The 57,671-nt window shown below is 43.3% G+C and carries 56 protein-coding genes and 2 tRNA genes (1 of these 58 cut by a window edge); 34 read left to right on the plus strand and 24 right to left on the minus strand.

The window, feature by feature from the left end; translation table 11 throughout:
* The first annotated feature begins 118 nt into the window (after positions 1-118).
* The 4 genes from SD449_RS07510 (at position 119) to SD449_RS07525 (ending at position 3,661) form a co-directional block, all read left to right on the plus strand.
* The gene (locus tag SD449_RS07510) at positions 119-1,093 is read left to right on the plus strand and encodes a polyprenyl synthetase family protein (RefSeq protein WP_318309697.1); all 975 of its coding nucleotides are present in this window, start codon (positions 119-121) and stop codon (positions 1,091-1,093) included.
* 109 nt (positions 1,094-1,202) lie between these two features.
* Entirely contained in the window at positions 1,203-1,778 is a 576-nt protein-coding gene (locus tag SD449_RS07515; RefSeq protein WP_318309699.1) for an RNA polymerase sigma factor, read from the plus strand.
* Between the two features lie 5 nt (positions 1,779-1,783).
* The gene (locus tag SD449_RS07520; RefSeq protein ID WP_318309701.1) at positions 1,784-2,503 is read left to right on the plus strand and encodes a hypothetical protein; all 720 of its coding nucleotides are present in this window, start codon (positions 1,784-1,786) and stop codon (positions 2,501-2,503) included.
* Positions 2,504-2,587: 84 nt separating this feature from the next.
* Positions 2,588-3,661 (plus strand): hypothetical protein, encoded by a 1,074-nt coding sequence (locus SD449_RS07525; protein WP_318309702.1) that lies wholly within the window; start codon positions 2,588-2,590, stop codon positions 3,659-3,661.
* 48 nt (positions 3,662-3,709) lie between these two features.
* On the opposite strand, the gene SD449_RS07530 is transcribed toward SD449_RS07525, so the two are convergent.
* Positions 3,710-3,952: a zinc-ribbon domain-containing protein gene (locus SD449_RS07530; protein ID WP_318309703.1), complete on the minus strand. Its 243-nt coding sequence runs from the start codon at positions 3,950-3,952 to the stop codon at positions 3,710-3,712.
* A gap of 106 nt (positions 3,953-4,058) precedes the next feature.
* On the opposite strand from SD449_RS07530, the gene SD449_RS07535 reads away from it, so the two are divergent.
* Positions 4,059-4,688: a 2OG-Fe(II) oxygenase gene (locus SD449_RS07535; protein ID WP_318309705.1), complete on the plus strand. Its 630-nt coding sequence runs from the start codon at positions 4,059-4,061 to the stop codon at positions 4,686-4,688.
* 6 nt (positions 4,689-4,694) lie between these two features.
* Here SD449_RS07535 and SD449_RS07540 read toward each other — a convergent pair whose 3' ends face one another.
* From SD449_RS07540 to SD449_RS07550, 3 genes are all read right to left on the minus strand, one after another.
* A complete protein-coding gene (locus SD449_RS07540) occupies positions 4,695-5,006 on the minus strand; it encodes a phosphoribosylpyrophosphate synthetase (protein ID WP_318309708.1) in 312 nt (103 codons plus the stop codon).
* Between the two features lie 10 nt (positions 5,007-5,016).
* Positions 5,017-5,550, minus strand: coding sequence for a flavodoxin domain-containing protein (locus SD449_RS07545; protein ID WP_318309710.1), 534 nt, complete (start codon positions 5,548-5,550; stop codon positions 5,017-5,019).
* Positions 5,551-5,637: 87 nt separating this feature from the next.
* Positions 5,638-7,461: a Xaa-Pro dipeptidyl-peptidase gene (locus SD449_RS07550; protein WP_318309711.1), complete on the minus strand. Its 1,824-nt coding sequence runs from the start codon at positions 7,459-7,461 to the stop codon at positions 5,638-5,640.
* A 137-nt stretch (positions 7,462-7,598) separates the two neighbouring features.
* On the opposite strand from SD449_RS07550, the gene dnaG reads away from it, so the two are divergent.
* Entirely contained in the window at positions 7,599-9,572 is a 1,974-nt protein-coding gene (dnaG, locus tag SD449_RS07555; RefSeq protein WP_318309713.1) for a DNA primase, read from the plus strand.
* Positions 9,573-9,641: 69 nt separating this feature from the next.
* Here the strand turns inward: dnaG and SD449_RS07560 are convergent, their stop codons facing one another.
* Positions 9,642-10,271 (minus strand): response regulator transcription factor, encoded by a 630-nt coding sequence (locus tag SD449_RS07560; RefSeq protein ID WP_318309715.1) that lies wholly within the window; start codon positions 10,269-10,271, stop codon positions 9,642-9,644.
* A gap of 159 nt (positions 10,272-10,430) precedes the next feature.
* The gene (gene nadE, locus SD449_RS07565) at positions 10,431-11,219 is read right to left on the minus strand and encodes an NAD(+) synthase (protein WP_318309717.1); all 789 of its coding nucleotides are present in this window, start codon (positions 11,217-11,219) and stop codon (positions 10,431-10,433) included.
* 67 nt (positions 11,220-11,286) lie between these two features.
* On the opposite strand from nadE, the gene gldB reads away from it, so the two are divergent.
* Positions 11,287-12,276 carry a gliding motility lipoprotein GldB gene (gldB, locus tag SD449_RS07570; RefSeq protein ID WP_318309718.1) on the plus strand — a complete coding sequence of 330 codons (990 nt, stop codon included), beginning with the start codon at positions 11,287-11,289 and terminating at the stop codon, positions 12,274-12,276.
* Complete coding sequence (gene gldC / locus SD449_RS07575; protein WP_318309719.1) at positions 12,277-12,612, plus strand: gliding motility protein GldC; 336 nt, start codon at positions 12,277-12,279, stop codon at positions 12,610-12,612.
* A gap of 5 nt (positions 12,613-12,617) precedes the next feature.
* Here gldC and SD449_RS07580 read toward each other — a convergent pair whose 3' ends face one another.
* From SD449_RS07580 to SD449_RS07595, 4 genes are all read right to left on the minus strand, one after another.
* Entirely contained in the window at positions 12,618-13,118 is a 501-nt protein-coding gene (locus SD449_RS07580; RefSeq protein ID WP_318309720.1) for a hypothetical protein, read from the minus strand.
* Positions 13,119-13,240: 122 nt separating this feature from the next.
* Positions 13,241-13,969, minus strand: coding sequence for a pirin family protein (locus tag SD449_RS07585; protein ID WP_318309721.1), 729 nt, complete (start codon positions 13,967-13,969; stop codon positions 13,241-13,243).
* A gap of 107 nt (positions 13,970-14,076) precedes the next feature.
* Complete coding sequence (gene yihA, locus SD449_RS07590) at positions 14,077-14,691, minus strand: ribosome biogenesis GTP-binding protein YihA/YsxC (RefSeq protein ID WP_318309722.1); 615 nt, start codon at positions 14,689-14,691, stop codon at positions 14,077-14,079.
* A 2-nt stretch (positions 14,692-14,693) separates the two neighbouring features.
* Positions 14,694-15,458: an alpha/beta fold hydrolase gene (locus SD449_RS07595; protein WP_318309723.1), complete on the minus strand. Its 765-nt coding sequence runs from the start codon at positions 15,456-15,458 to the stop codon at positions 14,694-14,696.
* Positions 15,459-15,702: 244 nt separating this feature from the next.
* Here SD449_RS07595 and SD449_RS07600 point away from each other — a divergent pair, with 244 nt between their 5' ends.
* From SD449_RS07600 to SD449_RS07680, 17 genes are all read left to right on the plus strand, one after another.
* Positions 15,703-16,158: a division/cell wall cluster transcriptional repressor MraZ gene (locus SD449_RS07600; RefSeq protein ID WP_318309724.1), complete on the plus strand. Its 456-nt coding sequence runs from the start codon at positions 15,703-15,705 to the stop codon at positions 16,156-16,158.
* Complete coding sequence (gene rsmH / locus SD449_RS07605; RefSeq protein ID WP_318310242.1) at positions 16,151-17,053, plus strand: 16S rRNA (cytosine(1402)-N(4))-methyltransferase RsmH; 903 nt, start codon at positions 16,151-16,153, stop codon at positions 17,051-17,053. Before SD449_RS07600 ends, rsmH begins: the two co-directional genes overlap by 8 nt.
* A gap of 104 nt (positions 17,054-17,157) precedes the next feature.
* A complete protein-coding gene (locus SD449_RS07610) occupies positions 17,158-17,475 on the plus strand; it encodes an FtsL-like putative cell division protein (protein ID WP_318309725.1) in 318 nt (105 codons plus the stop codon).
* Complete coding sequence (locus SD449_RS07615; RefSeq protein ID WP_318309726.1) at positions 17,475-19,484, plus strand: penicillin-binding protein; 2,010 nt, start codon at positions 17,475-17,477, stop codon at positions 19,482-19,484. The genes SD449_RS07610 and SD449_RS07615 overlap by 1 nt, the downstream gene beginning before the upstream one ends.
* Positions 19,481-20,944: a UDP-N-acetylmuramoyl-L-alanyl-D-glutamate--2,6-diaminopimelate ligase gene (locus SD449_RS07620; RefSeq protein WP_318309729.1), complete on the plus strand. Its 1,464-nt coding sequence runs from the start codon at positions 19,481-19,483 to the stop codon at positions 20,942-20,944. Before SD449_RS07615 ends, SD449_RS07620 begins: the two co-directional genes overlap by 4 nt.
* Before the next feature lie 8 nt (positions 20,945-20,952).
* Positions 20,953-22,173: a phospho-N-acetylmuramoyl-pentapeptide-transferase gene (gene mraY / locus SD449_RS07625; protein WP_318309731.1), complete on the plus strand. Its 1,221-nt coding sequence runs from the start codon at positions 20,953-20,955 to the stop codon at positions 22,171-22,173.
* A gap of 2 nt (positions 22,174-22,175) precedes the next feature.
* Positions 22,176-23,510 (plus strand): UDP-N-acetylmuramoyl-L-alanine--D-glutamate ligase, encoded by a 1,335-nt coding sequence (gene murD / locus SD449_RS07630; RefSeq protein WP_318309732.1) that lies wholly within the window; start codon positions 22,176-22,178, stop codon positions 23,508-23,510.
* A 3-nt stretch (positions 23,511-23,513) separates the two neighbouring features.
* Positions 23,514-24,719 carry an FtsW/RodA/SpoVE family cell cycle protein gene (locus tag SD449_RS07635; protein WP_207033624.1) on the plus strand — a complete coding sequence of 402 codons (1,206 nt, stop codon included), beginning with the start codon at positions 23,514-23,516 and terminating at the stop codon, positions 24,717-24,719.
* Positions 24,706-25,794 (plus strand): undecaprenyldiphospho-muramoylpentapeptide beta-N-acetylglucosaminyltransferase, encoded by a 1,089-nt coding sequence (gene murG / locus SD449_RS07640; protein WP_318309733.1) that lies wholly within the window; start codon positions 24,706-24,708, stop codon positions 25,792-25,794. Before SD449_RS07635 ends, murG begins: the two co-directional genes overlap by 14 nt.
* Entirely contained in the window at positions 25,791-27,140 is a 1,350-nt protein-coding gene (gene murC, locus SD449_RS07645; protein ID WP_318309734.1) for a UDP-N-acetylmuramate--L-alanine ligase, read from the plus strand. The genes murG and murC overlap by 4 nt, the downstream gene beginning before the upstream one ends.
* Positions 27,130-27,849 (plus strand): cell division protein FtsQ/DivIB, encoded by a 720-nt coding sequence (locus tag SD449_RS07650; RefSeq protein ID WP_318309735.1) that lies wholly within the window; start codon positions 27,130-27,132, stop codon positions 27,847-27,849. The genes murC and SD449_RS07650 overlap by 11 nt, the downstream gene beginning before the upstream one ends.
* Positions 27,850-27,852: 3 nt before the next feature.
* The gene (gene ftsA / locus SD449_RS07655; RefSeq protein WP_318309737.1) at positions 27,853-29,187 is read left to right on the plus strand and encodes a cell division protein FtsA; all 1,335 of its coding nucleotides are present in this window, start codon (positions 27,853-27,855) and stop codon (positions 29,185-29,187) included.
* Positions 29,188-29,214: 27 nt separating this feature from the next.
* Positions 29,215-31,221 (plus strand): cell division protein FtsZ, encoded by a 2,007-nt coding sequence (gene ftsZ / locus SD449_RS07660; protein WP_318309739.1) that lies wholly within the window; start codon positions 29,215-29,217, stop codon positions 31,219-31,221.
* Positions 31,222-31,320: 99 nt separating this feature from the next.
* Positions 31,321-31,773, plus strand: a complete 453-nt coding sequence (locus tag SD449_RS07665; protein ID WP_318309741.1) for a GatB/YqeY domain-containing protein — start codon at positions 31,321-31,323, stop codon at positions 31,771-31,773.
* 12 nt (positions 31,774-31,785) lie between these two features.
* A tRNA-Arg gene (locus tag SD449_RS07670) sits at positions 31,786-31,859 on the plus strand.
* Positions 31,860-31,878: 19 nt separating this feature from the next.
* A complete protein-coding gene (locus tag SD449_RS07675) occupies positions 31,879-32,121 on the plus strand; it encodes a GIY-YIG nuclease family protein (RefSeq protein WP_318309742.1) in 243 nt (80 codons plus the stop codon).
* Positions 32,120-32,201 (plus strand) — tRNA-Arg (locus SD449_RS07680). The genes SD449_RS07675 and SD449_RS07680 overlap by 2 nt, the downstream gene beginning before the upstream one ends.
* A gap of 63 nt (positions 32,202-32,264) precedes the next feature.
* Here SD449_RS07680 and SD449_RS07685 read toward each other — a convergent pair.
* The gene (locus SD449_RS07685; protein WP_318309743.1) at positions 32,265-34,667 is read right to left on the minus strand and encodes a 7TM diverse intracellular signaling domain-containing protein; all 2,403 of its coding nucleotides are present in this window, start codon (positions 34,665-34,667) and stop codon (positions 32,265-32,267) included.
* 238 nt (positions 34,668-34,905) lie between these two features.
* Here SD449_RS07685 and SD449_RS07690 point away from each other — a divergent pair, with 238 nt between their 5' ends.
* From SD449_RS07690 to SD449_RS07705, 4 genes are all read left to right on the plus strand, one after another.
* Positions 34,906-35,349 carry a YHS domain-containing (seleno)protein gene (locus SD449_RS07690; protein WP_318309744.1) on the plus strand — a complete coding sequence of 148 codons (444 nt, stop codon included), beginning with the start codon at positions 34,906-34,908 and terminating at the stop codon, positions 35,347-35,349.
* A 111-nt stretch (positions 35,350-35,460) separates the two neighbouring features.
* The gene (locus SD449_RS07695) at positions 35,461-35,946 is read left to right on the plus strand and encodes a DinB family protein (RefSeq protein WP_318309745.1); all 486 of its coding nucleotides are present in this window, start codon (positions 35,461-35,463) and stop codon (positions 35,944-35,946) included.
* Positions 35,934-36,650, plus strand: coding sequence for an NRDE family protein (locus SD449_RS07700; protein ID WP_318309747.1), 717 nt, complete (start codon positions 35,934-35,936; stop codon positions 36,648-36,650). Before SD449_RS07695 ends, SD449_RS07700 begins: the two co-directional genes overlap by 13 nt.
* A 5-nt stretch (positions 36,651-36,655) precedes the next feature.
* The gene (locus SD449_RS07705) at positions 36,656-37,699 is read left to right on the plus strand and encodes an ATP-grasp domain-containing protein (RefSeq protein ID WP_318309748.1); all 1,044 of its coding nucleotides are present in this window, start codon (positions 36,656-36,658) and stop codon (positions 37,697-37,699) included.
* 4 nt (positions 37,700-37,703) lie between these two features.
* On the opposite strand, the gene SD449_RS07710 is transcribed toward SD449_RS07705, so the two are convergent.
* The 5 genes from SD449_RS07710 to SD449_RS07730 all read right to left on the minus strand — a co-directional run bounded on the left by SD449_RS07710 (position 37,704) and on the right by SD449_RS07730 (position 41,666).
* Positions 37,704-38,177 carry a glutathione peroxidase gene (locus tag SD449_RS07710; protein ID WP_318309749.1) on the minus strand — a complete coding sequence of 158 codons (474 nt, stop codon included), beginning with the start codon at positions 38,175-38,177 and terminating at the stop codon, positions 37,704-37,706.
* A 2-nt stretch (positions 38,178-38,179) separates the two neighbouring features.
* Positions 38,180-38,602, minus strand: coding sequence for a DoxX family protein (locus SD449_RS07715; RefSeq protein ID WP_318309750.1), 423 nt, complete (start codon positions 38,600-38,602; stop codon positions 38,180-38,182).
* An 83-nt stretch (positions 38,603-38,685) separates the two neighbouring features.
* The gene (locus SD449_RS07720; protein WP_318309751.1) at positions 38,686-39,672 is read right to left on the minus strand and encodes a YpdA family putative bacillithiol disulfide reductase; all 987 of its coding nucleotides are present in this window, start codon (positions 39,670-39,672) and stop codon (positions 38,686-38,688) included.
* Positions 39,672-40,331: a ribulose-phosphate 3-epimerase gene (gene rpe / locus SD449_RS07725; protein WP_318309752.1), complete on the minus strand. Its 660-nt coding sequence runs from the start codon at positions 40,329-40,331 to the stop codon at positions 39,672-39,674. The genes SD449_RS07720 and rpe overlap by 1 nt, the downstream gene beginning before the upstream one ends.
* Before the next feature lie 66 nt (positions 40,332-40,397).
* Entirely contained in the window at positions 40,398-41,666 is a 1,269-nt protein-coding gene (locus SD449_RS07730; protein WP_318309753.1) for a serine hydrolase domain-containing protein, read from the minus strand.
* Between the two features lie 205 nt (positions 41,667-41,871).
* On the opposite strand from SD449_RS07730, the gene SD449_RS07735 reads away from it, so the two are divergent.
* Both SD449_RS07735 and SD449_RS07740 read left to right on the plus strand, forming a co-directional pair.
* Positions 41,872-43,593 carry an IlvD/Edd family dehydratase gene (locus SD449_RS07735; protein ID WP_207033580.1) on the plus strand — a complete coding sequence of 574 codons (1,722 nt, stop codon included), beginning with the start codon at positions 41,872-41,874 and terminating at the stop codon, positions 43,591-43,593.
* A gap of 25 nt (positions 43,594-43,618) precedes the next feature.
* A complete protein-coding gene (locus SD449_RS07740; RefSeq protein ID WP_318309755.1) occupies positions 43,619-44,950 on the plus strand; it encodes a GntP family permease in 1,332 nt (443 codons plus the stop codon).
* A gap of 277 nt (positions 44,951-45,227) precedes the next feature.
* Here SD449_RS07740 and SD449_RS07745 read toward each other — a convergent pair whose 3' ends face one another.
* The 6 genes from SD449_RS07745 to tamL form a co-directional block, all read right to left on the minus strand.
* Positions 45,228-46,091 (minus strand): sigma-70 family RNA polymerase sigma factor, encoded by an 864-nt coding sequence (locus tag SD449_RS07745; protein ID WP_100817395.1) that lies wholly within the window; start codon positions 46,089-46,091, stop codon positions 45,228-45,230.
* A 289-nt stretch (positions 46,092-46,380) separates the two neighbouring features.
* Entirely contained in the window at positions 46,381-48,630 is a 2,250-nt protein-coding gene (locus SD449_RS07750; RefSeq protein ID WP_207033577.1) for a polyribonucleotide nucleotidyltransferase, read from the minus strand.
* A 215-nt stretch (positions 48,631-48,845) separates the two neighbouring features.
* Complete coding sequence (rpsO, locus tag SD449_RS07755) at positions 48,846-49,115, minus strand: 30S ribosomal protein S15 (RefSeq protein ID WP_207097665.1); 270 nt, start codon at positions 49,113-49,115, stop codon at positions 48,846-48,848.
* A 167-nt stretch (positions 49,116-49,282) separates the two neighbouring features.
* Positions 49,283-50,143, minus strand: a complete 861-nt coding sequence (accD, locus tag SD449_RS07760; protein WP_318309759.1) for an acetyl-CoA carboxylase, carboxyltransferase subunit beta — start codon at positions 50,141-50,143, stop codon at positions 49,283-49,285.
* A 27-nt stretch (positions 50,144-50,170) separates the two neighbouring features.
* Entirely contained in the window at positions 50,171-51,238 is a 1,068-nt protein-coding gene (gene fbaA, locus SD449_RS07765) for a class II fructose-bisphosphate aldolase (RefSeq protein WP_318309760.1), read from the minus strand.
* A 52-nt stretch (positions 51,239-51,290) separates the two neighbouring features.
* Positions 51,291-53,879, minus strand: a complete 2,589-nt coding sequence (gene tamL / locus SD449_RS07770; RefSeq protein ID WP_318309761.1) for a translocation and assembly module lipoprotein TamL — start codon at positions 53,877-53,879, stop codon at positions 51,291-51,293.
* 24 nt (positions 53,880-53,903) lie between these two features.
* Here tamL and SD449_RS07775 point away from each other — a divergent pair, with 24 nt between their 5' ends.
* Positions 53,904-54,623, plus strand: coding sequence for an RNA methyltransferase (locus SD449_RS07775; protein WP_318309762.1), 720 nt, complete (start codon positions 53,904-53,906; stop codon positions 54,621-54,623).
* Here the strand turns inward: SD449_RS07775 and porT are convergent, their stop codons facing one another.
* Entirely contained in the window at positions 54,624-55,322 is a 699-nt protein-coding gene (gene porT / locus SD449_RS07780) for a type IX secretion/gliding motility protein PorT/SprT (RefSeq protein ID WP_318309763.1), read from the minus strand.
* Between the two features lie 4 nt (positions 55,323-55,326).
* Positions 55,327-56,055: a bifunctional demethylmenaquinone methyltransferase/2-methoxy-6-polyprenyl-1,4-benzoquinol methylase UbiE gene (ubiE, locus tag SD449_RS07785; RefSeq protein ID WP_318309764.1), complete on the minus strand. Its 729-nt coding sequence runs from the start codon at positions 56,053-56,055 to the stop codon at positions 55,327-55,329.
* 194 nt (positions 56,056-56,249) lie between these two features.
* Between ubiE and trkA the strand changes: the two genes are divergently transcribed.
* Positions 56,250-57,599: a Trk system potassium transporter TrkA gene (trkA, locus tag SD449_RS07790; RefSeq protein ID WP_318309765.1), complete on the plus strand. Its 1,350-nt coding sequence runs from the start codon at positions 56,250-56,252 to the stop codon at positions 57,597-57,599.
* Positions 57,599-57,671 carry the 5' portion of a TrkH family potassium uptake protein gene (locus tag SD449_RS07795; RefSeq protein ID WP_318309767.1) on the plus strand. 1,418 nt of this gene lie beyond the right edge of the window, so 73 of the gene's 1,491 nt are visible here — the first part of the coding sequence; it begins with the start codon at positions 57,599-57,601; its stop codon lies beyond the right edge, outside the window. Before trkA ends, SD449_RS07795 begins: the two co-directional genes overlap by 1 nt.

Raw genomic sequence — 57,671 nt, forward strand, 5'->3', positions numbered from 1 at the left:
CTCCCCTGTAAATCATCGATAGTTTTGGGCCTGTATCTTAAAACTTCGATTTCATTCCAACAACTCTTGCATTTTCCCTACTTTTAGACATTCAAAACCAAATACCACAACTGTTACGTTGAAAATCGTTTCGCAGATAAGGGAGCCCATAGAAAATGAGATGCGACTTTTTGAGGAGAAATTCCTCAAATCCATGTCCTCCAAAGTTGCATTGTTCAATCGGATTACCTACTACATAGTCAACCGCAAGGGTAAGCAAATGCGCCCCATGTTTGTTTTTTTGACCGCCAAATTACTGAATGGCGAGGTCAATGAGCGAACCTATACGGGAGCTTCCATAATTGAGTTGATCCACACCGCAAGTTTGGTACACGATGATGTGGTGGACGACAGTAACAAACGTAGGGGCTTTTTCTCCATCAATGCATTGTGGAAGAACAAAATAGCCGTTTTGGTCGGTGACTTTCTGTTCTCGAAAGGGCTTCTGGTCTCTTTGGAAGGCAAGAATTACGATCTTCTGCACATCATTTCCAATGCGGTGCGTGATATGAGCGAAGGGGAATTACTTCAAATTGAAAAAGCACGATTATTGGATATTACCGAAGAGGTGTACTACGATATCATACGGCAAAAAACCGCCACTTTGATCGCTGCTTGTTGCAGTATGGGCGCTTGTTCTGTTAGACCTGACTCAGAAGAAGTGGAAACTTTTAGGAAGTTTGGGGAGCTTTGTGGAATGGCCTTTCAAATTAAGGACGATCTTTTTGATTACGGGGCCGAAAAAATCGGGAAACCAACGGGTATCGATATCAAGGAACAAAAAATGACGCTTCCGCTGATCTATGCTTTGAACAACAGTGACAAGGAAAAGAAAAAGTGGTTGATCAACTCCATCAAAAAGCACAACAAGAACAAAAAACGGGTAAAGGAAGTAATCGAGTACGTTAAAGAAAAAGACGGGTTGGATTATGCCGTGGTCAAAATGTTGGAGTTTAAGGACCAAGCTTTGGCCATTTTGGACAATTATCCCGATTCTGAGTATAAAAGTGCCCTCACACTTATGGTCAACTACGTGGTAGACCGAAAAAAATAGTATTTTAAAAAATTGAATATCAATTAAATACTGAAAATTTTTATTTTCGGGCAACCTTTCATTCCCTTATCTCGTCTATTAAAATAGAAGCACTTATAGCAACCAAACTTTGAAGATCATCGCGCTACATAGCAACGAAAAACAGTTGATCAAAAAATCGATCAAGGGAGATCAACAGGCACAAAAGTCGTTATACGACAAGTTTGCGCCAAAAATGTTGGGCGTTTGCAGGCAATATATCAAAGATCTCCATTTTGCGGAGGATGTCATGATCAATGGTTTCGTAAAAGTGTTCAACCATTTAAGCTCCTATCAACATAAGGGAAGTTTTGAAGGTTGGATCAGGACCATTATGGTGCGGGAGAGTATCTCGTATTTGCGCAAAAGACAGTTTGTGGTCTATGACGATGATGCTGTGGAGGCAAACGGAAAAATTTCAACCTCCACAGAAGGACTTTTGGATGTGGAGTATGTGCAACATCTTATCGATGAGCTTCCCGAAGGCTACAAAGCGGTATTCTTGCTGTACGCCATTGAAGGTTACGGCCACAAGGAGATTGCAGAAACTTTGGAAATAACGGAGGGAACTTCAAAATCCCAATTGTTCAAAGCGAGAAGGATGCTTCAGGATAATTTAAGTTTAAAGGGAATGTCGCCCAAATCACATTCGGCGAACAAAAAATAGAGGGTATGGATAAACTCGAAAAACATATCAAGGAGAAGCTGGAGGAGCGAACCATTGCGCCATCAAAAGGAGCTTGGGATAGGATTGCCTCTCAGATAAAGGAGCCGGCACCGCGAAAAAGAAACACTTGGTTTACGTATGCCGTGGCAGCAAGCGTTATGGGCATTGTGCTGGTGTCGCTTTTCTTTTTTACAAATGGTGATGCAGAGGCAGAAAGACTGCAAGTTGTGGAAACGGAGGTCAAAAAAGAAGCTGAAGTGAAATCCGAGGAAGAAGTTGACAAAGAATTGGCTCCAGTGATTGAAACCGAGGTGGCCGAGATAGAGGTTGAATCCTTGGAACCGAAAGATACTGAAGCATTCCAGCAACCGACTTCCAATGTAGTGGTTGCCGAGCAAGAAGCAAAAGAGCCATTGCAGGACGAAATCAAAATAAATTCGGATAAGTTGATCGCACAAAAAGTGGAGGAAGTGGTCGCTCAGGTAGAAATGATGGAAAATACCCAGCAAGATGTTACCGATGCCGAAGTGGATTCCCTGTTGCGAGCGGCGCAACGACAGATTTTGACCGACAAATTATTCGCCGATGGGGGTTCCGTGGATGCCATGTCGCTACTGGCCGAAGTGGAGGATGAACTGGACGAATCGTTCCGAGACCAAATCTTTGATGCCCTAAAAACAGGTTACCTTAAACTACGTACCGCAGTGGCAGACCGAAATCAATAAAATTATTCATCAATCAAGACAGGCCTCTTATAACTTCCTGCCCAATGGGCGGGAAGGAGGGAGGTTTATAAACCAAAAACAATCATGAGAACAATTACATTTTATTCAGCAGTTTTATTCATGTGCCTGTTTTCCCAAGGCGTATTGGGACAAGAGGACGACTATCAAAAGAAAATAGATGCGTTGAGAGTGGAAAGGCAACGTATTATAGACCAGGAAAAGGATGCTCTCAAATTTGAGGTCAGGGAAATCAACAAAAGATTGGATGATGGGGAAATCAGTGAGGAAGAAGCCCGATTGCTCAAGGAGGACGTGGCAAAAAGAAGGGCCTTGAACATTGAGAACCGCGTTGCCATTGTGGATAACAAAATAGCCTTGTTGGAACGTAACGAAGGAGAGGTTTTAGTGTTGTCCGAATTGGATTCACTTGAAAACGATAGAATGCGCATCGGACTTCTTATTGATGGTAAACCGGCCATAACCTTTAACTCGAACCGATGGAAAAGGGATATAAAATATGACCGGAGAACCTATTCTGATTTTGTGATGGCCATAGGGCTGAACAATGCATTGATCGAAGGACAGTCCTTGGATGATACCCCTTACAAGATTGGGGGAAGCCGTTTTTTTGAAATGGGGTGGCAATGGCGGACAAGGGTCTTTAAAAACTCCAACTGGCTTCGTTTCAATTATGGATTCTCTTTTCAATTCAATGGATTAAAGCCAGATGGTAACAGAGTGTTCGTGCAAGAAGGGGACCAGACCGTATTGGAGGAGTTTGAATATGATCTGGACAAGTCCAAACTGCGAATGGACAACCTGGTGTTTCCTGTGCATTTTGAAGTGGGCCCGTCCCGGTTCAAGAAGCGCGAGCATACCATTAGATATTCCATAAGAGATCAGTTTAGATTGGGTTTTGGAGGCTACGGAGGCTTTAATTTGGGAACCCGCCAAAAGCTAAAATATCAACGCAATGGCGAACATGTGAAGGATAAGCTAAAGAGAGATTACAATACCAGTGACCTTATTTACGGAGTTAGTGGATACATGGGTATCGATGGGGTATTGTTATACATTAAATATGATCTGAATCCGATTTTTAAGGACGCCGAAATCAAACAGAACAATATATCACTGGGCCTTCGGTTCGATATTTGACTATTTTGAACCCTAGAAAAAAGCGGTCACGATTTTCCTGGCCGTTTTTTATTTGGATAGTGCCCGTTCCATTTCCAATGTAAAATCTTCCTTGTAGTACACCTTTTTACAATGGGAACATTCTGCATAGCGGATGTTATTGATGGTAAACAATGGAATCCAGAATAAATGGGCGTAGTTCGGCTGGACCACCGCTGTCAAAGTTCCCCTTTGCCCACAATGGGAGCAGACGACGTGCGGAAGTGGTTTGGTTTCTTTTTTACCGGGTCTTGTTCCAAAAAATAATATCATTTTGTCTTACAATTGCTCCAATTCAAAGTTAGAGATTCCTCTAGGAATGTAGAAAAATGATTTTTGTTTTTAAATATTTTCTACATTCGCCCACATTTTTGAAACAATGGAAGCCTACCACAGTTTAGAGGATTGGTTGTCTTGGATGGATGATATCTCCAGTAAGGACTATGTTATAATCGACCATTTTTTGCGGGAAGAACTGTATGCGGAAATCAAATCGTTCTTTCTGGGAAAACTCCCCAATTTTAAGGAGGCCGGTATTGGTGCCCACTCCGATAATCAAATCGATGCCAAAATACGTGGTGATTTCACCTATTGGCTGGACCGACAACGCGATGCCCAATTGGAAACCTATTGGAACCTCTTGGACGAAACGATGCACATTTTTAACCGTTATTGCTATTTGAGCTTATCGGGATATGAGTTCCATTTGGCCCATTATCCGTCCGGTGGACATTATGCCCGGCATTTAGATCAGTTCGAAAATCGGAACAACCGGATGGTATCCATGATCATTTATTTTAATGATGATTGGCAACATGGTGATGGGGGAGAACTGGAAATTTTTAACCCAGATGGAACCAGCTTTTTAGTGGAACCTAAAGCCGCTCGGTGCGTAATGTTCAAAAGTGCAGAGGTTCCGCATGCCGTGCTTAAGGCCCACAAAAGTAGATTCAGCCTTACCGGTTGGTTGTTGTACCAGCCTTCTTCGGTCGGCAAATTTCATGTGTGATCGTAATCAATCCTCCTGAAACGGAATCTGTTTGATGAGCTCATCGTTCTGTCCGCTTGAAGCACTATAGGACATCACCATGGTGCCTTTGGTGCCATCACTTGCTTCAATGGCAAAAACCGTTGATTGGTCGCCAGGGTTCGTCATCCCTTCAAACCGATAAGATTCAATGATCTTTAGTTCGCTGGGTTGGTACTCTTTTTTGGAATACAGGGCCTTGATGCAGGTCGCATCTGCTTCAAAATCCTCTTTGTACCCCTCCTCTTGGGTCAATGTATTGATTGCTTCCGAAAGTGTGTCGAAACTATATTTGCTCATATTTATTTGATTATGTTTTTAAACTATTTGTAAATGTTAGGACAAGTTCTTTCACCTTGTTCCAATCGGTGTACTCATAATCTTGGCTAGTGTCGATGGAACCGCCTTCTTTTTTTGCAATGGAGCGCATAATGAGCTTTTTAAAATAATTATATTTTGTGTATTTCAAAGCTCCCGCAATTTGCCAAGTGATGTTGGCGTTCCATTTGGTCTCTTTTAAAAAATCCTCCGCAATTTTTGCTACTTCTTCGTGTTCCTCCTCAATTTGAGAAGCCATGGCCATACTCACCGAAAAAAAGGCGCTTGGTACGCTGTTCAAGAACTCCAAGTTTTCAGTGATATAATTTTTTATCAGCGTATTATATTTTTGAACATGTACGGAGCTGCCAATAAAAACTGCATCAAAACCTTTCGGGGCTGGTGGTTCCTCAACAACATTTGCGATGACCACTTGGTGATTTTCTTCCTGAAGGACATTTTCCATAAATCTTGCAATTTTTCGGGTATGACCTTCCACGGTACCATAAATTATTAAAATTTTCATGTCCTTTGGATTTGTGTTTTACTCATCCAAAGGCACGCAATCTCTGTTTCAATTCAAATGATTAAAGTCAGCTTTGATCACTTGTATTTATAATTTGCCACCAACAATGGGCAGTATCAGTTCGGTTCCGTCCAGATCTATCGTAAGTTCTGTTCCCGGTTTTGGCCACAATGTAAATTCCTTGTCGCTGGAAAATATCATCAATCCGATTTGCTGGCCTTTTGGGATGATCTGGTCATCGGGCATCAGTTCAAATTCCATGTCATAAAATTTACCGGGGACCAAAGGTTCACTTTTCACAAGAGATTTATGATTTTGAGGGTCTGCCCATCCACGGGTAATGATGTTGTCGGTTATTTTGGAATTCAGGGCATCGCTCCATGGCAGGGATACCACCCATACCGATAAATTGGCGGCCGGTTTACTGCTTGCCAGTCTGATTTTTATTTTTGGAACCCCTGAGATGTGGACATCTTCCAATAAAGTCGGGGTAACAAATAGCAATCGGTTTTCGGATTCTTCTGTATTGGCCAAACTTGAACCTGAGAAGGAATAATTGTCCACTAAGGTTTCGGTTCCCTGTTTTTTGGGCTTGTTGGTGCTCAATTGTCCTTTGGCCGGTGCTCCTGCACTGAGGTACAATTTTACATCCTTGGCGTCGGGATTCGGATAATCGGCATAAGGGGTAGGATTGTCTTTACTGTCATTTTCGCGTACGATCCATGCCCTAGGTTCTTTTTCCACTCCGTTTTCCACTCCATAAAGGTAGCGTGTAAACCATCGGTTCATCATGGAAATGGGTGGTGGCCCGCCGTGTCCGTTTTGATGATAATAAATCTGTACGGGCAACCCCATTTCCTTGGCTTTATTGTAAATACGGTAGCTGTGCTCTGGCATCACGTTCCAATCGTTGAACCCGTGAGACATTAAAAGTGCGGCCTTCATAGGTTTCATATCGTTCAGGTAATCCCTTCCTGCCCAAAAATCATTATAGTCCCCTGTAATACGGTCTTGGCCGTTCTTCATTTCGGTATCACGGACCCTTTCGTTGTTTTTGGTCCTTTTGGATTCGTCTCCGCTATGGATGAAGTCATAAAGCACATCGATGTCCTCTCCCAAATAACCTCCCGGGGATCGCACAAGTCCATTGGAGCGGTAATAGTGATAATAGGATGTATTCGGAGCAATTGGGATTATGGCTTCTAGTCCCTCGACACCAGTGGTTGCCGCGGCAAGCGGAATGGTTCCATTGTAAGATGTGCCGGTCATGCCCACTTTTCCAGTGGACCAATAGGCCTTTACTTCTTCGTTGCCGTCACGTTCGGTATAACCCTTCGCTCTTCCGTTCAACCAATCGATGACCGCTTTCGGGGCGAGGGACTCATTGTCACCGCCAACCGTTGGGGCACCGTCTGAAAGCCCTGTGCCAGGTGAGGAGGAATGTACCACGATATAGCCCCTTGGGACCCATGTCATTACTTGTGAATTGGAGATTACAGGGCGTTCTCCAATGCGGGTCACCTCTGGATGTTTTCTGGGTTTGCCCGGTTCGCCAAGTTCGTGCTGTACATCCCAAAAAATACCTTTGTCCAAGCCGGCCGTGCCAGCGTAATACGGACTGGATTCATAGATTACGGGAAGCTTCAGGTTCTCGGTTTCGGTCTGTTGGGGCCTTGTCACATCAACATGCATGCGGTCCAGTTTTCCGTCCCCATCTGAATCAAAAGTAGTCTCCACCCAAAGATCGTGGCGTATCCATGTGTCGGGGTCAGAAAAAGCTTTCACTACTTGGGCTTCGCCATTTTCAATGACCGGTCCGGATTTTTCCGGCATTTGTGCGTTTGACGCAATCACGAAGGCTATCAAAAAGATCATGAAAGCCCAATTATGTTTTGATATTCTTTTTATCATACTATCCATTTTGTAAAATTACCTCTCTTTGTCATGGAGGAACTCCTAAGATACTAAATCTAATACAGGCATTTGGTTTTTGGATTCTTCAAAACTTTGTTTTTATTTACCTTTAACAGCTATTTTAACCGAAAGTCTTGATTTCAAAAACCACCATAGACCAAGTATATGAAACCGCCCGATTGGAGGAGGTAATCGGTGATTTTGTACAATTGAAGAAATCAGGGTCCAATTTTAAGGGATTGAGCCCATTTACCGACGAGCGAACCCCAAGTTTCATGGTTTCCCCGGTAAAACAGATCTGGAAGGATTTTAGTAGTGGCAAAGGGGGCAATGTGGTGGCTTTTTTGATGGAGCACGAACATTTTACCTACCCCGAGGCCATTAAATACTTGGCGAAAAAGTACAATATTGAGGTCGAGGAAACCGAGCAATCCGACGAGCAAAAAGAGCAGGCCAACGAGAGGGAAAGTATGTATCTCGTGTCGGAATATGCCCAAAAATATTTTACGGAGATTTTATGGGAAAGTGAACCGGGCAAAGCAATTGGGCTTTCCTATTTTAAGGAGCGCGGGTTTACCGATGAGACCATAAAACGTTTTGGCCTTGGCTTCAGCTTGGACGAATGGGAAGCATTCACCAAAGCGGCGTTGGACAAAGGGTACCAACTGGAGTTTCTGGAGAAAACGGGCCTGACCATTGTAAAGGAGCAAGCTGGTGGGGAGAACAGAACTTTTGACAGGTTCAAGGGAAGGGTCATGTTTCCTATCCATTCCATGAGTGGAAGGGTCTTGGGCTTCGGTGGCCGTATTTTGACGAATGATAAGAAAGCGGCCAAATACCTGAATTCTCCTGAAAGCGATATTTACCATAAGAGCAAGGTGCTCTATGGAATTTATTTTGCAAAACAGGCGATTGCCAAAGAAGACAACTGTTTTTTGGTGGAAGGCTATACGGATGTTATCCAAATGTACCAGCGTGGAGTTGAAAACGTGGTGTCCTCCAGTGGAACGGCGTTGACCCCCGAACAGATTAGGCTCATAAACAGGCTTACCAAAAATATTACCGTTCTATTTGATGGTGATGCCGCAGGATTGCGTGCATCGTTAAGAGGAATCGACCTTATTTTGGAACAGGGCATGAACGTTAAGGTCTGTACTTTTCCTGAGGGAGAGGACCCCGATAGTTTTGCCAAGAACAATACCTATGAGGACCTGGTACTCTATCTGGAGGAAAATGCAAAGGATTTTATCCAGTTCAAGACGTCGCTGTTGGCGAAAGAAGCAGCCAATGACCCTATAAAACGGGCCGATACGGTTAGGGACATCGTGAACAGTATCAGTAAAATTCCGGATAGGATCCGTCAGGAAATCTATGTGCAGGAATGTGCAAGAATGATGCAGATTTCTGAAGAGGTACTTTACAATACCTTGGCGCAGATTGATAAAAAGCACCAAACGGATACTGCAAAAAAGGAAAGAAAGGAACAAAAAGCCTTTGAAGTTGTCAAGAACGATCAGGTGGTCGAAAAGGTGGATGTCCAATACGAACTTGAGCGCAAGATCATCGAGGTTCTTTTATTGTACGGAGACCAAAAGCAGGAGTTCGAGGATTTGGTTCTCAAAGAGAATGAAGCGGGCGAACTGGTGCTGGAGCCCGAGATTGTGGAGGCGAAGGTATATGAGAAGGTATATTTGGACCTTCAGGATGACGAAATCGAGCTTACTAACGAACAATTCAAGACCATATATTACAAATTGATAGAAAGGCTCAATGAGGATACGGATTTTTCGATCAATACCTTTTTGTCCGATCTGGACCAAGAAACGGTCTCGCAGGTTTCTTCAATCTTAATGGAAGAGGAGCAATATGTGCTGCACGATTGGGAGCGTAGGGATATCTACCCAAAGGAGAAAAAAACGGGAATTGCCCAGTTGGTAGGTGAGACTATATTGACACTGCGCTGCAACCTCATAAAATCCCGTATTGAAAAACTGCAGCAACGTACCGAGGACAATCCAGGGGACAATACAGAGGTCTTGGAAGAAATCGTGAATTATTTGCAGTTGAACAAATTATTGAACGCCAAGTTGAACCGCGTACTTTCTTAAAAAAATAAAAATCCCAATCAAAAAAGATGATAGGGATTTTTACAATAGTTGGTTTGGTTGGGTAATTTCTCAATAAAGTTCCAGGGCTTTGGCCTGTTGCAGTAAGTCCACCAAATTGTCCACATTCAGCTTCTTCATCAATCTTGCTTTGTATGTACTTACTGTTTTTTCGTTTAGGTTTAACCCTTCGGCTACTTCCTTGTTTCTTTTTCCACTGGCCAAAAGTTTAAGTACTTCGACCTCTCTGGAAGAAAGTTTTCTAAAGAATCTTCTGGGTTTTTGCGTGCCTTCATCAAAAGCAAGGCGTTGGGCAAGTTCGTTCGTAATGAACATGTTCCCGTCGCTCACTTTCTTTACCGCCGAAATGATATAATCGATATCGGCTGTTTTGGATAGGTAACCAAAAGCACCTGCACGTATGGTACTCAGGGCGTAAACATCTTCGGACTGTCCACTGTACATTAAAGTTTTAATGTCCGGAAATTCCAATTTCATTTTTCGTAAAGTGGCAATTCCATTGATTTCTGGAATGTCCATCTCTAAAATCACTACATCGGGGGTTATTTTTTTCAATGTATTAAAAAGCTCTTCGGTAGTTGAAACGTCTCCAATAACTTCTATTTCTGAACTGGATTCAAGTACCTGTCTAATACCAAGCCTAACAATGGGATGGTTGTCAGCTATCAATACTTTTATCATTTGATTAGGTTTAATTTAATAAATGGTTAGTGGCTAAATACCTACAATTCATAGCGGGCAAGATAGCAATTTAATAGTGTAAAACTGTAATTTTTTTCTTAAAACCATAGTTTTTCTATGGTTTTTTTCGTTTTAAACTGGGTTTTTCGGGTTGAACCGTTATTTCAACTGTTCTGGAATATGGCAAATTGGGATTGGGACCATTTTATGTTTGTTGGCGGTATTGTATCTTTTATAGATGGAGAATATTTCCTTTTCCCTTCCCGAAAAATCATCCGCCACCTTGCCTTTATCGTCCATTTCCATGGCCCATTCCAGTTCGGGGTAAGAAGCTCCAATCTGGTCCTCGTCTGTTCGGCTATCCCCCCAAAGGCCATCGGTCGGTGGTGCTTCCATAATATCTTTGTTCACTCCGAGTTCAGCGCCCAATGCATAAACTTCCGTTTTAACCAAATCCGCGATGGGACTAAGGTCCACACCGCCATCGCCATATTTGGTGTAGAAACCAATACCGAAGTCTTCCACTTTGTTCCCTGTTCCTGCTACCAAATACCCTTTTAAAGCAGCAAAATAGTAAAGTGTCGTCATGCGCAGCCGTGCTCTGGTATTGGCCAGGGACATAAAACGTTCCTCTTCTTTGTCCACTTTTGGGAAAGCATCCACCAGACTATCGAATACAGGGGTCAGGTCCACTGGCTGACGGGAAACGTTCGGGAATTTTTCAATGAGCCAATCAATATGTCTGTCCGCACGGGTCACTTGGTTTTCCGCTTGGTGGATGGGCATTTCCAAACATAAAAGGTCTAGCCCGGTCTTGGCACACAGTGTAGAAGTTACAGCGGAATCTATACCTCCGGATACGCCAATCACAAAACCTTTGCAATTTGCATTTTTGGCATAGTCCTTTAACCAATCAACAATATGGGCGATTACCTTTTCTGTTTGCATATCTCAACTATTTAGATTCTATAAATTACCTTTGTGCCCTGTAAATTTAAACCCTGTACCCTTAAAAATGAAGCGGTTGTTCAAATACTTTACAATTCAGGTATTGAGAAATTTTATTTTGATGCCGGTCCTGGTACTTTCATCATGTGTGGAGACCGATAAAACCGAGGAGGAGATAGATAAAGTTGCTGTTGACGTACAGGTTTCAAGATTTGACAGGGAGTTTGCCAATGCAGCGGCATCCGACATCCCAAAACTGAAGGCCCGGTACCCTTATCTGTTTCCGGAACAGTTTCCAGATAGCGTATGGGTGGCCAAACTCACCGATACCATCCAAATAGAGCTTTCCGAAGAAGTTGACAAGACATTTGGAAACTTTGAGGAGGAATCGAAAGACCTGGAGTCGCTTTTTAAACATATCAAATACTATTTCCCGAGCACGGAGATTCCGCACGTAGTAACGCTTACCTCCGATGTGCGGTACGAGAACCGCATCATTTTAACGGATTCACTTTTACTGATTGGTCTGGATAACTATTTGGGAAAGGACCATCATTTCTATGAAGGTATGCAGCGCTATATCGCAGCATCCTTGGATAAAAAATTTTTAGTTTCTGATGTCGCGAGTGCGTTTGCCAAAAAAGTGATTTCATACCCAAGAAACCGAACACTTCTATCGAGAATGGTTTACTATGGGAAAGAACTTTATTTAAAGGACAAACTGCTTCCTACCATTACCGATGCACAAAAAATAGGGTATTCCGAAGAGGAAATGGATTGGGCCCGGGCCAATGAGGAGCAAATGTGGAGATATTTTGTGGAGCGCGAACTTCTTTACAGTACCGATGCAGGATTGGACAGAAAGTTTTTGGACCCTGCCCCGTTTACCAAATTCGGTTTGGAGCTGGACAATGAGTCGCCTCCTCGCTTGGGAAGATACCTTGGTTGGCAAATAGTAAGGGCCTTCATGGAAAAAACCGATACCGATCTAACACAAATGTTGGGTCTGCCCGCGGATGAAATTTTAAAACAATCAAATTACAAACCAAAAAAATAGATGGCAGTAAAACATACTTCGGAAATTAAATTGAAAGTTGGACTGGATGAGAACCGGGTGCCGGAGGAATTAAAATGGTCGGCTGAAGATGGTGGAATAAACGAGGAAGAGGCCAAGGCCATGATGCTTTCTGTTTGGGACAGTAAAAATCAGGAATCTTTAAAAATAGACCTATGGACCAAGGATATGCCGGTGGATGAAATGAAAATATTCTTTCATCAAACTTTGGTGACCATGGCCGATACCTTTTTTAAGGCTACCCAAGATGAAAAAATGACGGCCACCATGAAGGATTTTTGTGACTATTTTGCCGAAAAACTGGAATTGAAGAAATAGCGCGACTATTCCAATACCTTGTTCACGCGGTCAAACCTAGCTTTCTCTTCACCGCGCAAATCGAGGACATCCTCTATTTTCTGTTTTGTCGGCCGCTGAAACAATAGATAAAGAACTATCAGTGCACCGATAAGCAGATAAGTCAGGTTTTGGGTATTGGTGAAAATTACCATGCAAAAAATGGCGGCGCCTTCGATCAAAGCATATTTTACAATGGATGCGGTCTGGAACCTTGTTAGCTTGGTCAGGAGTTCCATTTCTCTGGGCAATGATCCCGTGATTTTTTTGAACAGAAAGTCGCCCAGCAAAATACAGCAAATGGACATGATGGGGACAATCGCCAAAAACATATCATCAGAAACAGAAAAACTGAGTTCTGTTTTTTTAGCCTCAACATAGAACAGAATACCTAGGATAATCGGAGTGGCCAATATGCCGATGTGTAGTATCGACATCATTTTGACATAACCTCCCGGGGTATACTTATTTGATAGATCTTTGGCCATAGAAATAGGATTTGGAATGCCCAAAAATACCCAAAATCCCCAAACTAAAATGAAATCGTTTAGAAAGGTTGTACTATATAAAGAAAAAGCCCCGACCGGGGCTTTTTTCTTGTTTGGTGGTTCTATCGTCCAATGTTGTCCATGCTCATGGGCACTTCCATGAGCAAGACCCTACTGTTCGATGTGGCTTTAAAATCGAGTGAATCAGTCTCCCAAACACCATAACCGTCCCGTTTTTCCAATTTTTGACCGTTCAATTCCACTTCACCTTCCAGAACAAAGGCGTAAACGCCATTTCCTTCTTTTTTTATTTGGTAGGTATCCGAGGACCCGGCTTCAAATTTTCCCAAATGGAACCAAGCATCTTGGTGTATCCATACCCCTTCATCATCAGGATTTGGCGAGAGTACTTGATAAAAAGTGTTTTTCTTTTCAATATTCCTTATCGAAATTTGATCGTATCTCGGTTCTACGTTCCTTTTGTTGGGGAAGACCCATATTTGAAGAAACTTGACCTGTTGATCATCATTTTTATTGTACTCACTATGTTGGATGCCCGTTCCGGCACTCATCACTTGGACATCTCCTTCCTTAATGGTTGTTGTGTTGCCCATGCTGTCCTTGTGTTCTAGGTCTCCCTCCAATGGTATGGAAATAATTTCCATGTTATCGTGCGGGTGGGTCCCAAAACCTCTTCCCGGCGCCACTTGGTCGTCGTTGAGTACGCGCAGGACCCCAAAGTGCATACGTTCGGGATCATGGTAGCCCGCAAAACTAAAAGTATGATGGGAATTTAACCAGCCATGGTCCGCATGGCCGCGAGTTGCTGCTTTGTGCAATACAGATTTCATTGTGTTGATCTTTGATTTATAAAAATATCCTTTTTAGATGCAGTATTGGTCGTAAAAACCGTTACATCCTTACCCCTTTTGACCCGTTGTGAAAATGGACTTTTTGGTTATTTGTTACTGCTGAAAAACTGCTGGTTGATATCCTCTATAAAGGCCAAAAGCTCTTCGCGTCCCATTCGGTTGGATGATGAAGTGGTAAAATGTGGAGGGGCTTCCTCCCATGCACCTTCCAATAATTTTTGCAAATAGGCATCCACGTGCTTTTTGATGGCGTTGGGCTTCAACTTGTCCGCTTTGGTAAAGATGATGGCAAATGGAATCTGGTTGGTACCGAGCCATTCCATAAATTCCAGGTCGACCGGCTGTGGGTCGTGTCGAACATCAACCAAGACGAAACCACAGACCAGTTGTTTTCTTTTTTGAAAATACTCGGTGATGTACTTCTGAAAAGTCCTTTTGTCCTTTTTGGAAACCCGTGCGTACCCATAACCTGGCAAATCCACCAAAAACCAATTGTTGTTGATTTTAAAGTGGTTGATGAGCTGTGTTTTACCGGGCCTTCCCGATGTTTTGGCCAAAGTTTTGCGTTCGACCAACATGTTGATCAAAGAAGATTTGCCCACATTGGACCTCCCGATAAAGGCATATTCCGGCAATGGCTCATTGGGGCATTTGGCAACGTTCGAGTTGCTCATCACAAAGTCTGCTGAGGTGATTTTCATGCCTAGAAGTTACGCTTTTTCAGCCAAGCTTCCAGAATGTGGTTGAACTCGTTCGGGTGCTCCATCATGGGTGCATGACCGCATTTTTCTATCCAATAAAGGTCGGAATCCGGCAGTAGTTCATGGAATTCCTTGGCCACGTTAGGGGGTGTTACCGTATCGTTTTCGCCCCAAATAATGCAAGTTGGCGTTTTCATGTGCGGTAAATCCTTGGACATGTTGTGGCGTATGGCACTCTTGGCAATGGCCAGTGTTTTTACCAACTTCATTCTATCGTTGACGGTGGCAAAGACTTCATCCACGATTTCTTTTGTGGCCACTTTTGGGTCGTAAAAAACGTTTTCAGCCTTCTTTTTGATGAACTCGTAATCTCCCCGTTTGGGGTATCCATCGCCCATAGCGCTTTCATAGAGTCCGGAACTTCCTGTTATTACTAGGGCTTTCACCATTTCCGGGAACAATTTGGTGTGCAACAGGCCAATATGTCCGCCCAATGAATTTCCCAACAGAATCACATCCTTGAGGCCCTTGTGCTCAATGAATTTTTCCAAAAACATCGCAAAGTTCTTCACGGTAGTTTTTAGCAAAGGCATGTCGTAGATGGGCAATTCAGGAATCAGCACCTTGTAGCCCTGGGATGGAAAATACTCCGAGACGCCCTGGAAGTTGCTTAGGCCTCCCATTAAACCGTGCAATATAATCATGGGAGTACCTTCTCCCTTTTCTATATATCGGTATTTGCCATCTTCAATTAAATGCTCTTCCATCAATAGTTAGTTGGTAGTAAGAGGCGCAAATATAGGCATTTCATATCACAAAGATTTTAAGTTTTTTCATTCGGATGAATCAATTATCGGAAATGATGGATTTCCCGTGATAGGATTTTTTGGGTGCGATCAACGGGATTTTATCGAAAAGTGGGGAATTTATTAACAAAAGTGGTATTAAGTGGAGAAATGTGGAAATAAAATCTATATATTTGAGTTGTATTAAGTAACCAATTGATTTCTAGTGACCCATATCATAGGACAACATGATTGCAAAGCGGACTCCAAAGGAAGGGTATTGTTGCCCATTTCTTTGAAGAACCAATTGCTGCCCGTGATCAAGGATGGGTTTATTATCAAGCGGTCTGTTTTTCAGCAATGCTTGGAATTGTATCCCAAGGCCGAGTTCGATGTTCTGATGCAGAAAGTGATGAAGAAAAGCAAAATCAACCGAAAGTACGATGCTTTTGTAAGGAATTTTGTTGCCGGGATGAAGGAAGTGAGCATTGATGGGGATTCTGGAAGATTGCAGATTCCAAAAAATTTGGTGGAGTTTGCTGGAATCGACAAGGAAGTGGTACTGAACGCGGTTTTTGACAAGATCGAGATCTGGAACAAGGATATGTACGAGAAAGTCTTGGCGGATGGTGAGAAGGATTATGCCGACCTCGCCGAGGAGATTTTTGATGACGATGAGTAGCGTGTACCATAATCCGGTTCTGCTGATGGAATCGGTGGACGGATTGAACATAAAACCAGAAGGAGTGTATGTGGATGTCACCTTTGGTGGCGGAGGGCACTCCAAGGAAATATTGAAAAGACTGGGTGAAGATGGAAAGTTGTTCGCGTTTGACCAAGATGAAGATGCCCTGCAGAATGCATTGAATGATGATAGGTTTCAGCTGATCAACCAGAACTTTCGCTATCTCAAACAGTTTTTAAAGTTCTATGGCATTCGGAAAGTTGATGGGATCTTGGCGGATTTTGGGGTTTCCTCGCACCAGTTCGATGAGGCCGATCGTGGTTTCTCCATTCGGTTCAACGCAGATTTGGACATGCGGATGGACAAAAACAATCAATTATCGGCATTTGAGGTGGTAAACGCCTATTCCCAAGAAGATTTAGCGTCGGTTCTTTTTCAGTACGGCGAGTTGCGAAATGCAAACGCCATGGCCAAGACCATTGTTGCGGCCCGTTCAGAAGAATCTATCAAAACAACCGATGACCTGAAAAATGTATTGAAAAGGTTTTTGCCCAAAATGAAAGAGAATAAAATTTTGGCACAGATCTATCAGGCCATTAGGATTGAGGTCAATCAGGAAATCGAAGTGCTCAAAGAATTTTTGGAACAGGTGCCCGAGGTTTTGAGGGAAGGCGGAAGATTGAGCTTGATCAGCTATCACTCCCTCGAAGATAGATTGGCCAAAAGATTTATACGAGCGGGGAAGTTCGATGGTGAGCCGGAAAAGGATTTTTATGGGAATATCAATGTTCCCTTAAAAAAGGTCGGTGGACTGATCACCCCATCAGCAGAAGAAACAAAGAACAATAACAGGGCAAGAAGTGCAAAGCTCCGTATAGCGGAAAAAATATAAAAGTGCTCGGGCGCTGAGCGGAGTCGAAGCGCAAGGGAACTAGAAGTCGAAAGATGTGATATGGATGGATTCCCGCCTGCGCGGGAATGACAAAAGGACAAAAAATGAGAAAAGGATTACTGGACATATTAAAAGGAAAGTTTTTGGTGAGCGGAGATGCGCCCAAGAACTGGATGTTTTTGTTGTTTGCGTCCTTCTTGGCGGCCTTGATGATATCCAGTAGTCACAATGCCGATAAAAAAGTATTGGAAATAGCGGACCTGAACGAAGAAGTCAGAAAACTGAAGAGTGAGTTTTTTGAGGCCCGTTCCAGTGTGCAGCAGCTCAAATTGGAATCGACCCTTCGCGAAGTGGTAGCGGAGAAAGGACTGGTGCCTTCTCAAAATCCACCTAAAAAAATAAAAGTTAAATCAGCGGAATAGTGGCCATCACCGAAAAAAATATCATGAACAGACTGTACCTCGTAGCCGGAGGACTTCTTGTTTTGGCTATAGCCGTGGTGGTGAAGTTGGTGGATATTCAAATGGTGCAGGGCGAAAAGTACAAGGAGCTTGCGCTTAGTAAAACCGAAAAAATGTTTACCATCGAACCCAATCGCGGAAACCTTTATTCCGAGGATGGTAGCTTGTTGGCTGCTTCAGTTCCTAAATATGATATCCGTTTCGATGCACAGACCGTTTCGCAGGAAAACTTTGAGAACAATGTCGCTGCGTTGTCAGATTCTTTGGGTCTGATGTTCGAAAGACCATCATCTTATTATAGACAATTGTTCAGAAAAGCGCGTGCAAATGGCAATCGCTACAAACTTGTGGCCCGCAACGTAGGCTATTTGGATTATGTACGGATCAAACAATTTCCATTGTTTAATCTTGGACCTTACAAAGGCGGATTTATCGAGACTCATCGAGTGGTCCGTGAATACCCTTTGGGTAAAATGGCGGCAAGGAGCATCGGTTACGAACGTGTGGACGAAAATGGGTACTACACCCGTGTTGGTCTCGATGGCGCATTTGGCGAAACATACCTGCGCGGCAAGGAAGGCAAACGTTTGAAGCAGAAAATAGCCAAAGGGCAATGGAAGCCGGTAGGACTGGACAATATCGTTGAACCTCAGGACGGACTAGATGTTGTTTCCACAATAGATATCAACATTCAGGACATAGCCCATCATGAATTGTTAAAGCAGCTCGAAAAATACAAAGCAGACCATGGTTGTGTGGTGGTCATGGAAACCAAGACGGGAGAAGTCAAGGCGATTTCCAATTTGGGACGTACCTCTGAAGGAAAATATTATGAAAAACTGAACTACGCCGTAGGGGAATCCCATGAGCCAGGTTCCACATTTAAGTTGATGTCCCTCGTAGCCGCTTTGGAAGATAAAATGGTCGATACCAGCAGTGTAATAGATACCGAAAAAGGAAGATATCGTATTTATGATGGTGTGGTCAAGGACTCCAGATGGGGAGGTTATGGAAAGATTTCAGTGGCCAAAGCTTTTGCAGTTTCTTCCAATACCGCTTTTGCAAAAATTATCAATGAGAATTATAAGGAGCAGCCCGAAAAGTTTGTCAACCGATTGATGAACATGGGGCTTCATAAAAAATTGGAGCTACCCATTATTGGTGAGGGCGACCCTGTAATACGATACCCTGGTGATAAAGGATGGTCTGGAATTTCTTTGGGATGGATGTCCCACGGTTACGAAGTTTCGTTGACGCCTATTCAAACTTTGGCATTCTATAACGCTATCGCAAATGATGGTGAGTACGTAAAACCTCGTTTGATTCAGGAGGTGCGTGAAGGGAATAAGGTATTGCAACGATTTGATAAGGAGGTTTTAAATCCGTCCATCTGTTCCAAAGAGACCGTACGAAAAGTTCAGCAGTTGATGAAAGACGTGGTGGAGAAGGAATATGGAACAGGGCATGGGCTGTATTCCAAAAACTTTTCCATGGCCGGTAAAACTGGAACCACTCAAAAAAACTACGTGGAAAAGAACCCGGATAAATTGGCCTACATCTCTTCCTTTGCGGGCTATTTCCCAGCGGACAATCCAAAGTACTCCTGTATCGTGGTAATCCATGAGCCGGATAAGGAAGAAGGCTATTACGGTGCTGATGTTTCGGGGCCGGTATTCAAATCCATGGCACAAAAAATTCATGCCATTTCTCCCATGGTGGACGAGGTGGACAGCAAGGTTATTGAGAATGAGAACTTGGAAAAAGAATATCAGCAGTACTATGCCCAAGTCCAGAAAAAATATAGTACGGTTCCCAATGTTAAAGGGATGAGCGGTATGGATGCCGTATCCCTTTTGGAAAATCTGGGAATTGAGGTCGAGGTACACGGCAACGGAAAGGTCAAAAATCAGTCCGTGAACCATGGGACCAACATCAAACAGGTCAAAAAAATAGTATTGGAGCTTTCATGAAGTTATTGAAGGACATATTATATGGTGTTAGCCTCTCCGCAGTGAGCGGGGATACCAACGTAATGGTGAACAATGTACATTTCGATTCCAGAAAGGTGGAAATGGATGATGTGTTCGTGGCCATTCGGGGTACGCTTACCGACGGCCACAAATTCATACAAAAAGCTGTGGATTTGGGTGCACGCGCCATTGTTTGCGAAGAGCTTCCTGAACTCATGGTGAATGGGGTCACTTATTTGCAGGTGGACAATTGCAACAGTGCATTGGCCGTGATTGCCTCCAACTTTTACGATAACCCTTCCAAGAACCTAAAATTAGTAGGGGTTACGGGAACCAATGGCAAGACTACGGTGACCACACTGCTGTATCATTTATTTAAAAAGGCAGGTTTTAAAGTGGGATTGATCTCTACCATCAAGGTGTTGGTGGATGACAAAGAGTACAAGACCACACATACAACTCCGGATGTATTGACCATCAACGATTATTTGTCCAAGATGAACCTAGCGGGGGTGGAGTTCTGTTTTATGGAAGTAAGCTCGCATGGAATCCATCAGAAAAGAGCTGAAGGCCTACATTTTGAGGGAGCCATCTTTACCAATTTGTCTCATGATCATTTGGATTACCATAAAACCTTTGCCGAGTACCGGGACACCAAGAAAAAATTGTTCGATGGATTGCCAAAAACAGCTTTTGCCCTGGTAAACATCGATGATAAGAACGGACTGGTGATGTTGCAGAACACCAAAGCCAAAAAATACACCTACGCCCTAAAGACCTTTGCAGATTATAGAGCCCAGATTTTGGAGAAACAGTTCAATGGTCAACTGTTGAAGGTGGATGACAACGAATTGTGGTCCAAACTCATCGGGGATTTCAATGCCTATAATTTATTGGCCATTTATGCCACTGCCGATATTCTGGGACTGGAAAAAATGGAGACCCTTAGGCTGATGAGCGAGTTGGAAAACGTGGCCGGCAGGTTTCAATATTACATATCAAAAGATAAGATAACGGCTATTGTCGATTATGCCCATACGCCGGATGCACTTAAAAATGTATTGGTTACGATCAATGCATTGAGGACTGGAAATGAAAACGTCATCACCGTAGTGGGGTGTGGTGGTGACCGTGACAAGTCTAAGCGTCCGGTTATGGGTCATATCGCTTCGGAAATGAGCAATCAGGCCATTTTTACATCCGATAATCCAAGAACGGAATCTCCCTCTATGATCATTGAAGAAATGGAAGCAGGTGTGGAGCCACAAAATGTTCGTAAGGTCCTATCCATAGAAAATAGAAAACAGGCCATAAAAACAGCCTGCAAACTGGCGGTGGCTAATGATATAATCCTAGTGGCGGGAAAGGGCCACGAGACCTATCAGGAGACCAATGGTGTCCGGGTCGATTTTGATGATTTTAAAGAAGTGAAAGAAGCTCTGGAGAGCCTAAAAAAATAATGTAGTCCATGTTATACTACTTGTTCGAATTTTTAGAGAAACAATACCAACTGCCCGGCGCGGGACTTTTTAAGTTCCTTACGTTCAGAGCGGCAATGTCCGTATTGTTGTCCCTGTTGATCGCAATGGTATACGGTAAACGCATCATATTGTTCTTGCAGAAAAAGCAGATAGGCGAAAGTATCCGTGACCTTGGTCTGGAAGGGCAAAAGCAAAAAGCGGGAACTCCTACCATGGGCGGATTGATCATTATCATGTCCACTTTGTTGCCCGTTATTCTTTTCGCCGATATCAAAAATATTTATGTGATTCTATTGATAGTGACCACCGTTTGGATGGGCATCATCGGTTTTATTGATGACTACATCAAAACCTTCAAAAAAGACAAGCAGGGGCTAAAAGGAAAATTTAAGGTTATGGGACAAGTGGTGTTGGGCCTGATTGTTGGTGCAACCCTATACTTTCATCCTGCTGTAACCATCAAGGAAAAGGATACCACAACCATTACCCAAAACTTTAAGGTGGAAAAGGTCTTTGGCGAAGAAACCAAAGCGGTACGAACCAATGTTCCCTTTTTTAAGAACAACGAACTGGATTATGCCGATTTAATTTCATGGATAGGCGAGGGTGCCGAAGATTATGCTTGGCTGATTTTTATTCCAGTAGTGATTCTGATCGTGACCGCAGTTTCCAATGGAGCAAACCTAACGGACGGAATCGATGGCCTTGCTGCCGGTTCTTCGGCTATAATCGTAATGACCTTGGCCATTTTTGCCTGGGTATCCGGTAATATTCAATTCTCCGACTATCTGGACATCTTTTATTTGCCCAGAGTGGGCGAGCTGGTGGTATTCATAGCTGCCTTTGCCGGTGCTTTGGTCGGATTTTTATGGTACAATACCTACCCTGCACAGGTTTTTATGGGTGATACGGGTAGTTTGACCATCGGCGGAGTCATTGCCGTAATCGCCATCATCGTAAGAAAGGAGTTGTTGATACCCATTTTGTGCGGAATCTTCTTTGCGGAGTCATTATCGGTGATGTTGCAAGTGGGGTATTTCAAGCATACAAAGAAAAAATACGGTGAAGGAAGGCGCATCTTCCTGATGGCGCCATTGCACCATCATTATCAGAAGAAATTATATCACGAGAGCAAAATAGTAACCCGTTTTTGGATTATAGGAATCATGTTGGCCATTATCAGCATCGTTACACTTAAAATTCGATAAAAATGGGTCGCTTGGTGATACTTGGAGGAGGAGAAAGTGGCGTTGGAACCGCCATTTTGGGAAAGCAAAAAGGATTTGAAGTCTTTGTTTCTGACAAAGGCGAAATTAAAGAGAATTACAAAAAAGTTCTTGAACATTTTGAGATTGAATGGGAGTCCGGTGAGCATACCGAGTCCAAGATTCTGAATGCCGATTTGGTGATGAAGAGTCCGGGTATTCCTGATAAAGTGCCGTTGGTAAAAGTACTTGTTGAAAAGGGAGTGCCAGTGATTTCGGAGATTGAGTTCGCATCAAAATATACCGATGCCAACTTGATTGGAATCACGGGAAGCAATGGTAAAACGACCACGACCATGTTGACCCATCACCTTTTAAAGGATGGCGGATTGAACGTGGGCATGGCGGGCAACATTGGCGATAGCTATGCTAAAATGGTAGCGGAGCAAGATTTAGACCATTATGTGTTGGAGATAAGCAGCTTTCAGTTGGATGGCATTGTGGACTTTAAACCTCACATCGCTATTCTCACCAATATAACGCCCGATCATTTGGACAGATATGAGTACAAGTTTGAAAACTATATCGCATCCAAATTCAGAATTGCCATGAATCAGGATAAAAATGATTACCTGATCTATGACGCCGATGATGAAGTGATTCAGGATGGGTTAAAAAAACACCCTGTTCAATCCAAATTAGTACCCTTTTCAGTAAAAAGGAAATTGGAAGAGGGAGCTTGGTTGGAAGACAAAACGATAAAAATAAAATTAGAACATAAAACCTTGGAAATGAGTGAAGATATTTTGGCCTTGGAAGGTCAGCACAACGTAAAGAACACAATGGCGGCAAGCATGGCGGCCATGCTGGTTAAGGTCAGAAAGGAGACGATTCGCAACAGTATTCAATCTTTTCAGGGCGTACCCCACAGATTGGAAAAAGTATTGAAGATCAACCATGTGGAATACATCAACGATTCCAAAGCGACCAATGTAAACGCCACTTTTTATGCCCTGGACGGTATTAAAAAGCCAATTATCTGGATTGCTGGCGGCGTGGATAAAGGAAACGATTATTCTGAGTTGATGTCATTGGTACGGGAAAAGGTAAAGTGCATCATTTGTTTGGGAACCGACAGTTCCAAGCTGATCGATGCCTTCGGAAATGTAATCGACCTTATGGTGGAAACCTATTCTATGGAAGAAGCTGTTAAGGTGGCCTATAAGGTTGCCGAACGCGGAGATGCAGTTTTGCTTTCTCCGGCATGTGCGAGCTTCGACCTGTTCAAAAATTACGAGGATAGGGGAGATCAATTTAAAAACGCAGTAAAAAATTTGTAAAAAGTGTTTGCAATTTTCAAAAATCTGAAAGGTGATAAAGCCATTTGGGGCGTAGTGGCCCTCTTGGCACTTTTCTCATTTTTGCCTGTGTACAGCGCCAGTACCAACTTGGTCTACGTCAATGGAGATGGGACCACTTTCGGGCATTTGGTAAAGCACGCCGTGCTGTTGTTCTTGGGTTTTGGCATCATCTATGCCGTGCACCGAATTCCAACACATTATTTTAAGGGGCTTTCCATAATTGCAATGCCCATTGTTATTCTATTGTTGATTTACACTCTAACGGTGGAAACGCGGATAGGCGGGGTAACGGCAAACCGTTGGATCAAGATTCCTTTGGTGGGGGTCAACTTTCAGACATCTACCTTGGCGTCAGTTGTTTTAATGATTTGGATTGCGAGGTATCTGACCAAGATCAAGGATGTAAAGATCACGTTTAAAGAAAGCATACTTCCGCTATGGTTGCCCGTAGCCCTTGTAGTTCTACTGATTTTGCCAGAGAACTTCTCGACCGCAGCGATTATTTGTTTCATGGTTTTGGTATTGTGTTTTCTGGGAGGATATCCCTTAAAATATTTGTTCGCTATGGTGGCGACAGGAATTGTATTTGCGGGAATGTTCCTTTTTGTGCTGTTCAAGGCACCAGAAGTGTTGCCGCAGCGTGCGGGAACATGGAAATCAAGGATAGAGACCTTTATCCATCCAGAGCAGGCGGATAGGGATGATCTGCATCAGTTAACGTTGGCACAGATTGCCGTGGCCGAAGGCGGTGTAGTGGGCAAAGGAGCAGGAAAAAGTGTGATGAAGAATATGTTGTCCCAGAGTACGTCGGATTTCATTTTTGCCATCATTATAGAAGAATACGGATTGTTGGGAGGGGGAGCTTTGCTCTTTTTTTACCTCTTGTTGCTATTCCGCATTGTGGTTGTGGCGCATTCGTCCAAAACGGTTTTTTCAAAATTACTGGTTATAGGAGTAGGGTTGCCAATTGTGTTCCAGGCCTTCATCAATATGGCCGTAGTGGTGCAGTTGTTCCCCGTTACGGGGCAACCGTTACCATTGATCAGTATGGGGGGTACCTCCATTTGGATGACCTGTATGGCCATTGGAATCGTGTTGAGTGCAAGCAATAGAAAAGAAAATTTAGAGGAGCAATCCCATGGAATAGATGAAACGAATCCTTTAGAAGTATTGAGTGGACAGATATAGGTTTATACTTTCTGGAGGAGGAACGGGAGGACATATTTATCCCGCCGTGGCCATCGCAAACGAATTGAAGCGAAGATACCCTGATGCGGAGTTTTTGTTTGTAGGGGCCAAGGATAAAATGGAAATGGAAAAAGTGCCGCAAGCTGGATATGAAATCAAGGGTTTGTGGATAAGTGGAATACAACGGAAACTGACATTGAAAAATCTCATGTTTCCATTAAAACTGATAAGTAGTTTGTTAGAAGCGCGGAAAATAGTGAAACAGTTCAAACCCCATGTGGCCATTGGTACGGGAGGGTTTGCGAGCGGGCCATTGTTACGGATGGCTGAAAGCTCGGGTGTTCCATGTGTGCTACAAGAACAGAACTCCTTTGCGGGAATCACGAACAAACTATTGGCGGGAAAAGCAGATAAAATCTGTGTGGCTTATGATGGTATGGAACGATTTTTTCCAAAGGAAAAGATTGTCAAGACGGGAAATCCCATTCGAAACGATTTGGTAGAAGTAAAAGCAAGCAAGAAAGAAGCAACCGCCTTTTTTGGGTTTGATAGTGATAAAAAAACGGTCTTGGTGCTCGGAGGTAGCCTCGGAGCAAGACGAATCAATCAACTGATAGAAAAAGAGCTTGAATTTTTTGGGAAACAAGGATTACAGGTACTCTGGCAATGTGGCAAGCTGTACCATGAAGAATATAAAAAACATGAATCGGATACGGTAAAGGTTTTGGCCTTTGTCAACCGAATGGATTTGGCCTACGCCTCTGCAGATGTGATTATTTCAAGAGCGGGCGCAGGATCGGTCTCCGAGCTTTGTTTGGTGGGCAAACCTGTGATTTTTATCCCATCGCCGAACGTGGCAGAGGATCATCAAACCCAAAATGCAAAAGCCTTGGTGGCCAAAGATGCGGCCATCATGCTAAAAGAAAATGAGTTAGATGCTGAATTTGAAAATCGTTTTTCTGCTTTGATGAAGTCCGAAGCGATTCAAGAAAAATTGGGAAGAAACATCAAAAAAATGGCTATGCCCAAGGCCACGGAACATATTGTGGACGAAATAGTAAAGTTGTTGAAGTGAATTTGAAGGATATACATAGCGTTTATTTTATCGGCATCGGCGGCATTGGAATGTCTGCTTTGGCACGCTATTTCAAATTTGTGGGGAAAGAAGTGGCTGGTTACGACCGTACTCCCACGCCCATCACCGATGGGTTGATGGAAAAAGGTATTTCGGTACATTTTGAGGACAACGTCGATTTGATTTCGGATACATTCAAACATCCGAACACCTTGGTGGTGTACACGCCTGCTGTACCTTCAAAACATACGGAGTTTCAGTTTTACCAATCAGGCGGATTCAATCTTAAAAAACGTTCCGAGGTTTTGGGGATCATTACAAAGGATTCTTTTTGTTTGGCCGTTGCAGGTACACATGGCAAGACGACCACGACCTGTATTTTGGCGCACTTGCTTAAAGAATGTGACTTGCCGATGACCGCATTTTTGGGCGGTGTTTCGGAAGATTTTGACAGCAACTTTGTGTTGGATGGCACGGAATATTCCGTAGTGGAGGCCGATGAGTTCGATCGTTCATTTTTACGATTGACGCCTACCATTGCCTGTATTACATCGATGGATGCCGACCACCTTGATATTTACGGCACCAAGGATGAATTGGACAAATCTTTCAGGGAATTTGTGGATAGGATCAAGCCCGAAGGAAAGTTGTTCGTACGCAAAGGACTTCCTTTGGAAGGAATCACCTTTGGTATTGAAGATGGTGCCGATTACTGCATAGAAAACATTGAAATTGAACATGGAGCCTACATATTTGATCTCGTAACGCCTTCTGAGGTAATCAAGAACGTAAAGTTCAACAAGCCTGGAAGACACAATTTGCTCAATGGATTAGCTGCTTTTGCGATGGCGGTGCAAACGGGTTGCCCACCCCACCGCCTTGCCGAAGCTTTGGCTACGTTCAAAGGAGTTCAGCGCAGGTTTTCCTATCAGATAAAGGAAAAAGATTTTGTGTTCATTGATGATTACGCACATCATCCAACCGAAATAAGTGCCGTGCACCAAGCCATTCGGGAAATGCACGCAGGGGAAAAGGTTACGGTAATCTTTCAACCACACCTATTCTCGCGAACCAGGGATTTTGCGGATGATTTTGCAGCCAGTCTTTCGGATTTTGATGAAATCATCCTGTTGGATATTTACCCCGCCAGGGAGGAACCGATTGAAGGGGTGACATCGCAATGGCTTTTGGAAAAAATAGAGAATCCCAATAAAAAGTTGATTTCAAAATCAGCATTATTGGAAGAAGTAAAAAACTGCAAATCAGGAGTATTGGTTGCTCTGGGAGCAGGGGATATTGGAATGGAAGTGCCGAAAATCAAAAAAGAATTGAGTTATGCGCATTAATTGGGATTACATAAAATTAGCAGTTTTGTCGGTCGCCGTAGTTGCGCTCTACGGGTTTGCCGATCAACGAAATGAGCGAAGAATGGTGGAAAATGTCACTGTGAAGTTCGTTGGTGAAAACAATTTGTATTTAACTGAGGATGCGGTTAATAAATTGTTAATACAAAATTACGGACCCCTAGAGAATACGCCCAAAGAACAGTTAGTTTTGAATACCATAGAGGAGGTTATACTATCCAATGATATGGTGAAAAATGCCCAGGTCTATCTTACTGTAAACGGGGAACTTGTATCCAAAATTGTTCAGCGAAAGCCAATTGGAAGAATAGAAGGTGTCTCCAAATTTTATTTGGATGATCAGGGCGAACGCATGCCATTGTCAAAACATCATTCGGCAAGGGTTCCCATAATCACAGGAAAAATCACAGGGAAAACTCTGGAGGACGCCTACGTGATTTTGGACTATATCAACAAAGATAATTTCTTGAGGAAAAATGTGATTGGCATACACATTCAAGAAGAAGGAAAATATCAACTCAAGTTCCGCATGGAAAACTTTGTGGTGAACTTGGGCGGAGTGGACAACCTGAACAAGAAGTTCAGCAATTTTATGGCCTTTTATGCAAAGGCGGCCAAGGACAATTCCTTGGAGGATTATGCAACAGTGAGTTTGGAATTCAACAATCAAGTGGTTTGCACCAAAATTTAAAGTATGGAACAAGGTAATTATTCAGTTGGGTTGGATATTGGAACTACCAAGATCGTGGCGATCATCGGTAGGGAGAATGAGTATGGAAAAATTGAGATTTTGGGCACCGGACGTTCAAAAAGTTTGGGTGTTCACCGTGGAGTGGTCAACAATATCACACAAACTATCTCGTCCATTCAGCAAGCGGTGGAGCAGGCCGAGTTGAACTCGGGCCTAAAGATAGGTTCCGTGGTGGTGGGCATTGCCGGCCAGCATATCCGTAGTCTGCACCACAGCGATTATATCACAAGGCCCAATTCCGAAGAAGTAATAGATAACGACGACCTGGATAAACTGTGCAACCAAGTGTACAAACTGGTGATGCTGCCCGGTGAAGAAATCATCCATGTGTTGCCGCAAGAATACAAAGTTGACGGACAATCCGAGATCAAGGAGCCCGTGGGCATGTACGGTGGCCGATTGGAAGCTAATTTTCATGTAGTGGTGGGGCAGGTGTCCTCCATCAAAAATATTGGTAGGTGCATCAAAAGTGCCGGATTGGACCTTGGGAACATCACCTTGGAACCCCTGGCTTCTGCGGATGCCGTTTTAAGTCAAGAAGAAAAAGAAGCAGGTGTCGCTTTGATCGATATAGGTGGTGGAACCACAGATCTTGCCATTTTTAAGGATGGTATCATTCGTCACACTTCGGTTATCCCCTTCGGTGGTAACGTAATCACAGAGGACATAAAAGAAGGCTGCTCCATCATAGAAAAGCAGGCCGAACTATTGAAAATAAAATTTGGTTCCGCTTGGCCGGGAGAAAATAAGGACAATGAAATTGTTTCCATTCCCGGATTAAGAGGACGTGAGCCCAAAGAAATTACACTTAAAAACCTTTCCAAGATCATTCATGCCCGTGTGGTGGAGATTGTGGAGCAGGTTTACGTGGAAATCAAGAACTACGGCCACGAGGAACAGAAGAAAAAATTGATAGCAGGGATTGTACTTACCGGTGGCGGTAGCCAATTGAAGCATTTGAAGCAATTGGTGGAATACATTACCGGTATGGATACAAGGATAGGCTACCCCAACGAGCATCTTGCCGGTGACTCGGACGAGGAAGTTGCGAGCCCGTTGTACGCAACAGCTGTGGGATTGCTGATGAATTCCCTGGAGGCCAAAAAGAAAAACCGCGCTGTGCACCATGAAGAAGAAGTGCACGAAGAAGAGGTTTTGGTAGGCCAAGAACACGACATGGGAGCCCAAACAAACACGACGAGCACCCATGCGGAGAGAAAATCCATTTTTGATAAATGGTCAGAAAAGTTGAAGGACTTTTTGGACAACGCAGAATAATAACCCCAGAAGAGAAACACAACTGTCATGAGTAAGAACACTGAATTTGACAATATCGCTTTTGATTTGCCCAAGAACAAGAGCAACGTAATTAAAGTTATCGGAGTAGGAGGTGGCGGAAGCAACGCCATCAACCACATGTTCCAGGCCGGTATCAACGGAGTGGACTTTGTGATCTGCAATACCGATGCCCAGGCCTTGCAAAACAGTGCCGTTCCCAATAAAATCCAATTGGGGGTTTCCCTCACCGAAGGATTGGGAGCAGGAGCCAACCCCGATGTGGGCGAACAGGCCGCTTTGGAGAGTATGGAAGATTTGAAGGCCATGCTGGACAACAATACTAAAATGGCGTTCATCACAGCAGGAATGGGTGGTGGAACCGGTACGGGTGCAGCCCCTGTCATTGCAAAGCTCGCCAAGGAAATGGATGTTCTTACGGTTGGTATCGTTACCATGCCGTTCCAGTTTGAAGGGGCCATGCGAAACAAACAGGCACAAATCGGGATAGAGAAACTACGTGCCAACGTGGATTCCTTGATCGTGATCAACAACAACAAGCTTAGGGAAGTTTACGGTAATCTTGGGTTTAAGGCCGGTTTCTCAAAGGCAGATGAAGTTTTGGCAACAGCGGCCAGGGGTATCGCAGAGGTCATAACACATCACTACACACAAAACATTGACCTTAGGGACGCGAAGACTGTGCTTTCCAACAGTGGAACCGCTATTATGGGTTCAGCTGCAGCATCAGGTTCATCAAGGGCTACCGAGGCCATTATGAAGGCACTGGATTCACCATTATTGAACGACAACAAGATCAACGGCGCCAAAAACGTATTGTTGCTCATCGTTTCCGGTTCACAAGAAATCACCATTGATGAAATCGGTGAAATCAATGACCATATCCAAATTGAGGCCGGTCACGGAGCCAACATCATTATGGGTGTCGGTGAGGACGAAAGTCTAGGTGAAGCTATTGCCGTTACGGTAATTGCAACAGGTTTTAATGTAGACCAGCAAGATAATATCGTAAATACCGAGTCCAAAAAGGTATTTTATACCTTGGAGGACGAGCAAACCGCGGAGCAAGATTTGACTCCCGAGTCCACTTCGGTACAGGAAGTCAAGATTGAAAAAACACCAACTCCCATGCCGGAACCGAAGCCAGAACCAAAGGTGGTAAAGCACACCTTGGATTTGGAAGAGGAGGAAGAAAAAAAAGTGGCGCCAAAACCCAAAATGGAGGTTAAGGACCCCGATTTGATTCCAACAACGAACTATATCAAGAACTTCAATGTGTTTTATGAAGAGGTAGTTGCCGAAAAAGTGGAGGATGATTTTGTGATCATCGAGGCCAAAAATGTGATTAACAATTTTGATGTCATCGATGCAGAAGTTGTCTCTCCCAAAAGCAATGAGGATCAATTTACGCTAAGTTTTGATATGCCTCTTAATAATGATGTAGAGGATACAGATGACGAACAGGAACACACCGTAACCTTTAATCTGGATGATGATGGCTTGGGCGATGTGGAAGTGAACGATTATGTAGAGGTAAGGCCGGTCCTAGAGTATAGAAAAGAGGGCGAAACCCGATATGACCTTCAGGAATACATGGAGTTGGAAGAAAAGTTGACCGGAGCAAAGTCAAAAGCCGAGACCCACGAACCCAAAATGGTGGAAAACGAACTTGTGTTTGAAAAGAAGACCGTTAAGGTCGAAGAAAAAAGTGAAGGCTCTGGACAAAACGATGAAACAACAAGCAGTTTAGACCCTATGAACAGTTCCATCAGCGATATTCTTAAAAATCGTGCCGATGAACGAAGGAGAAAACTAAAGAACTTCAACTACAAGTTCCAGAACAACAGAAACAGCATTGACGAAATTGAAAAACAGCCAGCATATAAGCGACAGGGAGTTGACCTGAATGATGTTCCAAAGGAGCAAAAGGTTTCGAGGACCACACTGGGAGAGGATAGCAACGACGATTTACAATTGCGTTCCAACAATTCTTTCTTGCACGATAATGTTGATTAGTAGTGTTTAAGTTTACATCCATTTTTATGGAAAGCATAAGCCCGGAAGTAACGTAACTTTCGGGTTTATTTTTTATCTTCGCGCCCTAAATAAGAACAAATGGGATTACAGGAAAAAGTAATGACTGAGATGAAGGCGGCCATGAAGGCGAAGGATACCATCGCCTTGGAATCATTGCGTGCTGTAAAATCGGCTATCTTATTGGCAAAAACCGAAAAGGGCGCAGGCGCCGAACTATCGGAAGAAGACGAAATTAAATTGGTTCAAAAATTGGTAAAGCAACGCAAGGACAGCGCTGCAATCTATCAAGAGCAAGGACGTGAAGATCTTGCGGAACCGGAATTGGCACAAGTTGCCGTGATCGAAAAGTTTTTGCCGGAACAGCTTACCGAAGAAGAAATTGAAAAAGTGGTAGTACAGACCATCGATTCCGTTGGAGCTTCTGGAATGCAGGATATGGGCAAGGTTATGGGAATTGTTTCCAAGGAATTGGCCGGACAGGCCGATGGGAAGACCATTTCTGCCATTGTCAAGGCAAAATTGAGTTCATAATTAGTTAAGAATGGCCCAGTAGTTCAACTGGATAGAATATCAGATTTCGGCTCTGAGGGTTGGGGGTTCGAATCCTCCCTGGGTCACAAACTAATTAAGTTATAAGTGTATTATGCATATGTTTTAAGAAGCGAGGTGGATGGCCGACTCTACAAAGGTCATTGCGAAAACATTGAAAAGCGATTAAAAGAGCACAATACAGGAAAAACAAAATCTACTAAAGGTTTCATGCCTTGGGAACTATTTTACTTTGAAACTTTCAAAACTAGAGAGGAGGCTATTGAAAGAGAAAAGTTTTTTAAAACAGGAAAGGGCAGGGAGTTTTTAAAAAATCAACAGTTTCACTAGTTCAACTGGATACCTGCCTGCCGCAGGCAGGGAATATCAGATTTCGGGTCTGAGGGTTGGGGGTTCGAATCCTCCCTGGGTCACAAAAAAAAAAGCATGCTTCCTTTCAAGGACATGCTTTTTTCATTTTAGGGGATTGGCATTTAGGCTACCTTATCTATTGGTTTGTTGATCATGTTTTTGCCCATCTTTGAAAAAAGAAGCGGTCCATTTACGGGTTTTGTAACCAAATCGTTCGCGCCCAGTTCAAAAATCTTTTTTCTTGTTGCGCTCGTATTGTCGGCAGTAAGCACGATAATGGGAATTTGTGGAGTACAATGGGCCTTGCCACCTCTGATCAAAGAAGTGGTTTCGAAACCATCCATTTCGGGCATCTGGAGGTCCATCAATATACAATCAAAGGTTTTTTCCTTGAGGATTTCCAATGCTTCTTTGCCGTGATTCGCTATGGTAATGTTCGCACTGGCCCAGTTCTTTTTGAACAGCAGTTTTACCACAGTCTGGTTCATTTTGTTGTCCTCCACAAGAAGGACTTCGCTTGCTCCAATTTTTTCTGCCCAATTCTCTTTTATTGACTCCTCAGTGGATAGCGCCTCATCTTGGTCGATCTCAAAACCGAGTTGCAGTTCACAAATGGTACCTTGACCCGTATTTTCCTTGAGCAATACCGTGCCGTTTTGAAGGTCCACATATGTTTTCACAATATAAAGTCCCAATCCCAGACCACTGAATTCCCGTTTGTCCATAAAGGATTTTTTGGTAAACGATTCAAAAACAGTACTCATCTTTTCTTTGGAAATCCCTATGCCCGTATCTTTGATGGTAAATTGTAGATTGGCCCGTCCATTGTCTTTTTTGGTGCATTCAACATGAATATCGACCCCGCCCTGATTGGTGAATTTGATGGCATTGTCCAACAAATGGTTGAGAATCTGCACCAGCTTGGCTTTATCACCTACAATTCTTGCAGGCAATGTACTGGAAACCTTTGCCTTAAAGTCTAGTCCCTTAACGATTGCTTTTTTCTCTTGATTGTTTATCACTTTGGTCAAGGTCGATTTTAGATCAAAAGGAACTTCTTTTAATTCTTGGTCTCCCTTTTCTATTACCGTAAAGTCCAAAATATCCTCGATGTAGCCCAAGAGATTTTTTGAGGAACTCAATAACATTTTACATTTTTCCTCCAAATTCTCCTCTTCCTTGTTTTCTTGAAGCGAAGTAGCTACACCCATGATCAAGTTCAAAGGCGTTCTTAGTTCATGGCTGATATTGGAAAGGAACGAAGACTTTATTTCGTTCATGTCCTCGGCTCGTTGCAACGCTAATAATTGGTTCTGCTCATTTTCCATTCTCAGCTGACGTATCCTGTTGCTCATGGAAATGGATAGGAAGATGATTTCAAACCCGATTCCAAATTTACTTCCGTTACTGGTGAAAAATGAGTTTTCAATCGTATTGAAATTATTTAGGATAAAAACGATAAAACCCAGGACCAAAAAAGAGATACCGACAATAAAGTATGGGTCTATCCTTTGTTTTTTCACTTTCATCACCACCAAAGAGGCAATTATCTGAAGCAGCACCAAAATCCCGATGGTGTTGGCCAAGGGATAGCAATATTTAAATAATTGTGGCACCAAGGCCAATACCAGGACTCCCAATACAATGGAAAGGCTCAAAAATTTGTTGATATGGTGCAGGACAGGGCTGTTCTTTTTAAGATTCAAAAACGTATCGCCGTACTTTCCAAAAAAGAAGAGCGAAATAAAGGCTGTAAGCAATACCGCCCTGTCGGATAACCACCCACCTTGTGGAGTAAAATACTGGTGGAAAAATCCATCCAAGGAAAATTGCATCAAGGCAATAAACAGAACGTACAATGCGTAGTAAACGAATGCCTTATCCTTCAGTGCAAAATAGAAGAAAAGGTAAATGATAAAGGCCAGGATCAAAATGCCATAAAAGAAACCATAAAAAACCTGTTCCTTGTAAGTCAAATTGAAAAATGCAGCCTCTTTGTACAATTTTAAGGGAAGCATAACCACCTCGCCATCACTTTTAAGCTGAATGTAGGCCTGTACTTTTTGATAGGGCTTGAGTTCAATGTCAAAAATGGATTTTCTGTGTTGAACGGTTTTTTCGGAAAAAGGTATTTTGTCCCCACTATATTGTCTTTGCACGGTACCAGAGTCGTCCACAAGAAAGAGATTGACCACATCGGTAATGGGTCTACCGGTCTCAAGATAGTACTTGGCAAAGTCCTGTGATTTGTTCTCCAGGGTAAACGTCAACCAGTAGTTTTTGTCGGAAAATCCCATATTTTCCTCCAAACGCGTCAACGGCACGAACACTAATTTTTCATTGTTGAGAATTTCGGCGAAGCTATATTCTTTGTGGCCCGCCAAAAGGACCGAGGCTTTGGAACGAAGCGAAATGGATTCACCTGGAATATTTTTTTCCGACGCATGTGCGAAGGAAACAAAGGGCAACCATAGCAGCAATATTTTTAACCAGAGATTAAAAACGGGGTTATATGTCTGACGCATTTTGTAGGTTTAGTTGAAGCCGCTATTTGGGAAAGCGGAATCGATTGCTGGTTTTTATATTTAACGATAATCACGCGTGATTAGTGTCCAGCATAGGGCGTACCTGACCATGTATTGGATGTAATTCTGAAAAATATCGATGAACGACAAGAAAATTGAAAGGAATCCATATAATTCCTGACTAAATCCATCTGTTCAAGGACGATTGTGTCCTAGCTTAAACGTTAAACCGAATAAAATGAGCAAAATTTTAGCAGTGCTTTTATTAGTTTCAGGAATATATGGCTTTTCCCAAACTACGGATTACAATACAAAAAAAGGATACGCGATAAACGGCTACGACGTAGTTTCCTATTTTAACAACAAGCCACAAGAGGGAAAAGAGGAACTGACCGCAGAACACGACCAGGTTAGATTTAAGTTTGTAAACGCGGAAAACAGGGATAAGTTCCTGTCGGACCCTGATGCATATTTGCCCCAATATGGTGGATATTGCGCCTATGCGGTCGCCGTGAACGCGAAAAAAGTGAAAGTGGACCCGGAAACATACGAAATCAGGGATGGAAAACTCTACCTTTTTTATAACAAGGGAAAGAACAACACCTTGCAGTTTTGGCTCAATGAATCTCCTGACAACCTGAAACAAAAGGCAGATAAAAATTGGCAAAAAATAAAGCGATGAAAAGACCTTTTGAACAGCGTACAGCCAAACGTTGACCGAACCATGGAATTTCTTTGCTATATTATACAAAGTTTCATCATAAACAATAAAAAAACCGATAACTAAACAACCATGTTCAAATCTTCATTGGATATCTTGGAACAATTTAAGCAAGTGCTGTGTGCACTTTCCAAGAACCATTATTCGCAGCCGTGCACCATTCTCTCCGATGTCAGTATTGGCCAGCATACACGTCACGTAATAGAACTTTATTTGTGTTTGATCCAAGGGTATGATGAAGCTGTAATATCTTATGATCGTAGAGCGCGCGACCCAAGAATTGAGGAAGATCTGCTCTTTGCCCTCGAACAGTTGGATCACATTCAAAAGCATTTGGAGAAACCCAACAAACCCATAAACCTGATCTATGAATTGTGCGGAGAGGAGAACTCGATGGAATCCAATTATCACAGGGAAGTGATGTACAATCTGGAACACGCCATTCACCATCAGGCCCTGATCAAAATAGGAATCAATCATTTTTCGGATATTGATTTGCCAGAATCCTTTGGAGTGGCCCCATCCACCATACAATATAGAAACCAATGTGCACAGTAAGTTTTGTTGCTTTAGGGAATCAATACGTGATCACCTCGAACAGGGATGAGCATATATCCCGTCCCATGGCCCTAAAACCAAAGGAGTGGACCATTGGTGGTATCAAAGTGCTTTTTCCCAAGGACCCCAAAGCAGGGGGATCCTGGTTTGCCTTGAATGAAAATGGAACAGTGGCGGTATTGCTCAATGGAGGTTTTGTAAACCACGTACCTACTGGAAATTATGCAAAAAGTCGTGGGTTGGTACTGTTGGATGTCATTGCTTCGGAGCGGCCCCATTTATTTCTCCAGGAGATGGATTTGCTTCGGATAGAACCATTCACCTTGGTGCTTTTTACGGATAAACTGCTCGAGTTTCGATGGGACGGCCATCAAAAATATTTTAGACCATTGAACAAGGAAAAAAACCACATTTGGTCCTCAGCCACACTTTATACAGATAAGGTTATAGCACACAGAAGGACTTTGTTCCAAAATTTTCTGGGCGTACACCCCAATGTTTCGCCCAAGGATATTATCGATTTTCACTCCAACAATCATGAAGATTTCGAGAATGGCTTCATCATCGACAGGGAAACTGGGCTAAAGACTTTCAGTGTCACCCAAACGGTATTGAACGGAGAGGAAACCATGATGCGCCATTTGGATTTACTGAACGGCGTATCTTTTGAAGTGCCGTTTTCACCTTCTCAGCTTACCATGTAATTGTTATGGATGCACTCAAACTAATATGGCACCGGATCACCCATTGGGAATACTGGCCATTTTGGTTGATTTATTATCCGATGGCGCCTGTTTGGTTATATTATTCCATTAAGGCACGTTCCCTTTTCTTTTTTAATGCGGCCAATCCGGGAATGAAAAATGGCGGAATGGCCATGATATCCAAAATGGATATTTACAATATGATTCCCGATTTATACATTCCCAAAACACTTTTTGTTGATAAGGGAGAACCTGCAGAACAGGCTTTGGAACGCATACTGGAGAAAGGCATCAAGTTTCCCTTTATCGCCAAGCCGGATATCGGGATGAAGGCTTTTGGAGTGGAAAAAATCCATGATGAAGATGAATTTCAAAAATATGTGAACTGGACGCCTTCCCACTTTTTGGTGCAAGAGCTCATTCCCTATCAAAAAGAGGTGGGTATCTTTTACGTTCGCAGACCGGATGAAACCCATGGCAGGATAACAGGAATAGTCTCCAAGGAATTTTTAACCATTACAGGTGATGGTGAGAGTAGCATGTTGGAGCTCATCAAAAAGAATCCTCGTAGCCACTTGCAGTTAAAGGTTTTAGAAAGGAAGTTTGGCGCCCAACTTCAAAATGTTTTGGCCAAGGGAGAAGAATTTATTCTGGTGCCCTACGGAAGCCATACCCGTGGCGCAAAATTTTTGGACATTAGCCATAGGTCAAACACGGATTTGGTGAAGGTGATAGATGGGATTTGTTCGCAAATAGAGGGATTCCATTATGGTAGGCTGGATGTACTGTACAATACTTTTGAAGAACTTTGTGAAGGAAAAAACTTCAGCATTATCGAGGTGAACGGAGCAGGAGGGGAGGCGACCCATATTTATGACCCTAAACACTCCTTGTTCTTTGCTTGGCGGGAAGTGGCACGCCATTGGGGAATGCTTTGCGAAATAAGCATCCTTAATAGAAAAAATGGGCATGCCTATTTGAGCTTCAAGGAAGGTAGGGCCATGCTAAAACAGACAGGTGCACTCCAATCGCAATTAAAATTCCAATAAAAAACTAAAGGATTTTTTCAATAAAATCGGTCATGGAGTCAGGTTCTGCCGTGGGCCCAAAACGCTTTACAGGTTTTCCGGTTTTATCGATGACGAATTTGGTGAAGTTCCATTTGATTTTTCCGCCCAATAAACCGCTGAGTTCCGATTTTAGGAACTTAAAAATGGGATGGGCTCCTTTTCCGTTCACCTCTATTTTTGCGAACAAGGGAAAGGTTACACCATAGTTCACTTTGCAAAACTTTTGAATATCCTCGGCGCTGCCCGGTTCTTGGTTTCCGAATTGGTTGCACGGAAAACCAAGGATAACCAAGCCTTTGTCATTATATTTTTGATACAACTCTTCCAGACCTTCGTACTGTGGTGTAAGGCCACATTCACTGGCCGTGTTCACCACAACAATCGTCTTGCCCTTATATTTTTCCATGGACTCCTTGGTGCCATTCAGTCTTTCCGCTCCCAAACCGTAGAATTCCATAGTTAATTTTTTCGTCGATTAATTAGATATGCCAGAGCTCCAGTGGACCAAAGGGCCCAAAGTATCAAGACGGGTTGAAAAAACAGACGGACAAATCTTTTGAGGTCGGTGTCCAGTCCAAACGCATCAATGCCATTGGTGTACTGTGAAATGTTTCCAGGGAATATCAATACATAGAAAATGGCCAGCACAATACCAACTTTTACCTTGTATTTGACCAAAAGGACCATGGCAAGACCTAAAAGAATCTCAACTACACCAGAAGCTACCACCACAAAATCCATAAAACCCTCGCTAGTAGGTAACCATCGGGGTACTTGGGCCTGAAACTCCTCACGTTGAAAGGTAAGGTGACCGATTCCGGCCACAATCATCAATAGGCCAAGTATGACCCTGAATACATTTTGTGTTGTGCTTGTTTTCATTTGAAAGCTTTTTTCAGATTCCTTTAAAGATAATCATATATAAAAGGAAGCCCTTTCTGAAAAGCTGCAAATGTTGACCGAAATCAAGACTCCTCTTCTACTGATTGCATCTTATGCTTTATGGCATTCATGATAATTGGAGCATGAATCCGAGAATTTTCGATAAACCATTTATGGGTTTCCATACCTCCACAGATTACCCCTGCCAAAAACAGACCATCCACATTGGTTTCCATGGTCTCGGGGTCGTAGGTGGGCAATCGTTTTGGGTCGTCTGACAATGTGATGCCCAATTTTTCCAAAAAGGTGAAATTGGGACAGTACCCGGTTAAGGCCAGGACGAAATCGTTCTCCAGCACAATTTTCCCTTCTGGGGAATTGATAACGATTTCATGGGGCTTTATTTCCTTGACGGTGGAATTGTAGTATGCTTTAATGCTGCCTTCCTCAATACGGTTGATGATATCTGGGCGTACCCAATATTTTACGCGTGGACCGACCTCGGGGCCGCGGATTACCAAAGTGACTTCGGCACCTTTTCGCCAACATTCCAAAGCAGCATCTATGGCGGAGTTACTAGCACCGACCACAACTAATTTTTGACTGGCAAAAAAGTGTGGGTCGTTATAATAATGGGACACTTTGGGCAAGTCCTCGCCGGGAACACCTATTTTGTTGGGCAAGTCGTAGAACCCAGTGGCAACCACTACGTTATTGGCCTGGTATTCCTCTTTATCCGTCTTGACCAAAAATGTGTTACCTTGTTTTTTGGTATCCAGCACCTTTTCAAAAAGATGGATGTTGAGCTTGTTGGAGGTCACGATTCTTCGGTAGTATTCCAAAGCCTCGTTACGTTTAGGCTTGGCCTCTTTACTTATGAACGGTATCTCGTCTATCTCCAGTTTTTCGGAAGAGGAGAAAAATTGCATGTTCACGGGATAATTGAACAGCGAGTTTACGATTGGTCCCTTTTCTATGATAATGTAGGTGAGTCCTTGCTTTTTCGCCTCAAGACCACAAGCTATTCCTATGGGCCCACCTCCAATGATGACTACATCAAACTCCTGCATTATGCTATTTCTTCTTTTAATTTTTTTATGGTTTCGGTAGGGTCAGGACTTTTAAAAACAAAACTCCCGGCCACCAAAACATCCGCACCATGGTCGACCAGCTTTTTCGCGTTATCGGCGTTAACTCCACCATCAATTTCGATTAAGGTACTCGCATTTTTACGGTTGATGAGTTCCTTGAGGTCAGCTATTTTTTGATAGGTGTTTTCAATAAAGGATTGTCCTCCAAAACCTGGATTAACGCTCATTACGATTACAATGTCGATATCTTGAATGGTGTCCTCCAACAATTTTATGGAAGTATGCGGGTTAATGGCTACCCCAGCTTTCATGCCTTCAGCCTTTATGGCTTGTAAGGTTCGGTGCAAATGTGGACATGCTTCATAATGAACGGTCAAGTGGTCTACCCCCAAATCACCGAAAGTTTTAATGTATTTGTCAGGGTCAACAATCATTAAGTGGGTGTCCAACGGTTTTTTTGCATGTTTGGCAATGGCCTGTATCACGGGCATTCCAAAGGAAATGTTGGGCACGAACACACCGTCCATTACATCTAAATGGAACCAGTCGGCATCGCTTTGGTTCACCATTTCTATTTCCTGTTGCAAATTGGCAAAATCCGAAGCCAATAAGGAAGGTGCAATAATTTTTTTGCTCATGTAAGAATCAACTCGTTCCCTACAAAGATAATGAAATGTGAGGGCAATTCCTTATTTGCGAATGGCCTATTCCGAACCCGTATTTATTTGGACCGGACCATAGACCGCATCACGGAACCTTTTATGAAGAGAGCCGTTGTAAGGAAAAATTTGTACGAAGAACACCGCCGTTAATTCATTTACGGGATCTACCCAAAACAAGGTGCTCGCCGCTCCGTCCCAAAAGAATTCCCCGACAACCCCGTTGTTCTCTTCAACAGAGGCAGGGGCACGAAGCCGAACGGCAAAATCTATCCCGAAGCCTACTTGTCCCTTGCTGGGCAACCACGACCTTTCCGTTATGTTTTCATCCAAATGGTTGGTGGACATCAACTCCACGGTTTCTGGTTCAAGAATTTCCGCTCCCTCCAAGTTTCCCTCGTTGACCAGCATTCTGGCAAAGCGCATGTAATCGTCAAGTGTGGAGGTCAATCCCCAACCACCAGGAGTCAGTGGCCATTTTTTATAATTGAATGCATGCGCTTCTTCGTTGGGGGATTGATTCAATTCACCCATTTCAGTTTTACGATAAGCCGATGACATTCTGTAACGGTCATCCTCTGGTACTACGTAGCGGGTATCTGTCATTTTCAAGGGGTCAAGAACATGCTCACGGACATATTCCTGATACGGTTGACCCGAAATCCGCTCCACCAAAAATGCTTGTACATCGACCGAAGGACCATATTCCCATTTGGCTTCGGGCTGGAACCATAGAGGTACGCCTCCCAATTTTTCTGCCATTTGGGGCAAGGTATTCTCCCAGTTGAACGGGTCCGCTTCTTTTAAGGCCTCACTATACCCTGGAATATCGTCCCGGGTGGAAAACCCCGCCGTATGGCGTGTAATGTCACGGATGGTAATCGGTCGGTTCAAGGGTTCGAGTATCATCTCACCATCGGAGTCCACCCCTTGGTACACTTTCATGTTGGCAAATTCGGGAGCATATTTTTCCAACGGATCGTCCAATTGAAACTTACCTTCATCATACAATGTCATCAAAGCGGTTCCCGTAATAGGTTTGGTCATGGAATATATCTGCACCAATGTGTTGCGCTTCATGGGTACTTTGTTTGCCAAATCGGCATAACCAAATGCGTTGAAATAGACTTCTTTTCCCTTTTCATAAATCAAAGCCGATGCTCCGGCCACTTCACCGTTTTCCACAAAGCTTTGCAAGGTGGAATCCAATCTGGCCTTTGCCGCTTCTTGAACTACGTTATCAGAATTAACCTGACTTATACCTACTGATATAAAACCAGTTATCATCAAAATGGAGAGAAATGTTCTTTTCATGTTAGGTGGAATGTATTTCTTTTATGCCAAAATATTTAAACAAGAAAGGTAGCCAATTAATTAATAACTCATTATTGTTTTAACCTGAAAGAAATGGATATATAAAATTTTAAATCACTTTTTTGTGAAAAATACATTATAGCTTCATAGGAGACGGTAAAATTTATTATTTTCACCGCAATCGATTGCGTTTATCAAATTAAAAATGAAGAAAAACAAAGAAGACCTTCGGAGCAAAGAATGGTTTGGCACAAATGACAAAATGGGTTTTGTGCATCGTTCTTGGCTTCGTAACCAGGGGTATCCCAACGACATGTTTCAAGGAAAACCCGTAATTGGGATTTGTAACACCTGGTCGGAACTCACCCCTTGCAACGGCCATTTGCGAGAGTTTGCAGAAATCGTAAAAAAGGGCGTATTGGAAGCAGGCGGATTTCCTTTGGAATTCCCAGTAATGTCCCTCGGAGAGACCATTATGAGGCCTACGACCATGCTTTTCCGAAACTTGGCCAGTATGGACGTTGAGGAATCCATACGTGCGAACCCATTGGACGGAATTGTTTTGTTAACAGGCTGTGACAAGACAACCCCTTCGACCATTATGGGAGCTTGCAGTGTGGATCTACCCACCATTGTGGTGCCCGGAGGCCCCATGTTGAATGGAAAATTCCGTGGAGGGGAAATAGGTTCCGGTTCCTTTAATTGGATGATAAAGGAGAAGAAAAAAAGGGACAAATTTACCGAGGAAGACTTTTTGGAGGCTGAAATATGTGCGGCACGTAGTGCCGGCCATTGCAATACCATGGGAACGGCTTCAACGATGGCCACCATGGCAGAAGCATTGGGACTCACATTGCCCGGCGCATCCGCAATCCCTGCGGTGGATGCCCGAAAAAAGGTTATGGCACAGCTTTCCGGAAGAAAAATCGTGGAAATGGTCAATGAAGATTTGAAGCTATCCAAAATATTGACCCGAGAAGCTTTTGAAAATGCAATAGTGGTCAATGCAGCTGTGGGAGGCTCCACAAACTTGATTGTCCATTTACTAGCCATAGCGGGTAGGATTGGAGTTCCTTTAAAATTGGAGGATTTTGATGAAATCGGAAGTAAAATTCCATTGCTGGTCAATCTTATGCCTTCCGGCAAACATTTGATGGAAGATTATTTTTATGCAGGAGGTCTTCCTGTAGTGTTGAAGGAATTGAAATCAAAATTGCATAAAACCATAACGGTCAACGGCAAGAGCCTTCATGAGAATTGCGAAAAATCCACTTGCTATAATGAAGAAGTCATTGCCAAAATGGATGCACCCTTTCAAAAGGATGCTGGAATTGCAGTTTTAAAAGGAAATCTATGCGAAAATGGAGCCGTTATTAAACCTTCTGCAGCCACTCCTGAATTGATGAAGCACCGTGGCAAAGCAGTGGTCTTTACCAGTATGGACGATTACCATGCCCGTGTGGACGACCCTGATCTGGACATAGATGCCAATAGTGTAATCGTTCTACAGAATGTGGGACCCAAAGGTTACCCTGGTATGCCCGAGGTGGGCAATGTGGACCTTCCAGAGAAATTGATCATGCAGGGCGTGAAGGATATGGTCCGAATTTCAGATGGACGAATGAGTGGAACGGCTTATGGTACCGTGGTGCTCCACGTGTCACCCGAAGCGGCCATCGGTGGGACCTTGGCTTTGGTTAAAGATGGAGATTACATCGAACTGGATGTGGAAAATAGGAAATTACATCTGGATGTTACGGAGGAAGAATTGGCTGAAAGAAGAGCGGCTTGGAAACCGCCCCAGCCCCATACCGATAGAGGTTATGTGAAAATTTACCTGAACCATGTAGAGCAAGCCGACAAGGGTGCCGATTTTGATATTTTGGTGGGAGGCTCTGGCAGTGAGGTAAAGGGAGATTTGCATTGACCATCCTAACTTTAAATAACCGACCATGTTAGTAGTTTATTTGTTGTTGAGCATAGCCCTTATTATTGGTTTGATCAATTATTTGCGCCTACATCCGTTTTTAGCACTTTTTGTGGTAGCCATATTTTTTGGTTTTGCCGCGGGGATGGACTATCAACTTATTTTGCAGACCATAAACGATGGATTTGGGGGAACACTCGGAAAAATAGGTTTGGTGATCATCTTTGGGGTGATCATTGGTGCATTTCTGGAAAATACGGGCGGGGCCTATGCACTGGCCGAAGCGGTCATCAAACAGGTGGGAAAGAAACGAGTGCCCACGGCCATGGGAATATTGGGATATTTTGTATCCATACCCGTTTTTGCGGATAGCGGTTTCATCTTACTGTCCCCGTTGAATAAAAGTCTGTCCAAAAAAGCAGGAATCAGTTTGGCAGGTTCAGCTATTGCGCTGGCAATGGGCCTTACCATTGCCCACAATTTGGTGCCTCCCACTCCTGGGCCCATAGCGGCAGCTGGTATTCTAAACGCCGATTTAGGTCTTGTCCTGGCCTTGGCCATTCCCATTAGTATCGTTGCGCTCATTATGGCATTGTTGTTCGCCACGAAGTTTGCGGCTCGCACTTATATTGATCCAAACCCGGATGTTTCCCAAGAAAGTATCGACCTTCGGATGAAAACTGCGCCTTCGGCATTCAAAGCGTCATTGCCCATTGTGGTGCCCATTGTTTTGATCATGATCAATTCCAGGTTACGGATAATCCCAGTGGAGGAAATGGCATCATGGCAATCATTTCTAATGTTTTTGGGAGAACCCGTAATTGCGTTGGTCATTGGAATGCTTCTGGCCTTTACGCTGCCCAAAAAACTGAACAAGGAATTGATTTCTACAGATGGATGGGTCGGAAAGGCATTAAAGGATTCAGCCAATATTTTATTGATTACAGGAGCTGGCGGCGTTTTTGGAAAGATGCTTCAAAATTCTGGGATAGCGGGTGTGATGGGAGATGCGTTGAGCGATTTAAACCTTAGTTTTTTTCTTCCCTTTTTGATTGCATCGGCAATAAAATTGGCACAAGGGTCATCTACTGTAGCGTTGATCACAGCGGCTTCCATTGTGTTTCCTATGATGGGAAGCCTTGGATTTGCTACGGAAATGGATAAAGCGCTATTGGTGATTTCGATAGGGGCGGGGTCCATGGTGGTCTCACACGCCAATGATAGTTTTTTTTGGGTAGTGACCCAAATGAGTGGAATGAACATCGCCAAGGGCTATAAACTTCACAGTCTGGGAACCTTGGTCATTGGGCTAACGTCCATAATTTCAGTATTGATAATCAGTCTATTTGTAAATTAACTGTTTGAAACTGTACAGAATTTTCTGGATACATTGTTGCCGATGAGCTGAAACAGGGGAATCCGTTGGGGATTTACCGCTTGGTAAATGGAGGGTTGATGAATTAAAAAGGGACCCTTTTAAACGAAAAAAACTCCGGTAATCAGCCGGAGTTTATTCATCAATCAAAAAACGAACAGTCATGATAAACTGTTATATCTTACTAAATTACAACTTTCCTGCCAAAAATCAAATTTAAGGATAGTTTAACTGTAATTTAGAGGGTGTTTTTTTACACTTATCCCAAATATGTCTTTAAAATCTTACTTCTGGAAGTGTGTTTCAGCCTGCGAATTGCCTTTTCCTTGATCTGACGAACTCTTTCCCTCGTAAGGTCAAAAGTTTCACCGATTTCTTCCAAGGTCATGGAATGTTGCCCTGCCAAACCAAAGTAAAGTCTGATAACATCAGCTTCACGCGGTGTAAGGGTCTCCAATGCACGCTCGATTTCGGTACGAAGGGAATCGTGCAAAAGTTCCTTGTCCGGGTTAGGGGACTCACCACTGCGCAATACATCGTATAGGTTGGAATCCTCACCATCGATCAATGGTGCATCCATGGATACGTGGCGACCTGAGTTTTTCAAGGATTGCTTTACATCTTCCACGGTCATGTCCAATTCTTTGGCAATTTCCTCTGCAGATGGCGGACGCTCGTGCGCTTGCTCCAAGAAGGCAAATGTTTTGTTGATCTTGTTGATGGAACCGATTTTGTTCAAAGGCAAACGAACAATACGGGACTGCTCGGCCAATGCCTGAAGAATGGATTGACGAATCCACCAAACGGCGTAAGAAATAAATTTAAATCCACGGGTTTCATCAAAACGTTGAGCGGCCTTGATTAGCCCCAAGTTTCCTTCATTGATCAAATCAGGAAGTGTCAACCCTTGGTTTTGGTACTGTTTTGCCACAGAAACAACGAACCTAAGGTTGGCTTTTGTTAATTTTTCCAAAGCTACCTGGTCTCCCGCCTTGATTCGCTGTGCCAACTCTACTTCTTCATCGGCGGTAATCAAATCCACCTTTCCAATCTCCTGCAAATACTTGTCTAACGACGCGGTTTCCCTGTTGGTAACCTGTTTTGTAATCTTTAACTGTCTCATCTAAAATATCCCTTCAAATTAAATTTGTGAACCGGAGCTCAATAGGTTATACGTTCAAACAAACCAAAAAGTTACATTTTGGTTACATTTTTTTTAAAAAGTCTGATTTTCCATTGATTAATATGTTGTCAGGTCGAGCGCAGTCGAGACCTTACTCTTAGGTTTTGAAAACAATACCTTCTCGACTGCGCTCGAAGTGACATTGTACTATTTTGATTTTTAGTTTTAAAAAACAAAACCCCGAGGTTGTTCCCCGGGGCTGTTTTTATACAATAGGATTATTTTAAAACTAATCCCTTCTTGGTTTCCTGTCACGATCACCACCTCTTCGGTCGCCACCACGTCGGTCGCCACCACCTCTTCGGTCACCACGGTCACCACCTCTATCGTTGCGCGGTGGACGTTCTTGATATCCTTCAGGTTTGGGCAACAAGGCTTTTCTTGATACCTTTTCCTTTTTGGTCCTTGGATCAAGACCGAAGTATTTTACGTCAAAAACATCGCCCATGTTCACAACATCGGATACATTTTCGGTGCGTTCCCATGCCAATTCGGACACGTGGAGCAATACTTCGTTCCCTGGAGCTTCGGTATATTCTACCACAGCTCCAAAGTCGAGCATCTTGATTACTTTCACTTCATAAACGCTACCAACCTCAGGTTTGAACATCAAAGCATCGATTTTTGCCAATACTTTGTTGATTCCATCCTGATCGGTACCAAGAATTTCCACAATGCCTTCCTCGGTTTCTGGGTCTTCGTTGATAACAATGGTAGTTTTAGTTGTTTTTTGAAGCTCTTGAATGACTTCTCCTCCTTTTCCAATAAGTGCTCCGATGTATTCACCAGGAATAACTCGGGTAACAATTTTTGGTGCGTAAGACTTCACTTCTGGTCTTGGAGCTTCAATGGTCTCAGTAAGTTTGCCCAAAATGTGCAATCTACCGTCTTTGGCTTGCATCAAAGCCTTTACCAAGATTTCATAAGAAAGTCCTTTTACCTTAATGTCCATTTGGCAAGCGGTTATACCATCTGCGGTACCGGTTACTTTAAAGTCCATGTCTCCCAAGTGATCTTCATCGCCTAAGATGTCGGATAGTACGGCATATTTTCCGGTTTCAGTGTTGGTGATCAGTCCCATTGCAATACCTGAAACAGGTTTTTTCAATTGAACCCCGGCATCCATAAGGGCCATGGTTCCAGAACATACAGTTGCCATGGAAGAGGAACCGTTGGATTCCAATACTTCGGACACTACACGAACTGTGTACGGGCAATCTGCTGGAATCATCCCTTTTAGAGCACGTTGCGCCAAGTTACCGTGGCCTACTTCCCTACGGGATGTACCTCGGATTGGTCGTGCCTCTCCTGTTGAGAAAGGAGGGAAGTTATAGTGCAAATAGAAAGTTTCCTCGCCTTCGAAAGACGGCATATCTATTTGGTTGGCTTCTCTGGAAGTACCTAAAGTTACGGTTGCCAAAGCTTGGGTCTCACCTCTTGTGAATATGGCAGAACCGTGAACGGATGGCAAATAATCGATTTCGCACCAGATGGGACGAATTTCTGTGGTTTTACGACCGTCCAAGCGGAGTCCTTCCTCTAGAGTAAGGTTTCTGACCGCTTCTTTTTCGGCCTTGTAGAAGTATTTGGAAACCAAATCTCCAAACTCTTCCAATTCTTCTTCTGTAAACGTAGCTTTTACTTCTTCTTTGATTGCATCGAAGGCAGCACTGCGCTCATGCTTGGATGAACCGGCTTTTGCAACGGCATACACTTTATCATAAGTAAGGTCGTACACCTTTTTTTCAAGGTCGGCATCTTCGTTTTCCGGTTCGTATTCACGAACTTCTTTTTTACCGAAAGCTTCGGCCAATTTTACTTGCGCGGCACATTGAACTTTAATGGCTTCGTGGGCAAATTTGATGGCTTCTACCATTTCCTCTTCGGAAATTTCGTTCATTTCACCTTCTACCATCATTACAGAATCGGCAGAGGCACCGATGATCATGTCAATGTCCGACTCCAGAAGTTGTGCTCTGGTCGGGTTGATGATGAATTCACCATTGACCCTACCTACACGGACCTCGGAGATGGCACATTCGAACGGGAAATCCGAAAGTTGAATGGCGGCAGAGGCTGCCAATCCGGCCATTGCATCTGGCATAACGTCTTCGTCATGGGACATCAACTGGATCATTACCTGAGTTTCTGAGTGGTAATCCTTTGGGAACAGGGGTCTCAATACCCTATCCACCAAACGCATGGTCAATACTTCACCATCGCTTGGTCTTGCCTCTCTTTTAAAGAAACCACCTGGGTAACGCCCTGCAGCGGCAAATTTTTCACGATAATCTACGGTAAGTGGCAAAAAGTCCACGTCCGACGCTTTGTAATTGGAGACAACTGTACACAATAGCATACACTTGCCAGATTGGACAACAACAGAGCCGTGGGCCTGTTTTGCCAGTTTTCCGGTTTCGATAGAAATTTCTCTACCGTCACCAAGGTCTATGACCTCTTTGAATGTCTTTGGAATCATAAAAATAATCTTACCCTGCCCAAAAGGGTCGGGTTGTTAAACATTTGGTCTACCGCCATCCGGGCGGTCGGGTTGTGTTGTTGTTGTGTGTGCCTGTGGCACTTGACCAATGAAAAACTATTTGTAGCTTTTTGTGTTTGCCCAGTTTCCCGGGACTTTTTGTTGAAATATGTTCAACTAAAACAAAGGGGAAGCCAATGCCTCCCCTTTTGTTTTTATTTTCTGATACCTAACTCCTTAATCAAGGAACGGTACTTTTCAATATCTTTTTTCTTGAGGTAATCCAAAAGACTACGTCTTTTACCTACCAATGCCACCAAGGAACGCTCGGTATTGTAATCTTTGTGGTTCCTTTTAAGGTGTTCTGTCAAGTGGTTGATACGGTGCGTGAACAATGCAATTTGTCCTTCCGTAGAACCGGTGTTGCTCTCAGAGCCGCCGTGTTTCTTGAAAATCTCGGCCTTTACTTCTTTTGTTAAATACATTCCAATATTATTTAAATGATTTTTATGTATTGATTGACCTTCAATCAGCGTGCAAAGATATGCTTTTATTTGAAATCAAAAGAATTCTTGAAAATAAACTTTAAACGCGGGAATGACGGGGAAACTCACTTATTGAAACAAAAAAGCCCCGTTTCAGGGGCTTTTTTTTAGTTTCTTACTGGTTGATTGGTAATCAGATCTATATATAGATTGATTTTTTTCTTCAAATCCTTACGGTGCGTGATGAAATCCAAAAAACCGTGTTCTTTTAAAAATTCCGCGGTCTGGAACCCGTCGGGAAGATCTTTTCCCGTGGTATCCTTTACGACCCTTGGTCCGGCAAAGCCTATTAGGGCACCGGGTTCGGCAATGTTGATATCGCCCAACATGGCGTAAGATGCGGTGGTCCCTCCCGTGGTAGGATCGGTACACAAAGAAATGTAGGGTATTTTTGCTTCTGCCAATTGGGCCAATTTGGCCGATGTTTTAGCCAATTGCATCAAAGACAGTGCAGCTTCCATCATACGGGCCCCTCCTGATTTTGAAATCATTACGAAAGGAATCTTTTTCCTTTTGGCCACATCAATGGCGCGGGAAATCTTTTCCCCGACCACGCTTCCCATAGATCCTCCTATAAAGGCAAAATCCATGCAGGCCACAACAATATCCTTTCCTTGGGATTTTCCTACGGCGGTCCTAACGGCATCTTTTAATCCAGTTTTCTGCTGGGCCGCTTTCAAACGGTCGGAATATTTTTTGGTATCCACAAACTTCAACGGGTCCTTGGCGGTCATTTTCGTATCCAGTTCACGGAACTTGTTGTCATCGAAAAGGATTTCAAAGTATTCCTTGCTACCGATTCGGACATGGTAGTCATCCTCCGGGCTTACATAATAATTCTTGGCCAAATCTTCGGCCTCGACAATTTTACCAGTAGGAGATTTGTACCATAACCCTTTCGGGGTGTCTTTCTTCTCTTCGGTAGCTGTTTGTATTCCTTTTTCCTTTCTTTTAAACCAAGACGACATGCAATCAATATTTAGTTAGACAGGGGCTTACAAGGTGTTTACGTTGTTCAGGTCCTCGAAGGCTTTCTTTAAACGAGCGATGAAGGTCTTTTCTCCTTCACGAAGCCAAACTCTGGGATCATAGAATTTTTTGTTGGGTTGGTCATCGCCATCTGGGTTTCCAATTTGTGCCTGAAGATAGTCTCCTTTACCTTGGATGTAATCGCGAACGCCTTCCAAAAATGCATATTGAAGATCAGTATCAATGTTCATTTTGATGACACCGTAACCAATGGCTTCCCTAATTTCTTCGACTGTGGAACCGGAACCTCCGTGGAATACAAAATCGATATGGTTATGCTCTACACCATATTTTTCTGTGATGTACTCTTGTGAATTCTTAAGGATTTTTGGAGTCAATTTTACGTTTCCGGGCTTGTAAACACCATGTACGTTTCCAAATGCTGCGGCAATGGTGAATCGTGGGCTTACTTTTGAAAGTTCTTCATAGGCAAAAGCCACTTCTTCGGGCTGGGTGTACAATTTGGAATCATCAACATCTGAGTTGTCCACACCATCTTCCTCACCTCCGGTAATTCCCAATTCGATTTCCAACGTCATGTCCATTTTGCTCATGCGCTCTAGGTACTCTTTGCAGATTTCGATGTTTTCTTCGATAGGCTCTTCCGAAAGGTCGATCATATGTGAACTGAACAATGATTTGCCCGTTTCTTTATAGTGTTTTTCGCTGGCATCCAACAAACCGTCGATCCAGGGCAACAATTTTTTTGCACAGTGGTCGGTATGAAGGATTACGGTCGCTCCATAGGCTTCCGCCAGTTGATGTACATGCTTTGCACCGGCAACAGCTCCCAAAATGGCAGCTTTTTGGCCTTCGTTGGAAAGTCCTTTACCTGCATTGAACTGGGCACCTCCGTTTGAAAATTGAATAATAACGGGAGAATTCAATGTTGCTGCAGTTTCCATTACGGCATTGATACTGTCCGAGCCGATTACGTTTACGGCAGGGAGTGCGTATCCATTTTCCTTGGCATGGTTGAAAATTGCTTGTACTTCATCACCGGTTGCTACACCGGGCTTGATATTGTGGGACATAGTTATATTGGTTTCGAGTTAAATAGGGAACAAAAGTAATAAATTATTTGCTCTAGAAAGGATAATTGATCCCGATGTTGAAGACGGCTTGCTTGAAGCTGTATCCATCGAACCAGCGATCCGACCCTACTTTGGCGGGATTATAGGTCTTGAAGCCGACATCCAACCTGAACACAAAATAGGTGAAATCGTACCGTAATCCCAACCCAGTTCCAAGGGCAATGTCACCGAGTGATGAAAATCCACTGAAGATGGCATCGGGATTGGTCTCACTGTCGAACACGTTCCAAATATTCCCTGCATCGGCGAAAAGGGCGCCCTTTACATCGCCCGCTATGGGAAATCTATACTCCAGGTTTAGGGCGACCTTTAAGTTGGCCTCGTTAAAATCATTGATGTTGTCGGTGCTACCCGGACCAAGTTCGTAAGCGTTCCAAGCACGGTTGTCGTTAGATCCTCCAGCAAAATAACTCCGAACAAAGGGTACGTTGTCGGAATTGCCATATGGTATGGCAAGCCCGGTAAAACTCCGAAAGGCGATTACTTGAGAGCCTCCTATTTCCCAATGCCGGATATAGTCGAACTCCGTTTTCGCATACTGCGAAAAAGGAACGCCAAAAACAAGGTTTTGTCCAGTGTCGTTTTTATTGTAGGGTATCATATTGGCAATCAACGAAAGCATTCCCCCGGCACTTTCGAGTTTAATTCTGTACTGGTAAAAGTCAAGGTCGTTTATACCGGATTTACTGTTTTTGGTATGTGTAAAGTTAGAGGCAAAGATCAGGTTGTTCTCCGTTAGCCTCTTGCGTCTTTCCTCAATACTGTTTACTTCCTCAAGGTCTTCGGCACTCACCGGAATGGTACCGTTCAGAACATCGTTGGCAAAGCTGTTAGCACCATTGGGTATGCTAAGTCTTGGGTCTTCCCCCGGCTGTTTTATGGGGGCATAATAAGATGCGTACTGTGGGTCGTCCTGAAAATCATCCGCGATATCGTCCAGATTGGAAAAAGTATTTCGATAAACGTTATAAAAATTATCGGTGTTCACGTTTCGCACAAATTCCACGTTGAGCAATTCTATATTGTTTTTAAGGCGATCAGATGGTGACCAATTATAGGATAGGATTGCATTTAGGGATTGTTTGTCCAAACCGATGTTCCGCTGAAAATTGGTACCTGCAGATAACCTGCTCTGGGGAAGCATGTAATAGGGAATTATCTTTTCTGTGCTGAATGGCAACCAGATACGCGGAAATGTAATATTGATGTCCCCACCAAGTTCAGAAGTAAATGTTTCGTTTGATAGTGAAGCATCGCTCAAAAGGCCAATGGACCCTCGGGCGGATACATTCAAGGTTTCCGCACCCCCAAAAACATTTCGCGTAATCACCGAAGCACTGAAAGCGGTTCCCACCTGCTGAATATTGGAGTGTGTCACATCAAAATTGAGGTTCAGGGAATATTTTGGCTTGGCGGCCAAATAAATATTGGTCTCCAATTGGGTCTGGGTGGAATCGGGCACGAACTCAATGTTTGGATATTTAAAAGTGTTCAGGTTAGTGATCTGTCTATAGGTCCGTATCCGGTCCAGATCTCTGTATATACTGTCTTTTTCAAAGAAAACGGCATCGGTAAGGGCGTTGGGCCTATAACGAAGCTTGCCTCCATAATAAATGTTATAGTTGTCATGCTGGATTTTTTGTAGGGTATCCATATCCCCATTGATGTCATAATCCGCATAAATATTGATTTGGCTGTGACGAGCAACCTTGTAGGGGGTGTTGGTACTTGAGCTATCCGCGGCGCTTCGGAATTTTTTGATGTTCAACTGAACATCCATGAGTTGATCGTCCGAAGTAATCGTAGTGTCCCGAAGGATGCTATAGTTAATGGAGCTTTCCTGAAAATTGTATACTCCTGAATTTCTGAAAAGATTGGTCAATCGCTCGCGCTCCAGGGTGAACTTGTCCAGGTCAAATTGATCTCCCTGTCGAACAAGGCTCCATCTGGAGGCACCATCGTATATGGAATCCAGTTCGGGGGATGAAATGTTCTTTTGAAGGGTATCGATAATGTAGGGTTTGTTGAGCGTAATGTTATATTCGATCTTTCCCCGTTTACTTTTCTCGTTATTTATTATTTGATATTCACCGGAGTTGTTGAAATATCCTTTACTGTTATAGTAGGCCTCAAGTTTGCCCAAGGATTTTTTGGTCTCGACGGTATCTATGATCACGGGTGGTTCCCCGATTCTTTTGAGGAATTCACTGGCGCCTTTAACTATGAAGGACTCGCGTAGCCGGTTTACTTGTTTCTCGGAAAGGAGGTTGTTGAGGTGTTTTTCCCTTTTTTCTTTACGGTGGAGCCAATCCTGGAAAGAGGAATCTGGATTCTCCTTGGCCATGTTGTATAGGTTCAATCTTAAGGGATAGCCCAGAACGCTGCTGTTGGGTTTTTGACGTATAAGTCCTTTGATCTCACTGCTCTTTACCTTTTCTTCGTTGACCAAAATCGTGTTTTTGGTGAGCAATAATTCATCCTCCCCAACCTTTTTTAAGGTATTGCAACCCAAAATGCTCAGCAAAAGCAACAATAATCCTATTTTTGCCCAGTTGCACGTTACACCAAAAGAACCCCTCATAGAGACCAAAAATACACGATTTAGATGGTTACAAAAAACCAAATTAAACTAGTTGTTAGCCTTAAACAAAAAAAGTACCGATCTCAACATCGCCTGTTCGTTGTGGAAGGTGAAAAAGTGGTGAAGGAGTTATCGCTTTCCGGTTTGAGGACCTATGGTGTTTATGTAGACCGGGAAGAATATCTGAAAAAGTTCGAGGGAGCGGTTTTGGTTTCCACAAAAGAGCTGAAGCAAATGAGCAGTCTAACGCATCCGAACGGTGTGCTGGGAGTTTTTTACATAGAAGAGCGTGATAACGCCGAAAATCCGGATTGGACCGTGGTCTTGGACGCTGTGAGGGACCCCGGTAATCTTGGTACGATCATCCGTATATGTGATTGGTTTGGGATTTCGAAGTTGGTTTGTTCGCCGGATACGGTGGATTGCTACAATCCAAAAGTTTTACAGGCCACCATGGGTTCCATAGCTAGGGTGAGTATTTCTTATCTGGATTTGAACGTGTATTTGGGCAATTGTAAAAAACCGATTTACGGGGCCTATATGGATGGGACATCTGTATATCAAAGTAATTTAGGGGAAGAAGGGATTTTGGTCATGGGGAACGAGGCCAACGGCATTTCGGAGCAAATCAGTGAATTTATAACCGAAAGAATTTCAATTCCTCAATTTGGAAAAATCACCACCGAAAGTTTGAACGTTGCCACGGCCACGGCCATTCTCCTCAACGAAATACGAAGGGGCTAATTATTCAAAAGTAAAGTTGATAAAAATCCCACGCGTGCGCATGGCATTGATATTGCCCGTCCACGGACTGTTGGGGTCTGTATCGGGCACCAATTCATCGGTTAGGGCAAAAACTCCACGGATGGAAGGGGAGAACTTAAAATATTCGGTGTAAAAATCTATTCCAAATCCCAATTCATATCCATAAACGTTTTGTTTCATACGGAATTGACCACTGCTGTTGTCGTCCAAACTGTCTTCCTTGCTTCCAAGGTTAATGGAGGTGTACACTCCCGCGGTTATAAATGGTTTCCAGTTCCCGATCCTTCTGGTACTGGCCTTTAGCAAGAGAGGAAACCTAATATAGGTGGAACGTACTTCCCTGATAGCATCCGCCTGCGATGTAAAACCGGGAAACCCCAGCGTTCTGGAGGTGTAGAGTAAACCTGGTTCAAACCGGGCATCCAAGAATTCATTGATTCTAAGCTCACCGATCAGTCCCACATTGAAACCGAAACTTTTATCTACAAGAACATCCCTTCCAGTATTGTTTTTATACTCGAACTGAAAATCATATTGGTTGAAGCCAAGGTAATACCCCCAGTTCAAGAATTTCTTGTCCTCATTCTGAAGGTTTAAAATGGGGTCGTCACCAAATTGGGCAATCGCACTGGTGTTCGATACAACAAAAAGTCCGAGCAGGAAAAGAAGATTTTTCATCAATCTATTTTGAAGCGACATAAATGGATGCAACACCCATGGTCTGTGGTTTGTTCTCTACTCCTATAAACCCAATTTTTCTCAAAATATTGTTGAACGCCTCTCCGTGAGGAAAAACCGAGGCGGATTCACTTAAATATTTATAGGCCGACCTGTCCTTGGAGAATAGTTTGCCGATTGCGGGCAACATGTATTTTGTATAGAGCTTGTAGCCTTGCTTAAAAGGAGCTTTGGTGGGAACGGATGTCTCCAGCACCACAAAATGTCCCTCAGGTTTCAGGACCCTGTAGATTTCTTCCAACCCTTTTTCCAGATCTTCAAAGTTTCGAACACCAAATGCCACAGTGATGGCATCAAAGGAATTATCCTCAAAAGGAAGATTTTCGCTGTCGCCAACGACCATTTCAATGGTTTTCTCCAAGTTTTTATTGGAAACTTTTGTCTTTCCGACTTCCAACATGCCGGGAGAAAGATCAAGGCCCACTATTTTTTTTGCGCCGGTCCCGGCCATGGCAATGGCAAGGTCACCTGTGCCGGTGGCAATATCCAAGATGGAATCTGGTGATTTTTCCTTTAAAAAAGCTACGATACGCTTGCGCCATTTTACATCGGTTCCAAAAGAAATTACACGATTGAGGCCATCATAATTCCCCGATATGGTATCGAACATTTGCCTTACTTGTTCTTTCTTTCCAAGTTGGGATTCTTTGTAGGGCGTCACCTTTTTTGACATCGCTTCAATTTGTCGACAAATATACAACTTAGCCAAAGGGATGCGGACAAAAATATTTGTGTAATTTTGCCCTCCAAAGGGATTTATTTTCCGTATTTGGTTAAAAGTATGGAGTTTAAGTATAGCGTACCATTCTTAGTATCATTTGTAGCGCACAAATCGAGTTTATTTAAGAACACATCCTATTCTAATCAATGAGAATCATTATTGCAGGTGCTGGTGAAGTGGGATTTCATTTGGCGAAACTATTATCCTATGAATCACAGGATATCACTTTGATCGATACCGACAAGGAACGATTGTCCTATGCAGATAACCATTTGGATATTCGAGTGCTCCGCGGGGATGCCACATCCATCCAAGTATTACAGGATGCCCAAGTCGATGATTCCGATCTTGTGATCGGGGTAACGGCTTCCGAGACCACCAATTTAACGCTTTGTGTATTGGCAAAGCAGTTGGGATGTAAGCGTACGATGGCCCGTATTTCCAATACGGAGTTTATGGATAACCGGGATATCATCAAGTTTGATCAATTGGGCATTGATGAGCTTATTTCTCCAGAACGTCTGGCTGCCATGGAAATTCAACTAATGCTCAACCAGTCGGCTTTTAACGATACCTATCAATTTGAAGAAGGGCTGTTGACCATGTTCGGAGTAATTCTTCCCAAAACAGCTCCTTTTGTGGGCAAAATGGTAAAAGAGGCTGCGAGGATATTCCCGGAACTCAACTTTATGCCCATCGCCTTACAGCGAACGGGAACCCAATACACCTTGATTCCCAGGGGGGATACCGTTTTTAAGGAAGGTGATCAAGTATATTTTATTACTTCCGATAAAGGTGTGGAAGAACTCTACAAGCTTTCGGGAATGCAAAAGCAGGAGATCAAAAATGTAATGATTCTCGGAGGAAGCAAGGTAGGGTACAAAACAGCCCGTGACCTTTGCAATAAAAAGTTCAACGTAAAACTTATAGAAAAGAACAAGGAAAAGGCCTTTGATATTGCAGATGAACTCCCGCATGCCCTCGTTATCAATGGCGATGGTAGAAACGTAGAGTTATTGGACGAGGAGAATCTGGAATCCATGGATGCCTTTATCGCAGTTACAGGGAACTCGGAGACCAATATTATGTCCTGTTTGGTGGCAAAGAGCAAAAAAATAAAGAAGACCATTGCCTTGGTGGAAAATATGGACTATTTCCAATTGTCCCATTCCATCGGGGTGGATACCCTCATCAATAAAAAACTCCTTGCGGCCAACAGTATATTTAGGTACATCCGAAAAGGGGAAGTGCTTGCGCTCACCCGATTGAACAATTTGAACGCCGAAATTTTGGAGTTTGAAGTAAAAGCATCCTCATTGGTAAACGGGGAGATTATCCGTGAACTGAATTTTCCGAGAGAAGCAAGTATAGGCGGGGTAATCCGAAACGGTGAAGGTATTATTGCTTTGGGTGATTTTAGAATTGCCGAAGGGGATAAGGTGGTGGTCTGCTGCTTGCCCAAGGCCATACCAAGGATAGAAAAGCTGTTCCTCTAATGAAGCTCAATACACGAATCATTATCCACATCATGGGGCTGTTGCTGCTCTGCAATGGATCATTCATGCTTT

Origin of the sequence: Flagellimonas crocea, assembly GCF_033441595.1 — a bacterium.
Classification (GTDB): domain Bacteria; phylum Bacteroidota; class Bacteroidia; order Flavobacteriales; family Flavobacteriaceae; genus Flagellimonas; species Flagellimonas crocea.

Coding starts and splice junctions, on each gene's coding strand:
- SD449_RS07520 (WP_318309701.1), top strand. CDS start 1,784: ATGGATAAACTCGAAAAACATATCAAGGAGAAGCTGGAGGAGCGAACC.
- SD449_RS07525 (WP_318309702.1), top strand. CDS start 2,588: ATGAGAACAATTACATTTTATTCAGCAGTTTTATTCATGTGCCTGTTT.
- SD449_RS07530 (WP_318309703.1), bottom strand. CDS start 3,952: ATGATATTATTTTTTGGAACAAGACCCGGTAAAAAAGAAACCAAACCA.
- SD449_RS07535 (WP_318309705.1), top strand. CDS start 4,059: ATGGAAGCCTACCACAGTTTAGAGGATTGGTTGTCTTGGATGGATGAT.
- SD449_RS07540 (WP_318309708.1), bottom strand. CDS start 5,006: ATGAGCAAATATAGTTTCGACACACTTTCGGAAGCAATCAATACATTG.
- SD449_RS07545 (WP_318309710.1), bottom strand. CDS start 5,550: ATGAAAATTTTAATAATTTATGGTACCGTGGAAGGTCATACCCGAAAA.
- SD449_RS07550 (WP_318309711.1), bottom strand. CDS start 7,461: ATGATAAAAAGAATATCAAAACATAATTGGGCTTTCATGATCTTTTTG.
- SD449_RS07560 (WP_318309715.1), bottom strand. CDS start 10,271: ATGATAAAAGTATTGATAGCTGACAACCATCCCATTGTTAGGCTTGGT.
- nadE (WP_318309717.1), bottom strand. CDS start 11,219: ATGCAAACAGAAAAGGTAATCGCCCATATTGTTGATTGGTTAAAGGAC.
- gldB (WP_318309718.1), top strand. CDS start 11,287: ATGAAGCGGTTGTTCAAATACTTTACAATTCAGGTATTGAGAAATTTT.
- gldC (WP_318309719.1), top strand. CDS start 12,277: ATGGCAGTAAAACATACTTCGGAAATTAAATTGAAAGTTGGACTGGAT.
- SD449_RS07580 (WP_318309720.1), bottom strand. CDS start 13,118: ATGGCCAAAGATCTATCAAATAAGTATACCCCGGGAGGTTATGTCAAA.
- SD449_RS07585 (WP_318309721.1), bottom strand. CDS start 13,969: ATGAAATCTGTATTGCACAAAGCAGCAACTCGCGGCCATGCGGACCAT.
- yihA (WP_318309722.1), bottom strand. CDS start 14,691: ATGAAAATCACCTCAGCAGACTTTGTGATGAGCAACTCGAACGTTGCC.
- SD449_RS07595 (WP_318309723.1), bottom strand. CDS start 15,458: ATGGAAGAGCATTTAATTGAAGATGGCAAATACCGATATATAGAAAAG.
- rsmH (WP_318310242.1), top strand. CDS start 16,151: ATGAGTAGCGTGTACCATAATCCGGTTCTGCTGATGGAATCGGTGGAC.
- SD449_RS07610 (WP_318309725.1), top strand. CDS start 17,158: ATGAGAAAAGGATTACTGGACATATTAAAAGGAAAGTTTTTGGTGAGC.
- SD449_RS07620 (WP_318309729.1), top strand. CDS start 19,481: ATGAAGTTATTGAAGGACATATTATATGGTGTTAGCCTCTCCGCAGTG.
- mraY (WP_318309731.1), top strand. CDS start 20,953: ATGTTATACTACTTGTTCGAATTTTTAGAGAAACAATACCAACTGCCC.
- murD (WP_318309732.1), top strand. CDS start 22,176: ATGGGTCGCTTGGTGATACTTGGAGGAGGAGAAAGTGGCGTTGGAACC.
- SD449_RS07650 (WP_318309735.1), top strand. CDS start 27,130: ATGCGCATTAATTGGGATTACATAAAATTAGCAGTTTTGTCGGTCGCC.
- ftsA (WP_318309737.1), top strand. CDS start 27,853: ATGGAACAAGGTAATTATTCAGTTGGGTTGGATATTGGAACTACCAAG.
- ftsZ (WP_318309739.1), top strand. CDS start 29,215: ATGAGTAAGAACACTGAATTTGACAATATCGCTTTTGATTTGCCCAAG.
- SD449_RS07665 (WP_318309741.1), top strand. CDS start 31,321: ATGGGATTACAGGAAAAAGTAATGACTGAGATGAAGGCGGCCATGAAG.
- SD449_RS07685 (WP_318309743.1), bottom strand. CDS start 34,667: ATGCGTCAGACATATAACCCCGTTTTTAATCTCTGGTTAAAAATATTG.
- SD449_RS07690 (WP_318309744.1), top strand. CDS start 34,906: ATGAGCAAAATTTTAGCAGTGCTTTTATTAGTTTCAGGAATATATGGC.
- SD449_RS07695 (WP_318309745.1), top strand. CDS start 35,461: ATGTTCAAATCTTCATTGGATATCTTGGAACAATTTAAGCAAGTGCTG.
- SD449_RS07700 (WP_318309747.1), top strand. CDS start 35,934: ATGTGCACAGTAAGTTTTGTTGCTTTAGGGAATCAATACGTGATCACC.
- SD449_RS07705 (WP_318309748.1), top strand. CDS start 36,656: ATGGATGCACTCAAACTAATATGGCACCGGATCACCCATTGGGAATAC.
- SD449_RS07710 (WP_318309749.1), bottom strand. CDS start 38,177: ATGGAATTCTACGGTTTGGGAGCGGAAAGACTGAATGGCACCAAGGAG.
- SD449_RS07715 (WP_318309750.1), bottom strand. CDS start 38,602: ATGAAAACAAGCACAACACAAAATGTATTCAGGGTCATACTTGGCCTA.
- SD449_RS07720 (WP_318309751.1), bottom strand. CDS start 39,672: ATGCAGGAGTTTGATGTAGTCATCATTGGAGGTGGGCCCATAGGAATA.
- rpe (WP_318309752.1), bottom strand. CDS start 40,331: ATGAGCAAAAAAATTATTGCACCTTCCTTATTGGCTTCGGATTTTGCC.
- SD449_RS07730 (WP_318309753.1), bottom strand. CDS start 41,666: ATGAAAAGAACATTTCTCTCCATTTTGATGATAACTGGTTTTATATCA.
- SD449_RS07735 (WP_207033580.1), top strand. CDS start 41,872: ATGAAGAAAAACAAAGAAGACCTTCGGAGCAAAGAATGGTTTGGCACA.
- SD449_RS07740 (WP_318309755.1), top strand. CDS start 43,619: ATGTTAGTAGTTTATTTGTTGTTGAGCATAGCCCTTATTATTGGTTTG.
- SD449_RS07745 (WP_100817395.1), bottom strand. CDS start 46,091: ATGAGACAGTTAAAGATTACAAAACAGGTTACCAACAGGGAAACCGCG.
- SD449_RS07750 (WP_207033577.1), bottom strand. CDS start 48,630: ATGATTCCAAAGACATTCAAAGAGGTCATAGACCTTGGTGACGGTAGA.
- rpsO (WP_207097665.1), bottom strand. CDS start 49,115: ATGTATTTAACAAAAGAAGTAAAGGCCGAGATTTTCAAGAAACACGGC.
- accD (WP_318309759.1), bottom strand. CDS start 50,143: ATGTCGTCTTGGTTTAAAAGAAAGGAAAAAGGAATACAAACAGCTACC.
- fbaA (WP_318309760.1), bottom strand. CDS start 51,238: ATGTCCCACAATATCAAGCCCGGTGTAGCAACCGGTGATGAAGTACAA.
- tamL (WP_318309761.1), bottom strand. CDS start 53,879: ATGAGGGGTTCTTTTGGTGTAACGTGCAACTGGGCAAAAATAGGATTA.
- SD449_RS07775 (WP_318309762.1), top strand. CDS start 53,904: ATGGTTACAAAAAACCAAATTAAACTAGTTGTTAGCCTTAAACAAAAA.
- porT (WP_318309763.1), bottom strand. CDS start 55,322: ATGAAAAATCTTCTTTTCCTGCTCGGACTTTTTGTTGTATCGAACACC.
- ubiE (WP_318309764.1), bottom strand. CDS start 56,055: ATGTCAAAAAAGGTGACGCCCTACAAAGAATCCCAACTTGGAAAGAAA.
- trkA (WP_318309765.1), top strand. CDS start 56,250: ATGAGAATCATTATTGCAGGTGCTGGTGAAGTGGGATTTCATTTGGCG.